Annotated in this window: 46 protein-coding genes and 2 tRNA genes (1 of these 48 only partly in view); 22 read left to right on the plus strand and 26 right to left on the minus strand. The window is 35.1% G+C overall.

Features of this window, described 5'->3' with window-relative positions; all coding sequences use genetic code 11:
• Positions 1-423 carry the 5' portion of a HupE/UreJ family protein gene (locus K0U91_RS09185; RefSeq protein WP_220180584.1) on the minus strand. The gene continues 153 nt to the left of window position 1, outside the view, so the window shows 423 of its 576 coding nt (coding positions 1-423); it begins with the start codon at positions 421-423; the stop codon falls past the left edge of the window.
• A gap of 159 nt (positions 424-582) precedes the next feature.
• Here K0U91_RS09185 and K0U91_RS09190 point away from each other — a divergent pair, with 159 nt between their 5' ends.
• Complete coding sequence (locus tag K0U91_RS09190; protein WP_219970413.1) at positions 583-1,083, plus strand: DUF6702 family protein; 501 nt, start codon at positions 583-585, stop codon at positions 1,081-1,083.
• Between the two features lie 4 nt (positions 1,084-1,087).
• On the opposite strand, the gene K0U91_RS09195 is transcribed toward K0U91_RS09190, so the two are convergent.
• The 5 genes from K0U91_RS09195 to radA form a co-directional block, all read right to left on the minus strand.
• Positions 1,088-1,681: an acyl carrier protein phosphodiesterase gene (locus tag K0U91_RS09195; protein ID WP_219970414.1), complete on the minus strand. Its 594-nt coding sequence runs from the start codon at positions 1,679-1,681 to the stop codon at positions 1,088-1,090.
• Entirely contained in the window at positions 1,678-2,385 is a 708-nt protein-coding gene (locus K0U91_RS09200; RefSeq protein ID WP_220180583.1) for a VanW family protein, read from the minus strand. The genes K0U91_RS09195 and K0U91_RS09200 overlap by 4 nt, the downstream gene beginning before the upstream one ends.
• Positions 2,382-3,053, minus strand: a complete 672-nt coding sequence (locus tag K0U91_RS09205; RefSeq protein ID WP_220180582.1) for a class I SAM-dependent methyltransferase — start codon at positions 3,051-3,053, stop codon at positions 2,382-2,384. The genes K0U91_RS09200 and K0U91_RS09205 overlap by 4 nt, the downstream gene beginning before the upstream one ends.
• A gap of 67 nt (positions 3,054-3,120) precedes the next feature.
• Positions 3,121-4,659 carry a M12 family metallo-peptidase gene (locus tag K0U91_RS09210; RefSeq protein WP_220180581.1) on the minus strand — a complete coding sequence of 513 codons (1,539 nt, stop codon included), beginning with the start codon at positions 4,657-4,659 and terminating at the stop codon, positions 3,121-3,123.
• A gap of 85 nt (positions 4,660-4,744) precedes the next feature.
• A complete protein-coding gene (radA, locus tag K0U91_RS09215; RefSeq protein WP_220180580.1) occupies positions 4,745-6,094 on the minus strand; it encodes a DNA repair protein RadA in 1,350 nt (449 codons plus the stop codon).
• A gap of 683 nt (positions 6,095-6,777) precedes the next feature.
• On the opposite strand from radA, the gene K0U91_RS09220 reads away from it, so the two are divergent.
• Both K0U91_RS09220 and yidC read left to right on the plus strand, forming a co-directional pair.
• Positions 6,778-8,391, plus strand: coding sequence for a CTP synthase (locus K0U91_RS09220; protein ID WP_219970419.1), 1,614 nt, complete (start codon positions 6,778-6,780; stop codon positions 8,389-8,391).
• A 172-nt stretch (positions 8,392-8,563) separates the two neighbouring features.
• Positions 8,564-10,360 carry a membrane protein insertase YidC gene (gene yidC / locus K0U91_RS09225; RefSeq protein WP_220180579.1) on the plus strand — a complete coding sequence of 599 codons (1,797 nt, stop codon included), beginning with the start codon at positions 8,564-8,566 and terminating at the stop codon, positions 10,358-10,360.
• A gap of 108 nt (positions 10,361-10,468) precedes the next feature.
• Here yidC and K0U91_RS09230 read toward each other — a convergent pair whose 3' ends face one another.
• The gene (locus K0U91_RS09230) at positions 10,469-11,053 is read right to left on the minus strand and encodes a ribonuclease HII (protein WP_219970421.1); all 585 of its coding nucleotides are present in this window, start codon (positions 11,051-11,053) and stop codon (positions 10,469-10,471) included.
• Between the two features lie 131 nt (positions 11,054-11,184).
• Between K0U91_RS09230 and K0U91_RS09235 the strand changes: the two genes are divergently transcribed.
• The 3 genes from K0U91_RS09235 to argS all read left to right on the plus strand — a co-directional run bounded on the left by K0U91_RS09235 (position 11,185) and on the right by argS (position 17,703).
• Complete coding sequence (locus tag K0U91_RS09235) at positions 11,185-14,184, plus strand: SusC/RagA family TonB-linked outer membrane protein (RefSeq protein ID WP_220180578.1); 3,000 nt, start codon at positions 11,185-11,187, stop codon at positions 14,182-14,184.
• A 9-nt stretch (positions 14,185-14,193) separates the two neighbouring features.
• Positions 14,194-15,864, plus strand: coding sequence for a SusD/RagB family nutrient-binding outer membrane lipoprotein (locus tag K0U91_RS09240; protein WP_220180577.1), 1,671 nt, complete (start codon positions 14,194-14,196; stop codon positions 15,862-15,864).
• 78 nt (positions 15,865-15,942) lie between these two features.
• Complete coding sequence (gene argS / locus K0U91_RS09245; RefSeq protein WP_220180576.1) at positions 15,943-17,703, plus strand: arginine--tRNA ligase; 1,761 nt, start codon at positions 15,943-15,945, stop codon at positions 17,701-17,703.
• A gap of 41 nt (positions 17,704-17,744) precedes the next feature.
• On the opposite strand, the gene K0U91_RS09250 is transcribed toward argS, so the two are convergent.
• The 5 genes from K0U91_RS09250 to K0U91_RS09270 form a co-directional block, all read right to left on the minus strand.
• Positions 17,745-18,677 carry a YihY/virulence factor BrkB family protein gene (locus K0U91_RS09250; RefSeq protein ID WP_219970425.1) on the minus strand — a complete coding sequence of 311 codons (933 nt, stop codon included), beginning with the start codon at positions 18,675-18,677 and terminating at the stop codon, positions 17,745-17,747.
• Between the two features lie 108 nt (positions 18,678-18,785).
• A complete protein-coding gene (tamL, locus tag K0U91_RS09255; protein WP_220180575.1) occupies positions 18,786-21,137 on the minus strand; it encodes a translocation and assembly module lipoprotein TamL in 2,352 nt (783 codons plus the stop codon).
• Between the two features lie 70 nt (positions 21,138-21,207).
• Positions 21,208-26,232, minus strand: a complete 5,025-nt coding sequence (locus tag K0U91_RS09260) for a translocation/assembly module TamB domain-containing protein (RefSeq protein ID WP_220180574.1) — start codon at positions 26,230-26,232, stop codon at positions 21,208-21,210.
• Between the two features lie 304 nt (positions 26,233-26,536).
• Positions 26,537-26,607: transfer RNA gene (locus K0U91_RS09265), tRNA-Gln, on the minus strand.
• A gap of 113 nt (positions 26,608-26,720) precedes the next feature.
• Positions 26,721-26,791, minus strand: a tRNA-Gln gene (locus K0U91_RS09270).
• A gap of 97 nt (positions 26,792-26,888) precedes the next feature.
• On the opposite strand from K0U91_RS09270, the gene K0U91_RS09275 reads away from it, so the two are divergent.
• From K0U91_RS09275 to K0U91_RS09295, 5 genes are all read left to right on the plus strand, one after another.
• Entirely contained in the window at positions 26,889-27,920 is a 1,032-nt protein-coding gene (locus K0U91_RS09275) for an AMP-binding protein (RefSeq protein WP_220180573.1), read from the plus strand.
• A gap of 90 nt (positions 27,921-28,010) precedes the next feature.
• The gene (gene arfB / locus K0U91_RS09280) at positions 28,011-28,403 is read left to right on the plus strand and encodes an alternative ribosome rescue aminoacyl-tRNA hydrolase ArfB (RefSeq protein WP_220180572.1); all 393 of its coding nucleotides are present in this window, start codon (positions 28,011-28,013) and stop codon (positions 28,401-28,403) included.
• Positions 28,404-28,450: 47 nt separating this feature from the next.
• The gene (locus K0U91_RS09285) at positions 28,451-29,119 is read left to right on the plus strand and encodes a hypothetical protein (protein WP_220180571.1); all 669 of its coding nucleotides are present in this window, start codon (positions 28,451-28,453) and stop codon (positions 29,117-29,119) included.
• Positions 29,120-29,145: 26 nt separating this feature from the next.
• Positions 29,146-30,117, plus strand: a complete 972-nt coding sequence (locus K0U91_RS09290) for a deoxyhypusine synthase family protein (protein ID WP_220180570.1) — start codon at positions 29,146-29,148, stop codon at positions 30,115-30,117.
• A 421-nt stretch (positions 30,118-30,538) separates the two neighbouring features.
• Positions 30,539-30,835: an MGMT family protein gene (locus tag K0U91_RS09295; RefSeq protein WP_219970433.1), complete on the plus strand. Its 297-nt coding sequence runs from the start codon at positions 30,539-30,541 to the stop codon at positions 30,833-30,835.
• 103 nt (positions 30,836-30,938) lie between these two features.
• Here K0U91_RS09295 and htpG read toward each other — a convergent pair whose 3' ends face one another.
• From htpG to K0U91_RS09335, 8 genes are all read right to left on the minus strand, one after another.
• Complete coding sequence (gene htpG / locus K0U91_RS09300) at positions 30,939-32,834, minus strand: molecular chaperone HtpG (protein ID WP_220180569.1); 1,896 nt, start codon at positions 32,832-32,834, stop codon at positions 30,939-30,941.
• Between the two features lie 246 nt (positions 32,835-33,080).
• A complete protein-coding gene (gene recA / locus K0U91_RS09305; RefSeq protein ID WP_219970435.1) occupies positions 33,081-34,088 on the minus strand; it encodes a recombinase RecA in 1,008 nt (335 codons plus the stop codon).
• A 127-nt stretch (positions 34,089-34,215) separates the two neighbouring features.
• Positions 34,216-34,524 (minus strand): hypothetical protein, encoded by a 309-nt coding sequence (locus tag K0U91_RS09310; RefSeq protein ID WP_220180568.1) that lies wholly within the window; start codon positions 34,522-34,524, stop codon positions 34,216-34,218.
• Positions 34,499-35,695, minus strand: coding sequence for an oxygenase MpaB family protein (locus K0U91_RS09315; RefSeq protein ID WP_220180567.1), 1,197 nt, complete (start codon positions 35,693-35,695; stop codon positions 34,499-34,501). Before K0U91_RS09315 ends, K0U91_RS09310 begins: the two co-directional genes overlap by 26 nt.
• A 113-nt stretch (positions 35,696-35,808) precedes the next feature.
• On the minus strand, positions 35,809-36,273 hold the full coding sequence (locus tag K0U91_RS09320) for an HMG-box domain-containing protein (protein ID WP_220180566.1): 465 nt from the start codon (positions 36,271-36,273) through the stop codon (positions 35,809-35,811).
• Positions 36,274-36,351: 78 nt separating this feature from the next.
• Complete coding sequence (gene sucC / locus K0U91_RS09325; protein WP_219970438.1) at positions 36,352-37,542, minus strand: ADP-forming succinate--CoA ligase subunit beta; 1,191 nt, start codon at positions 37,540-37,542, stop codon at positions 36,352-36,354.
• A gap of 159 nt (positions 37,543-37,701) precedes the next feature.
• The gene (locus tag K0U91_RS09330; RefSeq protein WP_220180565.1) at positions 37,702-38,088 is read right to left on the minus strand and encodes a DUF423 domain-containing protein; all 387 of its coding nucleotides are present in this window, start codon (positions 38,086-38,088) and stop codon (positions 37,702-37,704) included.
• 195 nt (positions 38,089-38,283) lie between these two features.
• On the minus strand, positions 38,284-39,612 hold the full coding sequence (locus K0U91_RS09335; protein WP_220180564.1) for a hydroxymethylglutaryl-CoA reductase, degradative: 1,329 nt from the start codon (positions 39,610-39,612) through the stop codon (positions 38,284-38,286).
• 198 nt (positions 39,613-39,810) lie between these two features.
• Between K0U91_RS09335 and K0U91_RS09340 the strand changes: the two genes are divergently transcribed.
• The 4 genes from K0U91_RS09340 to gap all read left to right on the plus strand — a co-directional run bounded on the left by K0U91_RS09340 (position 39,811) and on the right by gap (position 44,138).
• Positions 39,811-41,070 carry a putative DNA modification/repair radical SAM protein gene (locus tag K0U91_RS09340; protein ID WP_219970441.1) on the plus strand — a complete coding sequence of 420 codons (1,260 nt, stop codon included), beginning with the start codon at positions 39,811-39,813 and terminating at the stop codon, positions 41,068-41,070.
• 119 nt (positions 41,071-41,189) lie between these two features.
• Positions 41,190-41,951 (plus strand): TIGR03915 family putative DNA repair protein, encoded by a 762-nt coding sequence (locus tag K0U91_RS09345; RefSeq protein WP_220180563.1) that lies wholly within the window; start codon positions 41,190-41,192, stop codon positions 41,949-41,951.
• Positions 41,952-42,108: 157 nt separating this feature from the next.
• Positions 42,109-43,095: a 6-phosphofructokinase gene (pfkA, locus tag K0U91_RS09350; RefSeq protein ID WP_219970443.1), complete on the plus strand. Its 987-nt coding sequence runs from the start codon at positions 42,109-42,111 to the stop codon at positions 43,093-43,095.
• Between the two features lie 32 nt (positions 43,096-43,127).
• On the plus strand, positions 43,128-44,138 hold the full coding sequence (gene gap, locus K0U91_RS09355; RefSeq protein ID WP_219970444.1) for a type I glyceraldehyde-3-phosphate dehydrogenase: 1,011 nt from the start codon (positions 43,128-43,130) through the stop codon (positions 44,136-44,138).
• Positions 44,139-44,210: 72 nt separating this feature from the next.
• Here gap and K0U91_RS09360 read toward each other — a convergent pair whose 3' ends face one another.
• Complete coding sequence (locus K0U91_RS09360) at positions 44,211-45,098, minus strand: mechanosensitive ion channel family protein (RefSeq protein ID WP_219970445.1); 888 nt, start codon at positions 45,096-45,098, stop codon at positions 44,211-44,213.
• Between the two features lie 95 nt (positions 45,099-45,193).
• Between K0U91_RS09360 and K0U91_RS09365 the strand changes: the two genes are divergently transcribed.
• Entirely contained in the window at positions 45,194-45,829 is a 636-nt protein-coding gene (locus K0U91_RS09365) for a peroxiredoxin (RefSeq protein WP_220180562.1), read from the plus strand.
• Positions 45,830-45,922: 93 nt separating this feature from the next.
• On the opposite strand, the gene K0U91_RS09370 is transcribed toward K0U91_RS09365, so the two are convergent.
• The 3 genes from K0U91_RS09370 to K0U91_RS09380 all read right to left on the minus strand — a co-directional run bounded on the left by K0U91_RS09370 (position 45,923) and on the right by K0U91_RS09380 (position 49,539).
• Positions 45,923-46,513 (minus strand): hypothetical protein, encoded by a 591-nt coding sequence (locus K0U91_RS09370; RefSeq protein WP_220180561.1) that lies wholly within the window; start codon positions 46,511-46,513, stop codon positions 45,923-45,925.
• 140 nt (positions 46,514-46,653) lie between these two features.
• Positions 46,654-47,169: a hypothetical protein gene (locus tag K0U91_RS09375; RefSeq protein ID WP_220180560.1), complete on the minus strand. Its 516-nt coding sequence runs from the start codon at positions 47,167-47,169 to the stop codon at positions 46,654-46,656.
• Between the two features lie 90 nt (positions 47,170-47,259).
• Positions 47,260-49,539: a TonB-dependent siderophore receptor gene (locus K0U91_RS09380; protein ID WP_220180559.1), complete on the minus strand. Its 2,280-nt coding sequence runs from the start codon at positions 49,537-49,539 to the stop codon at positions 47,260-47,262.
• A gap of 171 nt (positions 49,540-49,710) precedes the next feature.
• On the opposite strand from K0U91_RS09380, the gene K0U91_RS09385 reads away from it, so the two are divergent.
• Both K0U91_RS09385 and K0U91_RS09390 read left to right on the plus strand, forming a co-directional pair.
• On the plus strand, positions 49,711-50,769 hold the full coding sequence (locus K0U91_RS09385) for a Gfo/Idh/MocA family oxidoreductase (RefSeq protein ID WP_220180558.1): 1,059 nt from the start codon (positions 49,711-49,713) through the stop codon (positions 50,767-50,769).
• 3 nt (positions 50,770-50,772) lie between these two features.
• Positions 50,773-50,931 carry a hypothetical protein gene (locus K0U91_RS09390; RefSeq protein ID WP_219970451.1) on the plus strand — a complete coding sequence of 53 codons (159 nt, stop codon included), beginning with the start codon at positions 50,773-50,775 and terminating at the stop codon, positions 50,929-50,931.
• A 67-nt stretch (positions 50,932-50,998) separates the two neighbouring features.
• Here K0U91_RS09390 and K0U91_RS09395 read toward each other — a convergent pair whose 3' ends face one another.
• The gene (locus K0U91_RS09395; RefSeq protein ID WP_219970452.1) at positions 50,999-52,891 is read right to left on the minus strand and encodes an ABC-F family ATP-binding cassette domain-containing protein; all 1,893 of its coding nucleotides are present in this window, start codon (positions 52,889-52,891) and stop codon (positions 50,999-51,001) included.
• Positions 52,892-53,003: 112 nt separating this feature from the next.
• Here K0U91_RS09395 and K0U91_RS09400 point away from each other — a divergent pair, with 112 nt between their 5' ends.
• On the plus strand, positions 53,004-53,522 hold the full coding sequence (locus tag K0U91_RS09400) for a DUF1761 domain-containing protein (RefSeq protein ID WP_219970453.1): 519 nt from the start codon (positions 53,004-53,006) through the stop codon (positions 53,520-53,522).
• Between the two features lie 44 nt (positions 53,523-53,566).
• Complete coding sequence (locus K0U91_RS09405; RefSeq protein WP_220180557.1) at positions 53,567-54,700, plus strand: peptidogalycan biosysnthesis protein; 1,134 nt, start codon at positions 53,567-53,569, stop codon at positions 54,698-54,700.
• On the opposite strand, the gene K0U91_RS09410 is transcribed toward K0U91_RS09405, so the two are convergent.
• Positions 54,701-55,564 carry a glycoside hydrolase family 25 protein gene (locus tag K0U91_RS09410; protein ID WP_220180556.1) on the minus strand — a complete coding sequence of 288 codons (864 nt, stop codon included), beginning with the start codon at positions 55,562-55,564 and terminating at the stop codon, positions 54,701-54,703.
• Positions 55,565-55,629: 65 nt separating this feature from the next.
• Here K0U91_RS09410 and K0U91_RS09415 point away from each other — a divergent pair, with 65 nt between their 5' ends.
• Complete coding sequence (locus tag K0U91_RS09415; protein WP_220180555.1) at positions 55,630-56,892, plus strand: NAD(P)/FAD-dependent oxidoreductase; 1,263 nt, start codon at positions 55,630-55,632, stop codon at positions 56,890-56,892.
• Positions 56,889-57,563 (plus strand): tRNA (guanosine(37)-N1)-methyltransferase TrmD, encoded by a 675-nt coding sequence (trmD, locus tag K0U91_RS09420; protein ID WP_220180554.1) that lies wholly within the window; start codon positions 56,889-56,891, stop codon positions 57,561-57,563. Before K0U91_RS09415 ends, trmD begins: the two co-directional genes overlap by 4 nt.
• The last annotated feature ends 108 nt before the right edge of the window (positions 57,564-57,671 follow it).

The raw sequence follows: 57,671 nt of genomic DNA on the forward strand, positions 1-57,671 counted from the left end.
GAGACCGATATTAAAACCTAACAGCGGAACAGCAATACTCTGGCTTTTCGCAATCATTACTCTTGCGGTATTGGCAAATCCCAAACCATGGATTAAACCAAAAAATAAAACTAGATAATAATTGGTTTTATTCTGGGTTTGTTTTTTGTTTTTCATTACAATATTTCCAAGAGCGGTTAAAACGATTGTCAACGGAATCAAAAATTCAATCCAATTTGATGGGAGTTTTATAATATTTACAATGCTTAAAGCTAAAGTAATCGAATGCCCGATGGTAAATGCAGTAACCAGAATTAGGATTTTTCTCCAATCTTTTATAGTGTACGCGGCAATTACTACCAAAACAAATAGCTGATGATCGAGTGCATCTAATGAGATGATGTGTTCCCAGCCGAGTTTCAAGTAGAATATAAAGTCCTGCATTTTTCAAATTTTTTTCGAAATGCGATGATACAAAATTTATTTTAACTTTGTAGAAAATTGAAGTGGTAAACCTTCAATAGAAAAAGAAGAAAAAAATAAAATTAAAAGAATTATCTTAGATATACGACAAGATCTACAAAAAGTTCTTGATTTACTACAATGAAAAAAATATTTGCCTTCTTCTTTATTCTTTTTATATGTTTTTCTTTTACAAAAAAGATACACCCCTATCACGTAGGTTCTGTGGAAATAAATTACAACTCAAAATCGAAAACTTTTGAAATTACGGGTCGGTTCTTTTTAGATGATCTCGAAAACGGTCTGGGGAAAAAATACGGAAAAGCGTATCATTTTAATGATATAAAGTATAAAGCTCAAATCAATGAAGCTTTAAGAAATTACAGTTCAGAATATTTTAAATTAAAAGCAGATAATCGTTTCCTAAAAATAAATTACATCGGTTTTGAAGAAGACAGCGAATCTGTGAATGTATATCTGGAAACTGAGGTCGTTTCTAATCCTAAAAAGGTGGAAGCTGCAGTGAGTTTTCTTTATAATCTACTCGATGATCAGATCAACCTTGTTCACATCATCATAAACGGAAACCGTAAAAGTGAGAAGCTGACGTATCCCAATCGATATTTATTTCAGCAATTTTAGAGAATTACCTTCTAAGCTGCAATAATGCGTTTTCGGCTTTTGCATGAGCTAAAAGGTCAGGAAAAAAAGCATCATAACATTCCTGCAAAGCATCTTTATTATCCAGAAAAGCCTGAAATACAGGAATATCTTTATCTAAATATTTCGCCTTATTCAGAACATTTCTCATGCTAAATTTGATATTCTGATCATAACGGTAATTGTACAGCCAGTTATCCTGCTCCATTTTTGTGAGCATATATCTAAAGTTTTCAGGAAGAAATTCGTAGTGTTGATTTAAAACACGGTAGACCCTCAAAGAATGATCTTTCCATCCTTGTAATGAATTTAAATTTAAATCATTAGCGACAAAATAATCCAGTGAAACATCCACAAATGCCCCGGAATACAATCTTACCAAAGGTGAAAATATTTTTTTAGCTTCGTGAATAGCGGGATGAGCATCTGTAAAAGTATCAACAACCCGGTGCAAAGTAATTCCGTCCTGGATGTCTCTAGGAAAAGAATAGCGGTCTTTGTTTCTGATGAAATCTTCGAGAAACTGCCCGACAATTTGTCCGTCGTTGAAAGTGAGAAAAGAGTGGGCAAGAAAGTTCATAAACGAATATAGAAATTTTTAAACAAAGTTTTGCCATTATTTAAAGTTTCAACCCAAACTCCTTTATCGTCTTCAAAATATTTGAAATCAATTTTTTGAAGATTTATCTTATTATTTGAAAGTATGTTAAAAAAAAGATGATTTTCTTCAATAATACATTTAAACTGAATAGAGAAAGGAAAATTATTTTTTACCTGTAAATCTTTATAAGCAAAAACTACTGTCGAATCTGAGCCTAAAGGTGTAAAGCGTTCGTATTCTTTGTAAATGTCTATAGAATGAGAATGCCTTTCGATGATATCTAATCCGCATTGTAAAGCAGAATAATATATTATGGAAGAAAATTGGCAGATTCCACCACCAAAATCATGGGAAATATTATTTTTGATTAAATTTCTACCCTGTTTAAAGTTATTTTTTCTGATGGGTGCTCCTACTGTTTTCCAAAACGAAAAAACCTCATCCGGTTGAATGACTAAATTGTTAATCTTTTCGCAGACTATCTTTAAATTGTGAATTTTATTATCATAAAATTCTCCATTTCGGATGCTTTGTTGAAAATCAATTCTGAAATCTCCAAGATTTTCTTTTAAATAATTTTTAGCATAAGACTGTCTGTTATTTTGTTCAGCAAGAAATCTTTGCAACAATCTATACCGCAATTTCAACTGATAAGGTAGGTTGTTTTTAATAAACTGCTTCATTGTTTTTTCAGCACGATAATCTGATAGGATGCCCACTTTTTGAGAAAGGTTCTGCAGATCATGATATCTAAAGGTAGAAATATTTTTCTTAATCTTTTTGGAATTCTATGAACTGGGAAAAATAGAGTTCCGTTGGTTTGAACGACAATCCAATCATTTTTGATCATATTTAAGATATCACCATTACTAAAAGTATTATTGGCGTGCCATTCTGCCTGTGGAGAGACTGATTTTTTTCTTGATTTGATAGGGTAGTCAAATATCAGCGTTCCATTTTGGTGCAATTTTTCGTGACATTCTTTAAGGCATTTCTTCGTTTCTTCTTTGGTCTGATGCATTATTACGTGGAATGAGAAGATACAGTCGAACTTGTTTTCAAAAGGTATATTTGAAATTTCTCCAATCATTAATCGCTTTTGCGGCGATTTTTCATGAGCAATATTCAGCATTTCCTGACTGAAATCTAGACCATGTGTTGAAAAATTTAATAATCTACCAGTTCCGCAACCAAGATCTAAAATTGCGGTATATTTTTTACCTTTAAAAAAAGAATTCAAAAAATATCTTTCCTGTTCATCGATATATTTTCCATACGTATTATCAAACCTGCATTCATCATAGGTTTTTGCGAGATCATTGTAATAGGTGTGAACGCTTTTGTTTGTCATTCTAAAAAAAGAAATCCTCCGAATAAAATTAAAATATATTCAGAGAATTGAATGTAGATACTTAAAATTATTTAACTATAAATTTTTTGCTTCCTACCAAAATATTCTTTTCAGTATAAACACTCACAAAATATTCTCCTGCTGATAAACCGCTCAGATTGATCGTCTTTTTATCGGTCGTTAAAACAATTTGTCCTACTGTATTGATGATTTTAAAAATATACTGCTCATCATTTTTTATCCAGATATTGATTTCCTCTTTTGCCGGATTGGGAAATAAAGTAAAATCCTTTACGTCTGTAGGAGAAATTTCTGTAGTTGACAGGCCGGCTGTCGGCGTAAACTGTGAGACTACACATGCAAACCGGGCAAAAGCAAAAGCTTCATTTGATGGGTTTGTATTTCCTATGGCAACTCCTGTAGGCTCAGAATTATAATTTATATCAGGATTTGCCCATCTGTTGATTCTTGTACAATTAATACCGCTTGCCTCACATTCATCATTGTAGGCCATCATTGTTCTCCACCGCTGAGAATTTGTACTTGAGGTTCCCAGAGTTATCGCCGTCTGATTACTGTAGCCGTGATGATGACTGCAGGGTGTTGTAGACTGGCTGACAAACCAATCATGATTCAGTCCCATATTGTGCCCCATTTCATGGGCTAAAGTATAGTTTGAAACGATACAGTTGTAAAGAGAAACGGTAAATGCAGAATTGGCAGAGTAATTTGAAGGATTAGAATTAAGATAACCCAATCCACAAGTATTAGTAGGGGTTGAGGTAATCAATGCACATAAGTCTGCGCCATAAGTAGTTCGCAATGCATGCACATCATCCATTACAGCATCGTTATTGTTTCTGAAGCTTGCTAGATCTGTACTGATGTTTCCAGATTCTGCATAAATGATCTCACCGGAATACACCAGGTTTATCGTTACATTAGAAATCCCGGAATTAATAAGTGCGGTGTTAAAATTGGTAATGGCTGTTGCAATAAATGAATTACTCTGAGCAGAACCTCCCCATGAGATTCTGGCTGCGCTGGTGTACACTACCAAAACATCAATTCTTGTTGCAGGGCAGATCGCTGTAGCCGGTAAGCAGATATTGGCATTTACTTTTTGCCCGAGTGTAGATTCATTAAGAATAAAATCATTCTTAGAATCCTGATTAATAAGATTCGCTTCGCTTACTACAGAAATTGCAAAAATATTGTTATCTGTTTGATGAAAGATCATTTTTTCTCCTGTGCTGGAAGCATACATTCCGGTAATTATATTTCCCGATTTTGATAAAACCAATTCAGATTTGGGTTCGTTTACAATAGAATATACAGATGATTCAGCTTTGTTGCTGTACAAAAATGATTTTGAAAATTGTGCTTTAATCACCTTATTATTGGGTAATACAATTTCAAGATCAGATTTTAAATTAAATGAAGGCTGCGAATAATATTTAGTCAAAATATAAGTAGAAGCTAAGCCGGTACTCAATTTTTGCTCATTTGCCAAGCTGCTTTCGGAAACTTGGTTTTGAAAAACTTTGTCCTGTGCAAATAATAACGCAACACAAAAAAGGAGAAAAAAGGTAAATTTATATTTCATAATTGATTCAGATTAAAAGTCTTGCATACAAATATAGGATAAGAATGATTACAAATTAAAAATGTTGTATTAAAAAAGATTAATCCTAAAATAACCTCTCGTGAAAATCTTCTACCTTGCTTACTTCCTCAATTTTGATCCCGAATTTTCTCTTAGGTATTTTATTTAAATTGGAAACAAAAATCTTTTCATAACCCAATTTTTCTGCCTCAGTAATTCTTTGTTCCACTTGTGCGACAGGACGAATTTCGCCACTCAGACCAATTTCGCCGGCAAAACAGAAATGTTCAGAGATGGCAATATCTTCATTGGACGAGAGAATAGATGCGACAACTGCTAAATCTAATGCCGGATCGTCGGTCTTTATTCCACCGGTAATATTCAGGAAAACATCTTTCGCACCCAGTTGAAAGCCTGCCCTCTTTTCTAAAACTGCCAACAACATATTGAGCCTTTTAGAATCGAAACCGGTGCTGGATCTTTGCGGAGTTCCGTAAACGGCAGTGCTTACCAAAGCCTGTATTTCCAAAAGCATCGGTCTGTTTCCTTCTAAGGTCACTGCCACAGAATTTCCGGAAAGTTCTTCGAATTTTTTAGTGATTAAAATTTCTGAAGGATTTTTTATTTCTTTTAAACCTTGTGAAACCATTTCATAAATTCCAATTTCTGCGGTCGATCCAAAACGGTTTTTATTGGCTCGCAACAATCTGAAAAGGTGATTTCTGTCGCCGTCAAAATTGAGAACCACATCGACCATATGTTCCAGAACCTTTGGTCCTGCAATCTGGCCGTCTTTTGTGATATGACCAACCAGGAAAACAGGAACATTGTTTTCTTTGGCATATTTAATAATTTCATTAGAACATTCACGGATCTGGGAAACGGTTCCTGGTGAACTTTCAATCAGCTGTGACTGCAAAGTCTGAATAGAATCGATGATAACAAAATCCGGCTCCAGTTTTTTAGCTTCATGAAGAATCTTTTCCAAAGAAGTTTCGGTGTACAGAAAACAGTTTGGGTTTTTTATATCTGCCAAACGGTCGGCTCTCATTTTGATCTGTGATGCACTTTCCTCACCGGAAACATAAAAAACTTTCTTTTTCATCTTCAAAGCAAGCTGAAGGAGTAGGGTAGATTTTCCGATTCCGGGTTCTCCGCCGATTAACGTGACCGAACCCAATACAATTCCTCCACCCAAAACACGGTTGAGTTCGTCGGATGGAGTTTTTATTCTTGGTTCTTCTACGGCTTCAACTTCAATGATGTTGATGACGGTTTGTTTGATTTTTGAAGATGATATACTTTTTTGAGGTGTTTTTTCTACAATTTCTTCCACCAAAGTATTCCATTCGCCGCAGTTTTTACACTGTCCCATCCATTGTGAATATTGCGATCCGCAGTTTTGACAGAAATATGCTGTTCTCAGTTTTGCCATACTGCGAAGTTCAAAATTTTTTTCGAATTTTTCTTTCGAATTTTAATTAATTTTCAACCATGAAAAATATTTTTTTGAGTTTGTTGATTTTTGTTGTAATGTCGATTTTGCATGCTCAATTTACAGAATGGGCTGTAAGGTCTTTGGGTTTACCTGGTGGGAATTTTGGAATGTATTCTTATTTGACTCTTATTTATTGTTCACTAATTACAGCAATTGCATTGATAATACTAATCATTTTCAGGAAAAATTATCACTCGATATTGAGCGTCGCGATTTTATTTGAAGTCATTTATTTACTTTTCTTAATGATTACAGGGAATAATCCATTCTTATATTTTTCAGATTCCAATAATGAAAACCTTTTGACAATCATTATGTATGGGATTTCAGTATTAGTATTTCTTTGTATGTTCACTGCTCATTTTTTTTATTTCAAAATAATTTCCTCAAAAAACAAGAAGTTACCATAGGTCAATGATCTTAATAAAAACTAAAGCTAAATTTGTTCTAAGAATAATTTTCATATATATAAATTTGGTTTAGGTGGGTTTCTCGAAGTTTTGAGAAACCTTTTGATTTTTTAATTAATGGAACAAAATTTATTAAAATCTCAGATTTAAAAAGAGCAACAAAATTGCTTTGCTTTTGTTTTTCCCCTAACTTTGCACAAACCTAATCTAATGAGTAAAAAGAATACAAAGTACATCTTTGTGACAGGAGGTGTAACTTCATCTTTGGGAAAGGGAATCGTTTCTGCTTCTCTGGGACTTCTACTAAAATCACGTGGCTTCAATGTAACCATCCAAAAATTAGATCCTTATATCAATATCGACCCGGGAACGCTGAATCCTTATGAGCACGGAGAATGCTATGTAACTGAAGATGGTGCTGAAACGGATTTGGATTTAGGACACTATGAGCGTTATCTTGACTCACCGACTTCTCAAAATAACAATGTTACCACAGGAAAAATCTACCAGACTGTAATCGAAAAAGAGAGAAAAGGAGACTTTCTTGGAAAAACTGTTCAGGTAATTCCTCATATCACCAACGAAATCAAACGTAGAATAAAAATTCTTTCTAAGCAGAACTACGATATCATCATTACGGAGATCGGAGGAACTGTAGGAGATATTGAATCTTTACCTTATATAGAAACCGTTCGGCAGTTGAAGTGGGAATTAGGCGAGAAAAATTCTATGGTCATACATCTTACTTTGTTGCCATATCTGGCTTCAAGTGGAGAATTAAAAACAAAACCTTCGCAGCACTCCGTACGTCAGTTGATGGAAAGCGGAATTATGGCCGACGTTTTAGTTTGTAGAACAGAACATAAGATTCCAAAAGAGCAGAGAGCAAAATTGGCTCAGTTCTGTAATGTTTCATTAGATAATGTGATAGAATGTAAAGATTTGGAAACTATTTATGAAGTTCCTATTTACCTTCAAAAACAGAACTTTGATGATGTAGTTCTAAAAGGATTGGATCTGAAAAGTGATAAAGAAGCTGATCTTAAAGACTGGAAAACTTTCCTAAAAAAATTCCAGAATCCAAAAAGAACAGTTGAAATTGCACTGGTAGGAAAATATATTTCGCTTCAGGATTCTTATATTTCAATTGCCGAAGCTTTCAAACACGCCGGAGCAGATATTGAAACGGAAGTGAAAATCAGATGGGTTTATAGTGGTGATTTAACCAAAGAAAATATTAAAGAAAGCTTAGACGGAGTTTGCGGAATATTGATTGCTCCAGGTTTCGGCGATAGAGGTATCGAAGGTAAAATTCTTACCGCTCAGTATGCAAGAGAAAATAAAGTTCCGATGTTGGGAATCTGTTTGGGAATGCAGATCATGACGATAGAATTTGCCAGAAATGTTTTAGGGTATACTAAATCCAATTCAATGGAATTTGATACATCTACGGAACAACCTGTAATTTCTTTAATGGAAGAGCAAAAAAATGTAGTAGACAAAGGAGGTACGATGCGTCTTGGAGCCTGGAAATGTGCTGTAAAAAACGGTTCAAAATTACAAGAAATCTACGGAAGCAAACATATTTCTGAAAGACACCGTCACCGTTACGAATTTAACAGTGAATATATGCAAGAATTTGAGAAAAACGGTTTCTTAGCTACAGGTACAAATCCTGAAACAGGTTTGGTGGAAGCTTTAGAAATGCCAAATCATCCTTTCTATGTAGGTGTACAATATCATCCGGAATACAAAAGTACGGTAGCAACACCACATCCTTTGTTCAGAGCATTTATTAAGGCTTGTGAAAAAGAAGTAAAGTAATTACTTAACAAGTACGTCATATTTAAACTCAGGTTGATTTTGGTCAGTCTGAGTTTATTATATAGTAATACATTATAGCATAGAGTTTTGATAAAAAAACAGTATTTTTGTCGACTCAAAAAGTATGGCATTGCTATACTTATTAAATTTTAAAAATTTTAATTAAAATAAAATGCAACAGAACAACGGACTCGATAAAAGTCAGATTATTAGTTTTGCGGTTTTATGTTTGGTCCTTTTCGGATTCATGTTTTATTTCCAAAGAAATGATGAAGAAGCTGAAAAACTAAAAGCAGATCAACAGAAAACAGAACAGACAAAAAACCCTGTAAAACCAACTCCGGCAGCTAATATCAATCCCAATGTAACTCAGAATGCGATTCAGGTTTCTAATTTGGAAAATAAGCAGTTGAAGCTAGAGTTTTCGAGCTTGGGAGGCCAGGTTTCAAAAGTTGAGCTTTTAGAATTCAAAGCTTATGATCATAAAACCGATACGGCAGATCTTCCGCTGAATCTAATCACAAAAAATAATTCGAGCTACGGTTTTCAGTTTAAAGATAAAACAGGGAAAACGATCAATACCAAAGATTTGGTTTTCTCACCAGCTGTTGCAGGAAATGCAGTTACTCTGACTGCCAATTATAATGGAGCTGTCATTCAGTTTATTTATACTTTATTAGATAAATACAGAGTAGATTTTAAAGTAAGAACTCAGGGGCTTTCAAAAATCACTTCTGATACAAAAGCAGATTTTCTCTGGAACTACAGTGTAAGGAATCTTGAAAAAGGTAGAGCTCAGGAGCAATCTCATTCAGAATTCTCTTACGCATTTAATAATTATAAAGATTATGATTATGATGGAAGAACGACGATGGATGAGCCGGAAGAAACATTAAACTGGATCGGAGTGAAACAGCAGTTTTTCTCTTCCGTGATTGAAGCTAAGAACGGATTTACTCAAAATAAAGGTAACCAGGAGGCAATTGAAGAAGGTGAATATTTGAAAAAGCTTGATTATGAAGGTCAGGTTCAGATGACAGGAAACGAGCTGAATCAGGATTTTGTTTGGTACTTTATGCCATTAGATTTATCATTGCTAAAATCATACGATAAGAATTTTGACGAAATTTTACCCTTAGGATGGTCATTCATCGGAGGTATGAACCGTTATTTCTTCATGCCTATGTATAATCTGATTGCATCTTGGGGAATCACAGCAGGTTGGGTGATTTTCTTAATGACAATTATTGTTAAATTGATCTTGTCGCCAATTATGTACAAGCAGCATAAATTGAGTGCGATGATGAAAGTAATTCGTCCCGAAATTGATGAAGCTACTGCAAAATTCAAGGATGCAGATCCGATGAAAAAACAGCAGGCAACAATGGAGATCTACCGAAAAGCAGGAGTAAATCAGATGGCGGGATGTTTACCGGCATTGGTTCAGATTCCAATTTTCTATGCATTATTCCGATTCTTCCCGAATTTTATTGACTTGAGAGGACAAGGATTCTGGTTTGCAAAAGATTTAACAGCTTATGATGATTTAATTAAACTTCCATTTAAAGTTCCTTTCTTGGGAGATCATTTAAGTGTATTTGCGATTGCGTGTACAATTGTGATCTTAATTTATACGGTAATGACTTCCGGAAACATGCAGCAGCCACAACAAGAAGGTATGCCGAATATGAAAGTATTGATGTATATTTTCCCAATTACATTTCTTTTCTTCCTGAATACTTCAGCTTCAGGTTTATCATGGTATTATTTTGTATCCAATGCAATTAATATTCTGATTATCTTAGTTATCAAATATGTAATCTTGGATGAAAAGAAAATTCACGCACAGATTCAGGCCAATAAAGAAAAGCCAAAGTCAGAAGGCAAGTTCCAGAAAAAAATGAGAGAGATGATGGAAAAAGCTCAGGAACAGCAGAAAATGCAGGAACCAAGAGGTAAAAAGAAATAATTTACATACACAAAAAGAGAAGCAATAACTGCTTCTCTTTTTTATTTAGAATTGTTTTAAATTTAAAATGTAAGCATCTTAAAATTTATAATTCACACAGTCGTTTAATTAATCATAAATTAATCTGAAAGACTGCCTGTGATATTTTGTAGAACCATGCTTTATCAGAGCTTCCTGATGCTTTTTTGTAGCGTAGCCAAAGTTGGTATCCCATCCATACTCCGGATGTTCCTCGTGCAGTTTTATCATTAACGTGTCCCTGTAATTTTTAGCTAAAATTGATGCGGCTGCGATGGATAAAACTTTAGAATCACCTTTGATAATACACTGATGGGGTATAAAATTGTAGGGATGAAATCTGTTTCCATCAACTAAAATTAGCTCAGGCAATATCGTCAGTTTATCCAAGGCTTGATGCATTGCATGAATACTGGCGTTCAGAATATTATGTTGATCAATGAATGTTGATGGTAATTCAGCAATTGCATAACTGGTTACATTATCTTTTATATAGCTATCGAGTTCCATTCTCGTTTTAAAGTTTAATTTTTTTGAATCATTTACCAAGTTTTGTTCGAAATTATCATCTAAAATCACCGCTGCAGCCACGACCGGACCACTCAAGCAGCCTCTCCCAACCTCATCACAACCTGCTTCAATATAAAAATTTGACCATTTTTTTAGTAATTCCATAAAAAATAACATTTAAGAAGTTATAAAATTATAAAAAATAAAATTATCACAAATTATTGATAATTTTTTTACTTTTTAACAGTTTCTTAAGAAAAAGTTTCACAACTTTGCGAACACAAAATTATGTATAAATGAATAAATTAACTGCAAGTATTTTAGCTGTAGTTCTTACATCCTCTTTTGCGATTGTAAATGCTCAAGAAACATCGGGTGACACTCTAAGAACTCAGGATATTCGTGAAGTAGTGGTAACAGGAGCGTTAGGTCTTAAAAAAAGACAGGATGCCGTGACTTCTACCAATCAAGTTGTAAATAATGCTGAAATTACTCAGGCTAAAAACCCTAATGCTGTTCAGGCATTAACAGGTAAAGTTTCTGGTTTACAGATTAATACAACGAATAATTCTGTAAACTCGACAACTAGAGTTGTTCTGAGAGGACCAAGATCTATTTCAGGGGATAATCAAGCATTAGTAGTAATCGATGGAGTGATATCTACTTTAGATATTTTACAAAATATACCATCCGAAATAATTGATAATATGAATATTATCAAGGGTATGCAAGGTGCTGCTTTATATGGTGAGAGAGGAAGTAATGGTGTTATTGTTGTAACAACAAAAAGAGGAACTAGGTCAGAAAAACTACAATTTAATCTAACAAGTTCTATTGATTTTTCAAATGTTTTTAAACTTCCAATAAGACAGAGTGTCTACGGGCAAGGATATCCGGGTGATACGTTTGATACAACTGACTACGGAGGAGCAAACTGGACTCCATATGAAAATACAAACTGGGGACCAGCATATTCATCGGTTTTAGGGGGGCAATCCTTAATTGTAGGAATGCCGCAAGCGGATAATTCTTGGCTGAGAGAAACATTCAGTTATAAAAAAGATGGAATGTCAAATTTTTTTAAAACCGGAGTTTTAATTCAGAATGGATTATCAGTAACCGCAGGAGGTTCTGATTCTTATGTATTCTTATCCGTAAATAGAGCAGAAAATGACTTTGTGGTTGAGAATGATAATCTAAAAAGAAATAATTTTATCCTAAAAGCAGGTAAGCAATTAGGTAAATTTAGAATTGACGGAAACGTAAATTATTTAGACAGAAGAACATCAACTACTGATTCTAATCTTTATGGTCAGTTGCTTCAAACTCCCACAAACGTTGATGTAAGACAATTCAGAAATTCTCTTCCAGATGCCAGCTATAGTGTTTATACAGTTAATCCATACTGGACTATAGATAATGATAGAGCTGATACAAAAGAAAGAACATTTACAGGCTTGGTTAATATGGAGTATAAATTAAATGATCACATTTCATTTACTTACGCAGGTACTGCTGTATCGGGTTCTACGATTCAAGAAAGTCATTTAAATGCTTTTGCTTTCGATAGAGTGTATGATGGTACAGGTACACCTATTGATGGTACATCTCCTGTTGATTATGGTTTGGATCCAATCATCTCAAATTATTATAAAACGGTTTCCTCAAGTTTCAGATACTATGGTGATCTAATGGCGAATTTTGATTATAATTTAACAGATGATTTAAATTTTAGATTGAATGTTGGGCACAACATTCAAGATAGATCTGTATCTACTACACAAGTAGGAGGGGAGAATCTTAAAATACCGGGATGGTATCACATTAATAACGTGTTACAGCCAGATTTGTTTTCTAGACTAAATAATAATAATACTAAACAGAGATCCTTTGCTTGGTTTGCTAACTTAGATTTAGGATATAAGAATTTCCTATATTTCAACTCAACCTTCAGATATGAGAAAAGTTCTCTTACAAGTGTTAATCCTGTAACAATTCAAGGAGTTCAGCTTCCATTTAGCAATAAGGGTTATCCATATTATTCTTTTGGGGCTTCATTTATTCCTACAAAAGCATTTGAAAGCATTAAAGGAAATGTTTTAAATTATGCAAAAGTGAGTTTAAACTACAGTAGAGTAGGAAATAGTTCTACTATTGATTTATATGGATTAGACAGGGTTGGTAATTTCCCAACAGGATATCCCTTTGGTTCTTTATCTTCCTACCTTCCTGCAACAACAATATTTGCTGAAGATATTGAGCCTGAATTTTATTTATCTAAAGAGGTTTCATTACAGTTAGGCTTCTTTAAAGATAGAATTACTTTTGATGGATCTGTTTTTAGAAATGATAATAAAAACTTTATTACTACAATTTCTACTTCTTCTGCATCTGGTATTAATTTTTTTCAAGATAATATTGGAAACAGCAGGAATCAAGGGTATGAATTAGATTTAGGCTTTACACCTATCAAAACAAAAGATTTTGAATGGAAATTACGGGGATCATATTCAACATATGAAACAGAAATCTTATCATTAGCAGATGGTGCTGATGAAGTAGCCTTATTTAATTCTACAACTACAAACGCGGGTATATTTGCTGTTAAAGGTGAGAACTTTCCGGTTATTAAAGGTACTAAGTATCAAAGAGATCCAAATGGAAATATTATAGTAAATGCTAATGGTAATCCTTTATCTACAACAAACTTTGAAATTCTTGGTAAAGTAAATCCAGATTATATTTTAGGATTTAACACTTCATTCAAATTCAAAGGAATTACTTTAAGTGCTACTGCAGATTATAGAACGGGAAATAGTTTCGTTTCCTTAGCTAAAGCTAGTTTAGGATCTACGGGATCTACAGAAAAAACAGCTGATTTTGACAGATCTAAAGGATATGTGATTCCTAATTCTGTTCAGTTGGTAAATGGACAATATGTTGCCAATACTACACCAGTTGGTAATGATGATAGTTATTTTGGAGTAATGAATTACTTTACTACAGCCGCTTACTCATCGGTAGGTGAAGAATTTGTTGTAGATGGTACAGCATTAAAAGTAAGAGAGATTGCTTTATCTTACGATTTACCAAAATCAATTTTGGGTAACACTTTTGTGAATTCATTATCATTCGGTGTATACGCAAGAAACCCGTTCTTCATTTATTCAAAGGACAACAGAAACTTTAACGATCCAGAAACTGCTAATACGAATGGTAATGCAGGGGGAATTGCAGTTACAGGACAATATCCTAGTATGAGAACTTTTGGTTTTAACCTTAATGCAACTTTTTAAATAAACAAAATGAAAAATAATAAATTTTTAGTGTCAATTTTAGCTTCTGCTTTAATTTTCACTGCAACATCGTGTAGTAATGACTACTTAGATGTTAATGATAACCCTAACGCAGTTCAAGCGGAACAGATTACTCCTGAACTTATACTTCCCGGTGCAATTAGCCAAGCTTATAGAACCCAAGCCGGAACTATGATGCAGTTTGGAAATCTTATGATGAACAGTTGGGCAGGAAATTCATATACGATTGCTGGTCCTTATTCAAGAGAATTTAGTTTATCAAGTGTAGACAATACTTTCTATAGAGGAATTTGGGAAAACTTATATCCAAGAATTGCTAATTTTGATCAAATGGAAAAGTTTAGTAATGTGAATCACAAACAGGACTATTACATTGCTATAGCAAAAATCATGAAGGTATATTATATGCAATATATTGTTGATTTGTATGGGGATGCTCCTTATAGTGAAGCCTTTATGGGTCAACAAAATACTACGCCTAAATATGATAATGATGCAGATATTTATAAATCTTTGATATTGAAACTAGAGGAAGCAAATGCATTGATGGATGCAGAAGATGAGCATGCTGAAGTGCCAGCTTCTGATATTGTATTTCATGGTGATATGGGACAATGGAAAGAGTTTTCAAATACATTGATGCTTAGATTGTTGGTCAGAATGTCAAAGGTTACTGGTGAATTAGCAACATATAGAGATCAAAAACTTACAGCATTAGCAACGAGAATTAATGCTGATCCGGCAAATAAATTTATTGAAAGCGAGGATGTAACTGTAAATCCTGGTTATTCTGCATCCAGTGATGATCAGATGAACCCATATATTTTAAACTGGGCCAGAAATGCATCAGGACAACAAGTGTCAAATTATTCTGTGGTGGTAGTTTCAGAGCACATGGCAAATTCACTTGAAAGAAATAGAATTCTTAATGATCCTAACTATGCTAAATTTAATGGTATTACAGATCCAAGAAAATCAAGATTATTCACCAATGTAGCTTCTGTTGATTCAAACGGAATTCCATTTACAGGATTAAAAGGTGTTAGACAAGGGAATGTTCCCGGACAGCCTGGAGTTCCAGTAAATAATGTTAATACTTCAAAATTGGGAATTGGTAATTTTGCTGGCGGTGCAGCTGTTGGTACTTGGGATGATGTGATCGCTGAAAATAATGAAAGAGGTGGTGTACTTTTTTCAATAGCGGAAAGTAATCTATTACAAGCTGAAGCTGCATTAAGATGGCCTGCGATTTTCGGAAGCATTCCTGCACAAGCTAAATTTAACAATGCTATAGTGGCTAATGGAGCCTGGCTAGGAGTTCCAACTACTGGAACGGCAACCATAGCAAATTATCTTATAGCAATTGCTTCTGTACCAGGATTGGGATGGACAGGAACAAATACACAAAAAATTGAGGCAATTATGACTCAAAAATGGATCGCATTAACGAATATAAACCCAACTGAAATGTTTATTGAGTATAACAGAACTGGTTATCCATTTACTCCAATGGCTACTACAGCTCAATTTCCTAATAAACCTTATAGATTAGTATATCCAAACTCTGAGTATGCTGCGAATTCTGCGAATGTGCCTAATATTTCAAGTGCACAAGTGTTCGTTAAAAACCAATACACTCCATTCTGGAACCAAAATTAATCTCAAGATTAAATAATACTTACAACCGCCTTCGGGCGGTTTTTTTATTTCCGTATATTTGTATTTCAAAATTTTAAAATGAATATTAAAGATATCATAGAACAAAAACTGGCAGAGATTATCTTAAATGTCTATCAGCTTAAAGATATAAAGCTCGAAATTCAGGAGAATAAAACAGAATTTGAAGGAGATTTTACCATCGTCACTTTTCCTTTGGTGAAACAATTAAAGAAAAATCCTGAAAGTATCGGGTTAGAATTGGGCCAGGCTTTGACCGAACAGACTGATTTGTTTGAAAGCTTCAATGTCATAAAAGGTTTTTTAAATGTTAAGGTTAAAAATCAGTTTTTTGTAGATCAGTTTAAAACAGTTACTGATCAATTTACGACTATCGAGAAGAAAAACGAAACGGTAATGGTAGAATATTCTTCACCAAATACCAACAAGCCACTTCATTTGGGACATGTAAGAAATAATCTTTTAGGTTTTTCCGTGGCTCAGATTCTTGAGGAAGCCGGATATGAGGTCATTAAATCTCAGATCATCAACGACAGAGGAATTCATATCTGCAAATCAATGCTTGCGTGGGAAAAATTCGGAAAAGGTGCAACTCCTGAAACGGATCATGTGAAAGGAGATAAGTTTGTAGGAAATTACTATGTGAAATTTGATCAGGAATATAAAAAAGAAATTGCTCAATTAATTGAAGAAGGAGCTTCAGAAGACCAGGCCAAAAAAGATGCTCCCTTGATGAAAGAAGCTCAACAAATGCTTCTCGATTGGGAAAATGGTGATGAAAAAGTAAGAAATCTGTGGAGCGAAATGAATTCATGGGTTTATAAAGGTTTCGGTGAAACTTATAAAAGATTAGGGGTAGATTTTGATCAGATTCAGTACGAAAGCAATACTTATATTTTAGGAAAAGATCTTATTCAGGAAGGTTTAGAAAAGGGTGTTTTGTATCAGAAAGAAGATGGTTCGGTTTGGTGTGACCTTACAGACGAGGGATTAGATGAGAAGCTTTTGCTTCGGTCAGATGGCACTTCAGTCTATATGACGCAGGATTTGGGAACAGCAGTGGAGCGTTTTAAAGAAAATAATCTTCAGAAATTAATTTATACAGTAGGAAACGAGCAGGATTATCATTTCCAGGTTTTGTTTAAAATTCTAAAAAAATTAGGTTACACTTGGGCAGATCAATTATTCCATTTGTCATATGGAATGGTGGAGCTTCCAAACGGAAAAATGAAATCCCGTGAAGGAACTGTTGTCGATGCTGATGATTTAATGCAGGAAATGTATAATGAAGCAAAATTAAAAGCACTTGAGCAAGCAAGATTAGAAGGTCTTACTGACGAGGAAAAAGAAATTTCTTATGAAATTATTGGACAGGCTGCTTTGAAATATTTCATGCTGAAAGTTGACCCGAAGAAAAAGATGTTGTTCAATCCTGAAGAGAGTATTGATTTTAATGGAAATACAGGACCATTTATCTTATACACGTATGCTCGTATTCGATCTTTGTTGATGAAAGCAAATTATTTGAATAGAGAAATTGCTGAGGTAGAATTAAATCAGCATGAAAAAGAAGTAATTTTGCAGCTTGCAAATTATAAAACGATTGTTTCCAAAGCAGCGGAAAGCTTAAGTCCTGCTTTAGTTGCAAATTATCTTTACGATTTGGTAAAATCTTACAATTCATTCTATCAGAGCTATATAATTCTAAAACTTGAGGATGAAAATTTAAAACAATTCCGTTTAAATTTATCCAATCTCACGGCACAAACCATACAAAAATCATTAGGTTTACTTGGTATAGGAACTGTAAATAGAATGTAAGCAAAAAGCCTCTTAGAAAAATCTGAGAGGCTTTTTTTATATTAAATTTGAGGAGATGCTGCTTTTCCCTGGCTTTCTTTATACAGCTTTGCATTGCTCCATTTTGCGTGTTTTGAAGGTATAATTTTATATCCTTTCTTATAGGTATAGACTTTTGTAAATTCGGCTCCGAAAAATATGAGCATACAGGAATAGTTGATCCACATCATGACTAATATCACTGTACCGGCAGTTCCGAAGGCAGACGTAGGCTTTAGTTCGCTGAAATATAAACTCAAAAGGAATTTACCAAATGTAAAAAGAATGGCAGTTAATAGTGCACCTTTCCAAACAGATTTCCAGCTGATTTCTACATCAGGAAGCACTTTAAACATCAATGCAAACAGAACGACAACAATCCCAAAACCAATCGTGAAATTGATGATTTCTACAATAAGATAAGTCTCAAGACCAAAATATCTGGTAATAAAATTATTAAAAAGGCTTATCATCGATGATAAAACCATAGTAATCATCAGTAAAAATCCTAAGATGAGAATCATTCCTAAAGAATTGGCACGGTCTAGAAGAAATTTCACCAAAGCTTTTTTAGGAGCAGCTTCTACGTCCCAAAGATTGTTCAATGATTTCTGTAACTGGAAGAAAAGGGTAGTCGAACCATACACCAATGAGCCGATTCCTACAATTTTCATAAAAATATTTTCCTTGTCAATGAGCGCACCTGCGATCATTTCCTGTATACTTGTTGCAACATCCTTTCCCATTAATCCACTGATCTGCGTACTGATCTGCCCACGAATAGCTTCTTCACCAAAGAAATTACCCGCGATCCAGATAATGATAATCAATAAACCTGGGATTGAGAAAATTGCATAATATGCGAGACTTGCAGAATCGTTGGATGCAGAAGAATTGTTCCATTCTGTAAATGTCTCTTTGACGGTTTCCCAGAAAAATTTTATTTCTTTTAGCATGATAATTAAATATATTTATAGCTGTCGGCAAATTATTAAATAAAAGTTCTGTGAAATTCTAAATACTTTTTGCTAGAGTACTTTCTTGATCTGTCAATAAGCTTTCAATTAAAAAGGATATCCGATCGCTATATTCAAAATAAGATTGTCTTTTCTCCAGTTTGAATCCCCAAAATTGATTCGGTCAAATGCCCATCTTTCACCTTTTTCATAATAAGGCACCCGCAACGGCATGGCAAGATCCAGTCTTAAGATCAGAATAGAAAAATCAAGTCTTAGACCGGCACCTGCTCCTACCGCAATTTCACTTAAAAATTCTTTTGAAAATTTCCCGCCTGGTCGAGTAGATATTCCCTGGTCGTTCAGTTCTTCATTGATTAGCCAGATATTTCCTGCATCTGCAAATACAGCGACATTTAAAAATTTGTAAATATTAGCTCTATATTCGGCATTCAGCTCCAATTTTATATCACCGGCCTGATCAAATACAAAGCCGCCATTTTCCTGTTGCGGTCTCGGATCGTAGCTTCCTGGTCCCAGAGTTCTTGCACGGAATGCTCTAATACTGTTACTGCCACCTACAAAAAACTGTCTTGAAAAAGGGATGTATTCTGAATTACCGTACGGAACGGCAACACCTGCAATAAATCTTGTGGCAAGCGATGTCTTTTCGGTAAACTTATGGTAGAATCTTACATCATTTTCAATCTTCGCATATTGACTGAAGGGAACTCCAAATATTTCTTTCTGCTTTCCTTCTTTTACGTTTGCTCCCGTTACAAGACCGGTAATATTCCCGGCCAGATCAAGCATCCCTTTATAATAGAAAGTGTTTTTTCTCGGAAGCATGGTTGTAGAATAAGTGTACGAATAGGTGGGACCGAAAATTAACTGCTGATCAACAACTCTTTCTAAATAAGGATTGTCAAAATATTTGGCAATGTACTTCGGCGTAACATTTGCCGGATCAATTAGAGAAATATCAATCAGCTTCAGCTCATGTTCTTTTCTTACATTTTCTTTCCATTGGTATCCAAATGATGCATTAAAGGTGTTCAAGGTATATAAAGTAGTCCTGTTTTGAAATTCATACCCTATCTGGATATTCGTTCTCGGGACAAAAGCACTTGAAGAATTAAAATTAAAAGGGGCCACAATTCTGGGAATCGATAACTGTGCATTGGCACCGGCTCTGAAAATATTTTCTGCATCTGCAGGACCGCCAACCTGTACATCAAAAGCACCATAAACAGACGCTTTAAACTGCTCTGCGCCACGGAAGAAATTTCTATGCGTCCAGTTTAAATTTAATTCGCTCCCTGCGTAATTTGCAGAATTTGTTCTGCCTAAAGCTTCCAGACGTAACGACTGCAGTTCTCTCGGCGTTAAAACATAATAGGCGTCGAATTTATGATTCAGAGAATCTGATATGACAAACTCATTTTTAACAAATTTAAAAACGCCTAAACTAATAAGCCTGTTCAGTGATAAATTGTGATCTTTTCTGTTATAAATATCACCTTTATCGAAATACAAAGCACGATCAAAAATTCTCGGGTTAAATTTCTTTTCAGGGTCAACTACATAAATGTCGTTGTATTCATAGCCTGCAAGAGAATCCTGACTTGTTGGAATATTGTATAGCCCTTTTTTAGCATCACGAAGATTGTAATTCGGAAAAACCACTACTTTATCAATCGTAAACTGTTCGGTTGCAAGTTTCGGAGTGTTTTCTTTCAGTTTGACAATCATCTCCACTTTATGATTTTTGCTGATTGTACTGTCTGCCTGAACGATGATATTATCAGGATTGAAATAATAAAAACCTTTATCTTTCAAACCGTCGTCTATTCTTTGTCTTTCAGATTTAATGACATCCAGATCAAAAGGATTTCCCTGTTTTAATAAAGTTTTATCTTTTAAAGCCTGAATTTCACGATTGATTAAAGTAGAATCTTTAACAAAATTGACATTACTGATCAAATACTGCGCTCCCGGATTTAAGGTGTAGATAACCCTGGCTTTTTTATTTTTCGATACGGTATCATACTTCGCTTTCGCATTGAAATATCCTTTGTTTTCAGAATAATTGACGATAATATCTTTATTAAATTCACGATCGACATCACCAAGTAAAACCGGCTCTTCTCCAAATTTATATTTCAGCCAGTATCGCAAACCTTTTTCTTTTTTAGGCTCTTTTGTTATGTTGTAAGCATACAATTGAGGTCTCAATCCCAAAAAAGATGAATTAGGTTTTGGTGTTAAATTTTCTTCAAGAGCAGCTTTCAATTCATTTTTTTTCTTTTTTGGAAGCGTATCATTTTCAATCATCACTTCTGCTCCGGTGTAGAGCATTTGCCCTTCCTTCAGAAATTTTGTGTTGCTGCAAGAGACAAGGGCAGCTGTCATTCCTGATGCTAAAAAATATTTGCAATATGTATTAAAATTGATCTTCATTTGTAGATTTGGATTTGTTTTTATCAAATGCAATCGCGAATATTTATTTATCAAATATTGGGTGATTTCATTACTTAAATTCTACGACTTGGTTATCCGGTTTTTTCTTACGTTCCTTTTCTTTGTTTCGGTTATTTCTCGACTTTCGGAAAATATCTTTAAACTGATTGTAATCTAAAGTGATGATAAAGCCAACACCTGTTTCAACAATTTGTCCTTGCAACGCAACCTGGTAATCATTTTTACGGTAAGCACGCAGCATATATCTGCCGTCTCGAGAAAGACTGTAATCTACCGTTACGTCACCTGCAATATTGGTCGTATTTTCGTTTTGTCTGGCTTCACCTTCCAATCCGAAATTACTTCCTACAGAAACTTTCAGACGGTCATTCAGTAGTTTTTTACTAAGACCAATATTAAGATCTGTTCTGGTATTTTGAGTTCCGGTAGAGTAATCTTCAGAAGATTCTAGGTCAAAATTCAGATCAACACCTTTGATCAGATCAGATGCAAGATTATTCAATTGCTGAGAAAGTATTTTACTCACACTCTGTCTCGCCAAAGTTTCAGCAGACTGCCCTGAATTGCTTTGAAATGGGTTTTCTCCAATAAAACGATTCAGTAAAAGCAATGCGAAAACCTGCTTATTCATTTCGTTTTCATCTTGTCTTAGCTGTGCCAATTTTGCATCGATGGTTTCTGTAACTGCAGATGAAACAGCATTATTTTTTTCATCTGTAGTGATGTCAAATGAGATCTGAGGTTTTAGAAGTTCACCTTTAAGAATCAATAAGGTATTAAAAGGAATTCTCTGTTTGTATTGGTTTAGATCAGCATCGCCTACCTGCTGTTCTATCAGATCAATCGGTGCTGTTTCAGTTTTATAAATTGCCGTAATATCAAGATTGGCAGTGGTAGGTTCTCCGGTCCAGGTAATTGTACTTCCTTTTTGGATGTCAAATTTTCTTTTGAGAACACTTACAGACATTTCATAGCTTCCTTTTTCAACTTGGTAAACTCCTACCAATGTTGTTTTTCCTGATGGATCAATTCCGCCTGTCAGATCTGCTTCACCCTGAAGTTTTACAAAATCACCTGCCGCCTTGTCAATAACAATAGACATTTTTGCTTCTTTGCTGACTTCTATATTTACGCTTAAATCCATCCCTTTGATTGGACTCTGAGTGTCAATAGAATCAGCTTTAATGGTTTTATTCAAAGCAATCTGGTCTTGATCGATAAATTCTACAATGCCGTCTCTTTCCTGTAAAGATGGGCTGGATTGCGGAAGAACAAAAGTAAAGTCAGTATCTTCTGAAACGGTAAGTCTACCGTCAACTTTTGGCAGATTCAGATCCCCACGGATTTTTAATGCAGCATCAATTGCCAGAATTCCGTACATCATAGCGTCGTTTGATTTTTCAGAATTTACAACTTTAAAATCTTTTGCGTCTACATCCAGATTAAATGCAAAATCTCTGTAAGTCTGAGTAAGAACCTGACCATCAATTTTCAGTGAATTACCGTCTTTGTCATTAATTTTGAATTGATCAAACTCAATTCCTCTGTTAGTAAATCCTATTTTATCATTGATGTTCCTAAAATCACTACCGGTCTGTGAGATCATTAGTCCAACATTGTTCAGATTGATATCACCAAGAATCTTAGGAGCAGCAGTTGTTCCTGTAATTTTCAGATCACCGGAAAGATAACCTTCCGTATTTGTAATTGCATTCATAGAAAACCCTTGAAGCGTTTTCATCTGCAGCTGATTCATATCTAAATTCAGGTCAAAAGTACTTGAAGAAGTATTGTAATTTCCTAAAATTTTCACATCATTATTATTTCCTGATAACGCAATATCGGCATTCAGAAGATTGGCAGACTTGTTATTGACTTTAATAGCCAAATTCCCAACCGGACTTCCGTAAACAATCAAATCAGAAACGTTAATATCTGAGGTAAACGTCATGTTTTTTGTCAGATCTCTCAACTGCGCTGTTCCGTTGATAGTACCTTTAGCCAACAATGAATCTTTTTTGATGATTTCTGTAATGGTTTCAATCTTAAAGTTCTTCAAAGAAACATTCAGCGGGCTGCTCGGTAAATTGCTTTCAGACTGGAGAGAAATTTCGGCTCCGGCGTTGGAAAGGGTGAAATTGTCTGCAACAATTCCCTGACTGAAAATCTGGATTTTATTGTTTTCAGCAACCGCCCAATCCATATAATTTAATTTTAAACCGTTCGGATTTAAAGAAATTTCTGTAATATCGTTTATTGATTTTGCATTTCCGGCAATCAGAAACTGTGTTTCATCTTTAGCATCTTTCGTTGTGATATTATAATTGATGATGTTGTTGGCGACATCTCCGTTGATATTAACTTTGTTTAAAGCAAAACTTTCACTTTGTAATGCTGCAACATCAAGATTGTACTTCAAAGCCTGGTTTTCATTAGAAATCTTTAATGACGTATTTTCTAATGTATTGGTGCCATAAAGAATCTGCGGAATATTTGCATCAAGCTCAATTTTCTGAGAATCTGCGTTATAATTTCCTGTAATGTTGATGGTCTCAAAACTTTTCAGTTCAGGAACAAACTTCCTGATCAGATCGTCATTTTTAATTTTAGCATTAAAAGTAAAAAACTGTCCGGCATCAATTTTCTGGGTTTTTCCTGACTTCTGAAATTGGTAATACTGATTAATCGTTTGCTGTAAAGCTCCGAAAATCTGGGTCAGCTTATACTTTCCGTTCAGTTCTACATCAGCAATCTGAGAATTGAATTTTATCTGTGTGGAATCTGCTGTAGAAACCGCCAGTAAATTAACTTCCTGAAGCGGATAAACTTCCTTGGTATCAGAAATTGCAAAGTTTTTAAGATTCAGATATCCGTTTAAATGATCTGGATCCAAACTTTTAAAATCACCATCAATTGCTCCGGCAATAATCATTGGAGAATTGTAAAAACCTAATTTATTTAAATCTAATTTGTTAATGTTTCCGTTAACTTTTACTGTTGGGTTTTTGTCATCGTAAACTCCTGAAGCGGTCAGCTGTAAATTGGCATTCGGGTCTTTTGAATTGAGCACGACATTATATGCTCCACGGTTAATTTTCCCGACGAGATTCATATTTTGATACCGGTAACCTTTGTAAGTTGCAGACTGTACAAATCCTTTCAAATTGGCATTCGCATTTTTGAAATCAAAGCTTTCACCTTTTGCATAAATCTGGGCGGTTACAGCTCCGACATCCTTGTTCTGAATGATCTTCCCAATCTGTAAATTTTGTAAGTTGGCTTTTACATCATACAGCTCACGTTTTTTTCTGCGCATGTCTACTTTTGCGATGATTCCGGCATTTCCTAAAGTAGAAGTAAGTCTCAAATTGGTATTTACAATTTTTGTTGTGCCTTTTGCAATCCCTTTGACAGTAAAAAAGGAAGGTAACGTAATGTTTTTCGGAATTGTATTTTTTGGAACTAAATTGTAGATCGTTTTTGCTGATGAAGATAGTTCTGCAATTTTTAAATCATAATATAAATTTTCAGGATTCATTGCATTTTTAATTCTTCCTGAAGCTGCCACTTTCAATCGATCTAAGCCTGAAACTTTCAGATTTTGAATCGTCAAGTCGTTAATCGTTCCTTGTAATAATGCATTGACGTTTAAGATAGCATTTGGATATTTATTGAATGGCGCAGTATTTCTCAAAGTCGGAACTAAATTTAAAATATCCGAAAAACCAACATTGGAATCACGGATGTCGGCAGAAATTTTTACCGCTCCAGGATTCGTTGACAGTTGTTCTATCGAATTATAATTTAAAACAATCTCATCTCTCAAAACAGTTTTCGGAGTCTGTAAATAAAGATTTTTCAGGTAAGCTTGTTCAGAGTCATATACAAAATCAGTATTGAATTTTTGAATATTTAAACCTCTCGCTTCCTGGATTTCGGCTGATTTTACACTTCCTGCAAAACCATTGTTTTCCATTTTAAAGTTTCTGACGTCGAGGTTTAGCTTTGCGAAATTAAGATGGTTAAAATCCATCCCGGAACGGGTAGGAGCGGCTGCGGTATTGTTGTATGCTACTTTTACGTTGTCAAGAATAAACTTGCCCAAGAGAAGTTTCATAGCTTTATCTTTCGAAGTCGATGGTTTTGATGTTGCATCTTTCGGATTAGCGTTTTTTGTCGGAAGATATAGATTGGCATTGATGTTTGCATCTGTCAGATAAACATTCCCTACATTATAAGAATTGTTTTCAAGATCAAGGTCGTTGACTTTTGTGCTTAATTCTTTAAACAGAACTTTTGCAAAAGTTTTAGAATTGTCGTCTCCGTAATCAATGTTGAAGTTGGTCAGTTTGATGCCACTTAAACCAAGCTTCATCGGTTTTTTCTGATTCAGTGAATCTACTTTTTCTTCGACATTTTTTGAAACTTCTTCTACAAAATCCTGTTTTAGTTTTAATTTTAATCCGTCAAGATTAATATCGTTTACCGCGTAAGAATTGTTTTGAAGATCAAAAGTTTTTACTCTTGTATCAAATGAATTGAAATAGACTTTAATATCATTTCTGGATTGCTGATCATTAAAAGTCAGCCCGATATCTTTCAATTTAATTTTATCCAGAGAAATAATGAAAGGTTTTGAAGTGCTTTCTTCTTTATCGGAGGTTGCAAAAGCATCAATAATATAATCAAAATTGAATTTCCCCTGAGGATTTCTTACAACATTAGCTCTCACACCTTCCAGATCAATTGAAGTAAGATCGGCTTTAGATTTGATCAGCTGCCACATATCCAGACCTACATCTAATTTTCTTGCTGAGAGAAGTGTATCAATATTCTGGCCTTTAAGGTATAAATTTTCCATCACCAGACTGTTCGGAAAACCTATATACACCCTATCTAGACTGACTTTTGTTTTGATTTTTTTCTCCAGATAAACAACCAGTTTGCCTTTTATATAATTTTGTACAGCAGGAAGTCTCAAGCTTACTACCAAAAGGATAAGCAAAACCACTATAGAGATGATTGTAATAACAACACCCCTGAGAATTTTTCTTTTGTTGAATTTCAGTTTCAAATTTTTTCTGATTTAGAACAGTATACAATTATTTAGGCGGTATAGAATCGTTTATTTTTACCACTTTTTAAATTATTGATAACTTTTATATCTTAAAAATCTGAAGTTTGATAAGTTTTAACATAGTTATTTTTGTATGAAATATTTGCCAGATGGCCTTGTTTGCTATTCACCAGCAATATGTCTGCCAACAGTAGTGAATTATGTTAATAACTCTAAATGTGGTATGAAAACTGATATAAACGGTAATCTGCAAATCTATTTAACAAGCAAACAAAAAACCACCCTAAAAAAGGATGGTTTGTAGACCCACAGGGATTCGAACCCCGGATAACGGTACCAAAAACCGGTGTGTTACCACTACACTATGGGTCTGTTTTATTTTTGGTGGTGCAAATGTATCTATTTTTTCTTTAGCAGCAAAAAATTGTTAAAGAATTTTCACGATATTTTATAAACAAAAAACCACCCTAAAAAAGGATGGTTTGTAGACCCACAGGGATTCGAACCCCGGATAACGGTACCAAAAACCGGTGTGTTACCACTACACTATGGGTCTGTTTTATTTTGGTGATGCAAATTTACAGTTTTTTTATTTACCTGCAAATAGTTTTTATTTTTTTTTAAATTTACAGTACTTTTTATTCACAGCAGCCATGGTAATTGACTTCAATAATCTCAATATTAATAATTTACATTTTCAGACAGACTTTGAGAGAAAAATACATTCTTTTTTAATAGAATGGCTCTCAGATTCTCAAACCGTGACAGTGAAGACATCCGGATCTACGGGAGCTCCGAAAATATTTGAAATTGAGAAAAATAAAATGCTGAATTCTGCAAAAATGACGTGCGATTTCTTAGAGTTATATAAAAATAATACAGCCCTTGTTTGTCTTCCTATAGAATATATTTCAGGAAAAATGATGGTAGTGCGCGCTTTTGAAAGGAAGTTGCAACTTATTATTTCAGATCCGTCTTTGAAACCTTTAGAAGATTTACATTCTGAAATTGATTTCTGTGCATTGACGCCTCTGCAGGTTGAAAACTCTTTAGATAAAATTCATTACATTAAAAATCTCATTATCGGAGGAGCAGCTGTATCAGAAAGTTTAAAAACAAAAATTACTCAGACACTTCAACACACCAATACACCAACAGGGATTTACGAAACCTATGGAATGTCTGAGACGCTTTCTCATATTGCTTTAAAAGAAATTCATCCTGAGCAGAATAATTATTTTACAGTATTTGATCAAATTTCTATTGCTAAAGACGAGCGCGGCTGTCTGAAAATTTCTGCTCCCAATTTGAATAATGAAATCTTAGAGACTAATGATTTAGTTGAGATAAAGAATGAAAATCAGTTTAGGTTTTTAGGGAGAATAGATCATGTGATTAATTCCGGAGGCGCAAAAATATTTCCTGAAGAACTGGAAGCTTTAGTTAAAAAAGAGATGCAGAATGAAGTTGTTTTTTTAGGACTAGAAGATGAAAGTTTGGGACAGAAGTTGATTGCTGTGATTGAAGGAAAAGAATCTGATGATTTGATTAAAAAAATAGAAGGAATTCAGTATGAAAAAAGCTTTCACAAGCCTAAAGAAATTATCTTTGTTGAGGAAATTCCAAGAACCCAGAATGGAAAGGTGAATAGAATTGAACTTCGAAGGATGATTGAGAGAAGTTGATTAATATTCAATCATTCAAACCATCCCGTCTCAATTTTTCTTTTAAAAATTGATCCACCCCTCCAAAGAATGGGAATAAAAATGCATATTATGAAAGATTTTTCAAAAGAACTGAATTTTAAAACTTCTTGCAGCAGTGGGGCAGGAGGGCAAAATGTGAATAAAGTAGAAACAGCTGTTACCGTATTGTGGAAAGTATTAGATTCTGAATTTTTTAATAATTGGCAAAAAGATTTAATTTTAGAAAAACTAAAAAACAGAATCAATCTTGAAGGACTTTTATACTTAAATGTTTCTGAAAGCAGAACGCAGCTGCATAACAAGAAGATAGCAATAGAGAAAATTTTAGATCTGGTGGATAACGCATTAGTGATCCCAAAATTCAGGGCAAAGACAAAACCTACCAGATCTTCTGTAGAGAAACGCATTGAACAGAAAAAACAGCATTCAAATAAAAAAGAAAACAGACGTTTTAAATTTTAAGTCTCCGCATTTAGAAAAAACAGTATTTTTGCGAAAAATTAATAACAATGTTTAAAAAACTTTTTATTTCGGGAGCATTCCTGGTTCCATTTTTGTTTTCAGCACAAGAAGAAACTTTAAAATCAGAATCTAGAATTTCTATCATTCCTGCTGTTGGCTATGCTTGGCGATTAGCAAAAATGCCATCAGGAATTCCAAAAGATACAAGAGATTATATTAAAGGATTGAAAACCGGTTTAAATATAGATGTATCTGCCTATTATCATTTAAAAGGAAATGGTGCTATTGGTATAAAATATTCAAATTACATGGCTTCCAGCGATGGAAGACTTACCGTACAAGGTCTTAACGGTGAAGCTGTCTCAGGATTTGTAAGCACCAAAGATAATATCAGTTTTGTAGGTCCGGCATATATGTTTTCGAATTTTAAAGATGATACAAAGCACAAATTGTTCTACGATATTGCATTAGGTGTGATTACTTACACTACGAAAACAGGTTCTGTCAAGGGTACAGGTTCTAATTTAGGTTTAGAAGCAAATTTTGCATATCAATATGCTATTACCAACCAGATTTTTATCGGTCCTAAATTGGGTGTTACTGCAGGGACACTTAGTAAGATGAAATACAATGGCACCACAGTGAATTTTGGAGAGGATGAAGGAGAAGGATTAAGCAGACTTTCTTTGAGTGCAGCGGCAACTTTCCGTTTTTAAATTTTATCTTTGTAAAAAATTAAAAAATGAGCAAACCGATTACAGAGTTCATAGAAAAATATTATCTGCACTTCAATGCAGCAGCTTTGGTAGACGCTTCAAAAGGATATGTGGCCCACTTGAAAGAAGGAGGAAAAATGATGATTACTTTGGCTGGAGCAATGTCTACAGCTGAGTTGGGGAAAATCCTTGCTGAAATGATCCGTCAGGATAAAGTAGATTTTATCTCTTGTACAGGAGCAAACCTTGAAGAAGATCTGATGAATTTAGTAGCACATTCTCATTACGAAAGAGTTCCTCATTACAGAGATTTGACAGCTCAGGATGAATGGGATTTGCTTGAAAGAGGTCTAAATAGAGTTACAGATACCTGTATTCCTGAAGAGGAGGCTTTCAGAAGATTGCAGAAACACATCGTTGAGATCTGGAAAGATGCTGAAGCAAAAGGAGAAAGATATTTTCCGCATGAATTTATGTATAAAATGATTCTTTCAGGAGTGTTGGAGCAATATTACGAAATCCCAAGAGAAGATTCATGGATGATTGCTGCAGCTGAAAAAAACCTTCCGATTGTAGTTCCGGGATGGGAAGATTCTACCATGGGAAATATTTTTGCTTCTTATTGCATTAAGGGCGAATTGACTGCAACCACCATGAAATCAGGAATTGAATACATGACCTATTTGGCAGATTGGTACACGAAAAATTCAGCAGGAAAAGGAGTCGGCTTCTTCCAGATTGGTGGGGGTATCGCAGGAGATTTCCCGATTTGCGTAGTTCCGATGCTGTATCAGGATATGGAAATGCATGATATTCCGTTCTGGTCATATTTCTGTCAGATCTCAGATTCAACGACTTCTTACGGTTCTTATTCCGGAGCAGTTCCGAATGAAAAAATTACTTGGGGAAAACTGGATATCACGACACCGAAATTTATCGTTGAAAGTGATGCGACCATTTGCGCACCATTGATGTTCTCTTATATCCTGGAAAATTAAGGTATTTTATCTTAAATTGATAATAAATAATAAACGCTTCATCGATTTGAAGCGTTTTTATTTGTAAAGAATTTGTTATTTGGGCGTGCCACCTTCCAATGCTCAATCCACATCTAGGGTCGGGCTTCTCCGGGCTTCACTTCGTTGCGGTGCTTTGCACCGCTCGCTTCGCTCGCGCCCTCCATATCCCTCACGCGGATCAGTCCAAAGAATTAATCACCACAAAATAGCGGTATGCTAGAATTGCTTTTTGCATCTTAGTAAGTTTTGCCGGGTCTTTATTGCTTAGTTTCGGTAAAACTTTTTTATTGATCTTATTGAGCAGACGGAAAAATGATTTTTTCATAACTTTATAGTTTAATAAGTATCAGTAAATACAGGAGTCCAAAAATAATGCAAATCATTTCAGAAAAATAAAAGCATGAATGACATCTTCAAGCAGCAGGTTTGGGAAATTACCAAATTAGTTCCCAAAGGAAGAGTGACAAGCTACGGAGCAATTGCAAAAGCGGTGGGTTTTCCTAATCATTCGCGACATGTAGGAAAAGCAATGGGAGGCTGTCCCAAGGATGTTCCTGCGCATCGGGTGATTTCGAGTTCGGGAACTCTATCCGTTCAGGAATTTCAGGTAAGGTTGGAAGAAGAAGGAATCGAAGTGGAAAATTTCAGAATTAAGAATTTTAAGAAATTGTTTTGGAATCCCTTGGAAGAGCTATAAACTGAATTTTTTCATGAGTTTCGGCGGCGGCTTTGCCGCCGCCGAAACTCATGAAAAACCCGAAAAAACTTAGTTTTTTCGGGTTTCAATATAATTATTCAAATTACTTCTCCAATTGCTTATAACTTCTCTGTATAAAATCGGTAAGATCTTTCCCTTTCAATAAATTCTGGGAAAGTTTAGCGAGGTCTAAAGCATATTTTATTAGGTTTTCCTTGCTTTCTGCATCTTCAGTTTTTAAAATCTGACCGGCAAATTCGCTGTTAGAATTCACCACAAGATTATACATTTCAGGAAAACCGCCTATCACAAACATTCCGCCGCCGCCGGTTGCCTGCATATCTTTCATTCTTCTAATAAATTCAGGTTGAGTAATTGTAAAAGGCGCATCAGTGCTATCTAAATCCTCCAGTTGAACGGTGAATTTTTTGTCTTTAATAGATTCCTCCACACTCTTTTTAAGCGTTTCTTTATCGGTTTCGTTTAATTTAGAAATAATAGGATCGTCTTTTTTGATCAAATTATTCACATGATCGGCATCCACTCTTGCAAACTGAATTTTTTCTTTTGTAGTTTCCATTTTCTGGATCAGATGTGGAACTATAGGGGAATCTAAAAGAAGAACATCATACCCTTTATCTTTTGCAGACTGGATGTAGCTGTGTTGTTCATCGGCATTGGTGGCATATAGGATCACTAAGTTTCCGTCTTTATCTGTCTGATTGGGTTTGATTTTCTCTTCCAGTTCGTTCCACAAGAAGTATTTCCCGTCTGTGGTTGGGTAGAGGGTGAATTTATCTGATTTTTCAAAGAATTTGTCTTCAGAAATCATTCCGTATTCGATTACGATTTTGATGTCGTTCCACTTGGTTTCATAATCTTCACGGTTTTCATTGATCAGTGAAGCCATTTTATCAGCCACTTTTTTAGTGATATAAGAAGAGATTTTCTTCACTGCACCATCTGCCTGCAAATATGAACGGGAAACGTTCAAAGGAATATCCGGAGAATCAATCACTCCACGAAGCAACATCAAGAAGTCAGGAACAATACCTTTCACTTCATCTGTTACATAAACCTGATTTTGATACAGCTGAATTTTATCTTTTTCAATGTTTAATCCATTGTTTAGCTTAGGGAAAAATAAAACTCCCGTCAGGTTAAACGGATAATCGACATTCAGATGAATATGGAATAATGGCTCCTCAAACTGCATCGGATACAGCTCATGGTAAAATTTAGTGTAATCTTCCTTATTCAGATCAGCAGGAGCGATAGTCCACGCCGGATTTGGATTATTGATGATATTATCAATCTCTTCGGTTTCTGCTGCAGTTCCTTCCGGAGCATCTTCCGGAATTGGAAGCGTGTGAGTTTTGGTTCCGAATTTAATGGGAACAGGCATGAATTTGTTGTATTTCGACAACAGTTCTGTGATTTTAGATTCTTCTAAAAACTCCGTAGAATCTTCTGCGATATGAAGGATTATTTCGGTTCCTCTGTCGGTTTTTTCAGTTGTTTCTTCAAGACTGAATTCCGGACTTCCATCACAAATCCAGCGAACCGCCGGGTTTTCATCACGATAAGATTTTGTAATGATTTCTACTTTTTCAGCCACCATAAAAGCTGAGTAGAAGCCTAGTCCGAAATGTCCGATAATTCCCGAATCTTTAGCAGAGTCTTTATACTTATCCAGAAATTCTTCGGCTCCCGAAAATGCCACTTGGTTAATGTATTTCTCCACTTCTTCAGCAGTCATCCCGAGACCTTGGTCGATGATATGGAGCTTTTTGTTTTCCTTATCGATTCTTACTTCGATTTTTGGATTTCCGTAATCTACTTTGGCTTCACCAATATTCGTCAGGTGTTTTAATTTCAATGTTGCATCAGTTGCATTTGAAATTAATTCTCTTAAAAATATTTCGTGATCGCTGTATAAAAACTTTTTAATCAAGGGAAAAATATTTTCCACCGAAACATTGATATTTCCTTTTGTCATATCTATTGAGTTTAATTTTATATATCTTTTAGCTCAAAAAAAAGACCACCGTGCCAGAAGTGACAAATTGACATTTTTTCACTGGTTTGAAATGGGGTGAAATAATTATTAAATATAAAATCAATTAATTAGTACGGAATTAATACAAATCTTTACCTAGAAGTTTAGAAGTTCGTCTGAAACTTGTTGTATGGCAACAAAAAAAGACAGCCTTTCAGCTGTCTTCAATATTTTTACCAATACAAATTACTTTTTGTTATTGATGATTTCTTCTTTTACTTTTCCTTCAAGTTCTTCAGCCAATTCAGGATTGTCTTTTAAAACATCTCTTACCGCATCACGGCCTTGTCCTAATTTTGTATCGCCGTAGCTGAACCAAGAACCGCTTTTCTTCACAATGCCCATATCAACGGCAGCATCCAATATTTCACCTGTTTTAGAAACACCTTCACCATACATAATGTCAAATTCTGCCATTTTGAAAGGCGGAGCTACCTTGTTTTTCACAATTTTTACTTTCACACGGCTACCAACAGCTTCGTCACCGTTTTTGATCGGTGCACTTGCTTTTCTGATATCCACTCTCACAGAAGCGTAAAACTTCAATGCATTACCACCGGTAGTGGTTTCTGGATTTCCGAACATCACCCCGATTTTTTCTCTCAACTGGTTGATGAAAATCACGGTACATTTTGTTCTTGAAATGGTTGCCGTTAATTTTCTTAAAGCCTGAGACATCAATCTTGCGTGCAGACCCATTTTAGAATCTCCCATTTCACCTTCAATCTCTGCCTTTGGTGTCAATGCTGCCACTGAGTCAATCACCACAATGTCAATTGCACCAGAACGGATCAGGTTATCGGCTATTTCCAAAGCCTGTTCACCGTTATCGGGCTGAGAAATAATCAAGTTTTCTAGATCGATTCCTAATTTCCCTGCGTAACCTCTGTCAAAAGCGTGCTCAGCATCAATAAATGCAGCAATTCCTCCTGCTTTTTGTGCTTCCGCGATTGCATGTAAAGTTAATGTTGTTTTACCGGAAGATTCTGGTCCGTAGATCTCAATAATTCTTCCCCTTGGATATCCGCCAACGCCTAAAGCGATGTCTAATCCTAATGATCCGGAAGGAATCACTTCGATGGTGGTGTCGATCGCACTGTCTCCCAACGTCATTACTGTTCCTTTTCCGTATGTTTTATCTAGCTTGTCAAGCACCAATGCCAGTGCTTTTTTCTTATCGTCTATATTACTCATTTAGTATTCGTATAATTTATCAAAAATACAAAATTTTAAGATTAAAAACTAATATATTTTGCTTGATTCAGTGTTTTTTAGCGTTAAAAAATGATAAAATTTGCAGTAAATAAAACACCGTAATATCCTAAGAAATACTATTTTTCAGAAGCTGGATCCCGCTTTCTGCTGTATCTTTTTCACCACCGCATTTTTCAAAGCCAATTAAGAAAAAGGATGTCGTGGCAATCGGGGCTAGAACAAAAGCTGTCGATAAAATACTCTCGGCCTGACAAACAAATATAAGACGGGTGGTTTGTAGCCCCGATTGAATGGCATCTTTAAGCTCTTTCTTTGTTTCGGCGGCGGCAAAGCCGCCGCCGAAACAAAGAAAATCGAGCGGTGAAAGCGGAAGTAGCTCCCAATAAAAATTAATGAAAATTAGAGTTCTGAGCAACTCTGAGATAATCTTCCAGAACTTTCATCTGGTCTTTGTTTCCTTTTTTAATTCTCACTTCACGGCTTACCGTAGAATCATATATTTTATTAATGATTTTTTTCGTCATCGGAAAACCTTTTTTGAATGGAACATTCGGGATATGCATTCTTTTACAAACTGCATCATCCAGCAAAAACCAGGTGCAACAGATGTGAAGATACCTAAGGTTTTTTTTCTGAAACTGATATTTCAGAATAGGATTTTCAAGCGACTCATTCAGTAGAGAATGAGCAAGTAAAACAGAATCTTGATCTGCAGAAGGCTGAATGGAAGTCCACAAATAAAAATACTCGGTCGCTTCTTTTTTGTTATTGGGCAAAAGTTCTTCAGGAACTCCCAAAAGGAAGCCGATATATTTCCAAAGGTGAAAATGCCCTTTTTCTTCTTCCTCAGAAATGGTGTTTCCCAATTTGTGAAGACTGTGTAAAAAAACCAGGCTGAAACCGATATAAGTCGCCATCATATCCCATGAATTGATCGGTTTGCCCCAATTTTCAGTATCCCAGTTTTTATAATGCTTTTTGATAGAAAGTCTTGCGTAGGAGTGTATCAATCTAGTTTTAATGGCAAATTCGTAGCCTTTTTTATGAATTTCTAAGGCATCATATCGCGTCACATTCACCCAGAAATCTAAAGTTTCTGAAAGTCTTTTTACAGCACCTTTCTTTAATGCCTCGGTGACGATGAGCGGCTTATTGAGGTATGCATAATCGTAACCGCCAATGAGACAGTAATCACGTAGAGAAATTAAGGAGTCTATATTACACCGCATACAGAGCTCTGCTCCGCTTTTCAATAAGTTGTGATCAAGCCAGACAGGAACAGTCTGTGTTTGCTGAAATAGTTTCTTTACACTTTCAGGGGCTTGATCATCCTCTGAAACTCCTTTTCGGATGTAGTTTTCAATTTCCCGCGATGCTTCATTGAATTTTTTAGTAAAATAGACATCTTTTATAACTTCGTCACCCGCTTCATCGACATGATAAAAGAAATGAGAAAATTTATCAAAGTCTCTAAAACTAACTTCAGCTCCGGAAAAATCAATGAGTTGTTTTCCGTTGCCTTTCGTCCAAAAATCTTTGAAATGTTGTGAATCTTTAAATCTTGGCTGTAAAACTGTCCTTTCCATGTGATGATAAAAGTACAAGTTTTAAGCCGAAAATCTTTGGTGAGATTTGTCAGCTAAATATTTTGGCCGATTAAATTTTAGATTTAATTAAATGATAATTTGTTGAAACGACTTTACTTAATGCTGTCTTTTTTACTAAATACGGAATCATCCTCAATCAAAGCTTCACCAAAAATAAATTGGTCGTTTTCCGGAATAGTGTCTTCCTCGATCTTAATTTTACCCATAAGAGGTGGTCTTTCTGTACCAGATTTTGAACAGCCTGTTAATAACAAAACCAAAGAAAAAATAGTTAATGTAATTCTACTGTTACGGTAATTAGTAGGAATATTCTTGAAGAATTTATTTTTTAAATTTAAAATTTTTGAATCTTTGGTTTTCAATTGATCATTATAAAGTCTCCCGCAAATTTTTTCATTTTGCTTTTCTTTTATGATATTAATAATTTCATGATGTTTCTTGTGAGTAAAATCAATCACACATTTGTCACATACCGAACAAAATTTTCCTTTCTCATGAGAAGACATTAATTCCCATTTTTCAGAACAGGGGTTTGGAATTTGTAAGTTTTTAATCATTAATATTTAAGATAAATGTATTAAAAAAAAAACCGCTCCAGAAATGGAACGGTTTAAATTTATATAAAAATTTTAGAACTAAGCTAAAACTTCTTTTACTTTATTAGCAGCTTCTTCCAAAGTAATTGCAGAGTGTACCGGAAGACCAGACTCGTCAATTAATCTTTTAGCTTCTACAGCATTAGTTCCCTGTAGTCTTACGATCAATGGAACCGGAAGACTTCCCATTGCTCTATAAGCATCTACAACACCTTGAGCAACTCTGTCACATCTTACGATACCTCCGAAGATATTAATTAGGATTGCTTTTACGTTAGGATCTCTTAAGATAATCCCGAAAGCAGTCTGTACTCTTGCAGCATCTGCAGTACCACCAACGTCCAGGAAGTTAGCAGGGCTACCTCCAGATAATTTGATAATATCCATAGTTGCCATTGCAAGACCAGCTCCGTTTACCATACAAGCAACATTACCGTCAAGCTTTACGAAGTTAAGACCAGCTTCACCAGCTTCAACATCCATAGGATCTTCTTCTCTAGTATCTCTTAAAGCTTCAAGATCTTTGTGACGGAACAATGAGTTGCCATCCAAAGTTACTTTAGCATCTACAGCGATAATTTTGTTATCAGAAGTTTTCAAAACCGGGTTGATTTCGAATAAAGAAGCATCAATTCCTACATATGCATTGTATAAAGAAGTGATGAATTTTGTAAATTCTTTGAACGCATTTCCTTCAAGACCTAGGTTGAAAGCAATTTTTCTAGCCTGAAAACCTTGAAGACCCAAAGTAGGATCGATCAATTCGTTGTGGATCAAGTGAGGCGTTACTTCAGCAACGTGCTCAATATCCATACCACCTTCAGTAGAATATACGATTGTATTTTTACCTTCGGCTCTGTCTAAAAGAATAGAAACATAAAATTCTTTAGTTTCAGATTCTCCGGGATAATATACATCCTCTGCTACCAATACAGAATTTACCAATTTACCTTCAGCAGAAGTCTGAGGCGTAATCAATTGCATTCCGATGATGTTTTGAGCGTTTTCTTTCAACTTATCCATGTTCGGAGAAAACTTTACACCGCCACCTTTACCACGACCACCTGCGTGAATTTGTGCTTTTACAACCCAAGCCTGAGCTCCGGTTTCAGCAGTAAGTTTTTCAGCAGCAGCTACAGCTTCGTCTACGTTATTAGCTACGAAACCACGTTGTATTGCTACTCCGTACTTTGATAAAATCTCTTTTGATTGATACTCGTGAAGATTCATATTATTTTTATTATTATATTTTAATTTTTAAAGGTTGACAAATTTAATAAAAAGACACGGAAGTTCAAGATTATTAGGATAAAAATTAAAACTTACATGACAATGTCTGAAATTTAAGTCAAAACTGTTTTGTTTTTTTGAAATATATTGTTGAAATTGTTAAATTCTATTCTTTACAAAATAAAAAATCAACATTCCCCAACTTAAGATCATAAACAATCCACCAAGCGGAGTAATCGGTCCTAGAAATTTAAGATTTGCTCCCAAATAATCCTGTAAACTCAAACCATAGATACTGAAAGAGAACAACATCGTTCCTACAATCATCAATATGGAGATCCATTTTTGAGAAGAGGTGTCAAATTTTAAAATGTAACCTACGATCAGCAAGAAAAATGCTGCATACATTTGGTATCTTACGCCTGTTTCAAAGCTTTCAAGTCTTTCTACAGATATAATTTTCTTTAAGGCATGTGCTCCGAAAGCGCCTAAAATTACGGATAACATTCCGTAAGCAGCACCGAAGACTAAAGTAATTGTTTTCATTTTATTGATTTATCTCAACAGGTTTTTAAGCAGCCTGTTTTTATTTATAGTTTAAAATCTTAAATATTAGTGATATTACCCCAATTGCAATGAAGATCCATGCAAATTTTTTATTTCGGGCAAAACCCGGATTTTTTGTTACTTTCAGAAAAATTCCGAAAGCCAACATAAGAGCTGCGACAATAATTCCAAACATTATTGTCCTCTTAATCTGTTAAACTCATTGATAACCTCATGATGACTTACTGTTTTATCTTTGAAGTAGGTTACAAAATGTTGCTTTTCTTCTTCTGTTGCCCCCATTTGGTTTAGAATATTCAGCAAGTGCATTTTCATGTGACCTTTCTGAATTCCTGTGGTCACTAAAGATCTCAAAGCTCCAAAATTCTGAGCAAGCCCTGAAACAGCCAAAATACTCATCAGTTCCTGAGCAGAAGGTTTCCCGAGAAGTGCCAAAGAAAATTTTACCAAAGGATGAAGATTCGTTAAACCGCCTACAACGCCTACAGAAATCGGAAGGTCGATCCAAAATCTGAATATTCCGTTGTCTGTCGTACAGTGTGTTAACGAAGAATATTTTCCTTCTCTTGCAGCGTATGCATGTGCGCAAGCTTCAGTTGCTCTGAAATCATTTCCGGTTGCAATGACAACGGCATCAACGCCATTCATAATTCCTTTGTTATGCGTTGTCGCACGGAAGGGTTCAATTTCGGCGATGGTTACCGCTTGTTTAAATTTTCTTGCAAATTCTTCATTTGAAATTCCACTGTCGTCTTTTAAGTCTTCAATTTTACATGAAACTTCGGCTCTTACTATGCAGTCCGGAGTGAAATTGGAAAGAATATTCATCACTACCTGCAAAGAATTTTTTTCTTCCTGTGTGAAATCTTCTTCCAAAGAAATTTCTTCTTTTAAAGTTTTTCCAAATTGTTCAAGGCAAGAGTTGATGAAGTTGGCACCCATAGAGTCTACGGTGTCAAAGCTTGCTTTTAACTGGAAGTAATTAGACATTTCTGCGGTTTTATCAACCAGTTTTATTTCTAAAATTCCACCGCCACGATTTCTCATGTTTGCCGTGATGCTTTCTGTGGCTTCAAAAAGTTTTTTCTTTAATTTAAAATTAAAAAAATGCTGAAGTTTATGCGATTCTACATCAATAATGAAATGAGTGTGACCTAATTTTTTGGTATTGATAATCGTAGTTTTGAACCCACCTTTATCAATCCAGAATTTTGCTGCTTTTGAAGCGGCTGCAACTACAGAGCTTTCTTCAACGGCCATCGGTAAAGCCAATAACTTTCCGTCAATCAGAAAATTCGGAGCAATTCCGTACGGCATATAAAAATTGGAAATGGTGTTTTCGGAAAATTCATCATGGAGTTTCTGAAGGTCTGCATTTTCATTCCAATATTGATTGAGTATATTTTGATAATCTGTGTTTCCTTCGAGATATTCATTGACGAGCCAGTCAATTTTTCCCTGTTTGGTCAGTTTAGAAAAACCTTCTACCGGTTGATGATTCATAGTAATAAGTTATTTTTTGATACAGAAAAGCGGAATCGACCGTTTACGATTTCACGCATAAATTAATGATGGTAAATATAGTAAATTTGTTTGTGCCTATTGTGGATAAGTTCGTTGAAAAAAGAGTGATATTTCTCAATTTTGGACATAATTTTGTATAGTAAATTAGATATTTATAATAAATTCCAACTTTAATAAATGAATTTTGACCGTCTAAAAGAAAAATTAGAAATTCTCGCCGATGCTGCAAAATATGACGTGTCATGCTCATCCAGCGGAGGTTCGAGGAAGAATAAGAAAGGTGCTTTGGGAGATAGTTCTGCAAGCGGAATTTGTCATACTTATACCGAAGACGGTCGATGTGTTTCTCTTTTAAAAGTTCTCTTAACCAATCATTGTATTTATGATTGTGCTTATTGTGTTTCCCGCAGTTCAAATGATATAAAAAGAGCTGCTTTTACGGTTGAAGAAGTTGTGGATTTAACGATTAATTTTTACCGCAGAAATTATATTGAAGGTTTGTTTTTAAGCTCAGGAATTTTCAAAAATGCTGACACTACAATGGAACGTTTGGTTCGAGTAGCAAAAAAACTTCGTTTGGAAGAAAATTTTAACGGGTATATTCATTTAAAATCAATTCCTGGTGCAAGTGATTTATTGATGCAGGAAGCGGCTTTGTATGCTGACCGATTGTCAATTAATATTGAAATTCCGACAGAAAGCGGATTGAAATTGTTGGCTCCAGAGAAAAACCGTGAGGATATGCTGAATCCGATGAAATATATTCAGAGCGGAATTACACAATACAAAGAAGAGAAGAAAATTTTCCGGAAAGTTCCAAAATTTGCTCCGGCTGGTCAGTCTACGCAGATGATTGTGGGGGCTACTAATGAAAATGATTTACAAATTATCAAAGTTGCTGATCATTTTTATAAAAATTATAATCTTAAAAGGGTTTATTATTCCGGATACGTTCCTGTTTTAGAAGATACGAGATTACCGGCTTTAACGACGGCAGTTCCTATGCTTAGGGAGAATCGGTTGTATCAATCAGATTGGCTGATGCGTTTTTATGGTTTTAAAGCAGATGAAATTTTAGATCCGCATATGCCGTTTTTAGATTTAGAAGTTGACCCAAAATTGAGTTGGGCACTTCGACATCTTGATCAGTTTCCGATTAATCTTCAAAGTGCAGATTATCAGATGATTTTAAGAATTCCGGGAATTGGTGTGAAAACGGCGAAGAAAATTGTTTCTGCGAGACGTTTTCAGGTTTTGACGATTGAGAATCTACAAAAATTAGGTGCAGCGGTGAATCGGGCAAAATATTTCATTGATTTTAATGCGGGAAATGTTTTCCTAAGACATTTAACTGATTTAAATTTGAAAAAATTATTAATTGGGGGAAGTACTTCTAAATTTCAGGATCAGTTTTCGCAACAGTTGACTTTATTTTAAATGTTAAAACACTATTTGTACACATTTTTTCACGAATTTTCATTAATAATTGTGGTTTAAATACCAAATAAGTTCATTCTATCACACTTAAACGCTCCAACTCCAACCCTCCAATCAAAATGACAATCTTACTCTATGATGGCAGTTTCGACGGACTTTTTACGGCAATATTCGAGGTTTTCGAGTATAAGTTTAAAGATGTGGAAATTATTTCAAGAGAAAGATTTCATCAGGAAAATATATTTGCAGAAATTCATGAAGTGATCACGCAGGAAGCAAAATCTGAAAGAGTTTTAAATAAATTAGAAGAAAACATCGGTAAATCTGGAATTCATGAATTGGTGAAAGTTTTTTTATCGGAAGAACCTGATTTAGAGCAAATCATTTTATCTGCGGTAAAGCAATCCATTCAATATCCGAAGGAAAATATTCTCCAAAATTATGCAGATCAGGATATTTTGAGAATAGCTAAGATTTGTAAGTCTGTAAGTCGTGAACGACACAGGATGACGGCTTTTGTACGGTTTGAGAAAATGCAGGATGAGGTTTTTTTTGCCAAAATAGATCCGGATTTTAATGTTTTGCCTCTAATCAGAAAACATTTCAAAGACCGTTATCAGGATCAGAAATGGATGATTTATGATCTCAGGAGAAATTACGGACTTCTTTACGATTTAAAAACCTGTGACTTCTTTTACCCCGAAGAAAAAATTGATCTCAATAAATACCAGCAGAAATTTCATGATGAAGAAAAAAATTACCAGACGCTGTGGCAACGTTATTTTTTCAAAACCAATATTGTAGAAAGGAAAAATTTAAAACTGCACATTCAGCATGTTCCCAAAAGATATTGGAAATATTTAACGGAAAAGAATTGGTAAAAAAATACAGCTTCGAGTTTTATAAATTTAAAATGTAAATTATTACTTAAACAATTTGCTTTAAAATTACAGGATACTAAAGGATGAAAAGTATTGGCAAGATACTGCCGTTATCTGAACTTGTTTTTGTAAATTTGTGTCTGAAATTTTTTACTAAATGAATGGAAGTGCTGTGAAAAAAATTGCAGTTCTTACCTCGGGAGGAGACTCTCCAGGGATGAATGCAGCATTAAGAGCGGTTGTAAGAACTGCCAATTATTATAATATCGAATGTTACGGAGTGAGAGAAGGCTATAATGGTCTTATTCATGATGATTTCCTGAAAATGGGACCCCGTTCTGTAAAAAATATAATTAACCAGGGTGGAACTATCCTGAAATCTGCCCGTTCCAAAGAGTTTATGACCAAAGAAGGTCGCCAGAAAGCCTATGACAATTGCGTGAGATACGGAATTGAAGCTTTGGTGTGTATTGGTGGTGACGGTACTTTTACAGGAGCAAAGATCTTCAACGAAGAATTCGGAATTAAAGTAATCGGAGTACCCGGCACCATTGATAACGATATCTTTGGAACAGACAACACAATAGGTTTCGACACCGCTTTGAATACCGCAATGGATGCTATCGATAAAATACGTGATACGGCAACCTCTCACAACAGGGTTTTCTTTGTAGAAGTAATGGGTCGTGATGCAGGTTTTATTGCACTAAACAGCGGATTGGCAACCGGTGCCTTGGATATTCTGATTCCTGAAAGAAAAGATAGCATAGATGAATTGTTTGCCAATTTCAGAAACGCAGAAAAAACAGGAAAATCATCAAGCATTGTCGTAGTAGCAGAAGGTGAAAAGCTGGCTAACATCTATGAATTGGCAGAGCAGACCAAAACCGAGTTTCCGGAATATGATATTCGTGTGGCTATTTTAGGCCACATTCAGAGAGGAGGATCACCAAGTTGTGCAGACCGGGTTTTAGCCAGCAGACTGGGCTTTGGCGCAGTAACCGGATTAATGGCAGGAGAGAACAATGTGATGGCAGGAATGCGCTCTAACGAAATTGTGTATACTCCCATTGAAGAAGCTATTAAGAAACACAATGAAATCAATAAGGATCTGCTCTTGATTTCAGAAATTTTAGCAATCTAATATTTTATATAATTAAATAAATCAAAACAATTATGTCAACAATCAAAGTAGGTATTAACGGGTTTGGTAGAATCGGACGTCTTGTTTTCAGAGCAATGACTGAAAGAGACAATATCGAGGTAGTAGGTATCAACGACCTTATTAATGCAGAATACATGGCTTACATGTTAAAATATGATTCTGTACACGGCATCTTCCCAGGAGAAGTTTCTGTAGAAGGTAACGATCTTGTGGTAAATGGTAAAAAAATCAGAGTTACTGCAGAGAGAGATCCAAATAACTTAAAATGGAACGAGATCGGTGCTGATTACATCGTAGAATCTACCGGTTTATTTTTAGATAAAGAAAGTGCAACAGCACACATCAACGCTGGTGCAAAGAAAGTTATTCTTTCTGCTCCTTCTAAAGATGATACGCCAATGTTTGTAATGGGGGTAAACCATAAAGAATTGACTGATGATATTAAAATTTTATCAAACGCATCTTGTACAACCAACTGTTTAGCACCTTTAGCTAAAGTAATTCACGATAACTTCGGTATTGTAGAAGGTTTAATGACTACGGTACACGCTACAACAGCTACTCAAAAAACTGTTGACGGCCCTTCAGCGAAAGACTGGAGAGGTGGTAGAGCTGCTCTCAACAATATTATCCCTTCTTCTACAGGTGCTGCTAAGGCGGTAGGTAAAGTAATTCCTTCATTGAACGGAAAATTGACAGGAATGTCTTTCAGAGTACCAACAGTTGACGTTTCTGTAGTTGATTTAACAGTAAGAATCGAAAAAGCGGCTTCTTATGAAGAAATCTGCGCTGTGATTAAAACTGCCTCTGAAGGTGAATTGAAAGGTATTCTTGGATACACTGAAGATGCTGTAGTTTCTCAGGATTTCATCGGAGATAAGAGAACTTCAATCTTTGATAAAGATGCAGGAATTATGCTTTCTCCTAACTTTGTGAAGCTTGTTTCTTGGTATGACAACGAAATGGGTTATTCAAACAAATTGGTTGATATGTTGATTCACTCAGCTTCTCTTTCTAACTAATTAGAACTTAGCTTAAAATAAAAAGCCTTCCTTTTTGGAAGGTTTTTTTTGTTTTTAATCGAAGAATTACTCTCAAAGATCATTATTTTCTTTAAAAATTTCGCCGCTTCCTGTATTGGTTATATTAATGCTTGTAGGAGTAACAAGAGGAATTCCGTCGGCATCAAGACTGCTTTTGATCTTCATCAAAATATCACTTTTTACATAACCCATATTTTCGCCGACTTTCATCCAGAACTTTACTTGAAGATTGAACACCCCTTGTTTTAAGTTGGTGAATATAACTTCCACTTTGTCTTGCTTATCAATATATTCCTGACCTAAAATAATATCATTGATGCTTTTCTGGGCTTTTACAATATCTTCATCCGCAGGGATCTCAAAATCTAAAATAATTTTCCGCTGAGGTGAGGCTGTAATATTATAAAAAGGTGCATTAAAAATCACTTGGTTCGGAATATAAGCTTTTTTACCATCGTCTGTGATCAGTTTTGTCGTCAGAAATCCTATGTCTTGTACCGTTCCGGAATGATTGCCTATCGATATATAATCTCCTACTTTAAAAGCTTTATCAATACCAATAAGTAATCCCGAAAAGATGCTTGAAACCAAATCTTTTAGAGCAACACCGGCAATTACCCCTGCAACTCCCAAACTCCCAATAAATTTCCAAAGGAACCCGCTGAATCCCATAATCTCCAGAGCAATAAAGCATCCCATCAATACGATGATAAACCTAAAAATGCCAATAACGGTAATCACTGATCCTTCTTTTTTACTTTTAGGAAAAAGCTTATGCATTATTTTTACAGCAAGTACACTCAGATACTTACTAGTAAACAGGAAAAATAAGAATACTAAAATTCCCACCACAAGTTTTGGGGTGAGTCTTGCGAAAGCGATGTACCAATTTTGTAAAACTTTATATACGGTATCAACGTAGCTTAAACCATAATCCATAAAGGTATTTTTAAATTTTAAATTAATTTTTAAGCAAAAATTTTGCCAGTTACAAAAAGTCTATTAAATTTGTAGACTAATAAAAACAATATACTATGTCGATCAAACTAGGAGATACCGCACCCAACTTTCAGGCAGACTCATCTGCAGGAAAAATTGATTTTTACGAATATCTTGGAGATTCATGGGGGATCTTATTTTCCCATCCTGCTGATTATACTCCGGTTTGTACAACTGAATTAGGTTATACTGCAAAACTAAAATCAGAGTTTGACCAAAGAGACACAAAGGTAATCGCATTAAGTGTTGATGGAGTAGAAGATCATAAAAAATGGATCAAAGATATCAACGAAACTCAAAATACTGAAGTGCAGTTTCCTATTATCGCTGATAAAGAACGGAAAGTTTCGGAACTGTATGATTTCATTCATCCAAATGCTTCATTAACGGCAACAGTTCGCTCTTTATTAATTATAGACCCCACTAAAAAAGTACGACTGATCATTACTTATCCTGCTTCAACGGGCAGAAATTTCAATGAAATTCTGAGAGTTTTAGATTCTCTGCAGTTGGTAGACTCTCATACCATTGCTACTCCTGCAAATTGGAATGATGGTGATGATGTCATCATCCCGCCTTCTATTACTACTGAAGATGCCAAAAATATTTTTCCAAAAGGTGTTAACGAAATCAAACCGTACCTTCGCTATACACCTCAACCCAACAAATAAGCTTAGATTTTTTATTTATTATATAGTTTAGTTTTAATTTGAAAAAGCGGCCCGGAAATTTTCCGGGCCGCTTTTATTTATATTTTGAAAAAATTATTTCAAGTCGTTTGCAACTTCTCTGCCTTTAGATGATGGAAGATAAATACTGAAACCTACATTAAAGCTGATTCTGGAGGTCAATCCTTCATTTCCAAAACCTGTTACACCGTTGTATTTTACCAGACCTTCAACACCAATGTTTGGAGTGATAAAGTAGGAGTAACCAGGACCTACACCAAAGTCTAAACCTGTTGTAGAAATACCATTCTCTACATTGAATCCGCCAACACCTAAGTTACCTTCCAAAAACCATCTTCCGTGGTTTAATAAATTGTCAACACCTTTTTCTCCCGGAGATAAAAAATAACGTCCTAAAGCACCTACACCGTAAGTAAATTGTGTTGATGCACCTGCACCTGGTTTAGCAAGACCTAAAGTTACATAACCTCCTAAAGCTACATTATCTTTAATAAAATATGCAGCTCTCGGCTGAAGTGTGATATCATATCCAGCTCCTGTATTTAATCCAAAATTACTAGATAGCAAGCTGCTACCCACCATCCAGTTACCTTCCTGAATCTGTGCGTTTGCTGTACCTGACAAACCAGCCACAGCTAAAATTCCTGTAAAAATCAGCTTTTTCATAATTTATAATTTTAATAGTTTAATGTTAAAATATTTTAATATGCAATTTCACTTCAATAAATGTGCCACAGCCTTTGTGTACTCACTTTCAGCAAAAGGGAATGAGAATAGTGAATAATAGATCAATTATAAATTAAGAATTAGATGAATATCAAAATAACGGCAATAATGAGACCAGCCACTGCAAATTTAATACCTCTTCTGAAAGGTCTGCTTTTGGTATTAAACATCCAGAAACTTGAGATGACGAAGAAAAATAGACAGAAACCAAAAAAGGCATTAAGTGGTGATAATGTGTCTTTAGATTGCGATTTGTGAAGCTTTGTCATTTTATCCAAAACAAAGGGTAGTTCTTTCTTTGTATACTTTGCTTGTCCGGTTGCAGCATCATAAGTTCCCTGTTTGAATCTGACTAGATCACCCTCCTTTTTTTCGATTTCAAAATTTTTGATTTTAAGTTCTTTTCCAAGTTCTTTTTCTGAAAGGTTTACTGCAATTTTTTTGTCGATTTTATTTTCCTTTTTTAAAAAGTCGGTATCTCTGTAAATGAGCAAAACACCACTAATTGCATAAACAGCCATAATACCTGCCATAAAAAAACCTAAATAACGGTGAGTTATCCTCATAAAACTTCTGGTGTCTTTGATCTTGTCCATGTTTAATTATATTGTTTTTTAAAATTTCAAAAGTGGAAACTGCAAAAATGCAACTTCCACTTAAATAAAGAGTTATTGAATATCTAAATTTTATAGTTTATAAGTCAGTGTGAAATAATAATTTCTCGGCGTAATTGGGTTTACAGAATAGTTTTCATGTACATTATAATTCACCACATCAAATAGGTTACCTACTTTGCCCTGGATTGAGAATTTCTTCCATTCGTATCCTAGCGATAAAGAAACTGTAGTGTAGTCTTCTAGCTCAAAACTTCTGCTCACATCTTTTCTGGTGATATTTGTAGATTTTGAATCATTCCATCCTGCGATTCTGTTACCAATATAATAAACTCCAATTCCGGCTTTCAAACCAGGGACATAATTGGTGAATTTATAAAATACGGAAGCATTGGCTGTAGTTGCAGGGGTTCTCACCAATCTTTGCTTTTCGACAAATCCTTTTTCCGGGGTATCAATATAAACAGAATTGTTATATGAAAAACCTCCGATAATAGAAATATTTTCATTAGGATTTCCTGTAATATCCACCTCAACACCGCGGCTTCGCATTTTTCCAGCAAGCTCTTTTAAATTAGTATCTGGTGTTTGTACGTTACCTAAAGTATCAACATAGAAGAAATTCTGGTAAAAGTTATGATATAGAATCTGGTACAACGTCACGTTAACTGCTACAGCATTATTCCAGATGTTTTTCTTAGCTCCTATTTCATATTGATCTACTGTAGTACGTCTTATTCCCTGCTTTGGAAGTGTTGCAACTCTGCTTTGAACCTGTGTTAGATTTCCTGAAGTATCTAAATTACTGACCGCATCAGAAGTATATCCTGCATTCGTTGCAAATGAATTGGTATAAGTTACAAATGCTGAAAAGTTATCATTGGGATTATAAACTAAACCAAATTTTGGTGAAAAAGCATTGTCCGATGTAGCTGAATTTGCTACTTCAGTTTTCACATCTGTGGTAAAACGCGTAAGTAAACTTGGCATATTTTCGATATATGACCAGCGAAGTCCTGCAAGCACTTTAAATTCCTTTGTTAAGCTGATAAAATCCTGAGCATAAACACCTATTCTTCTCGCGGTCGTTCTAGTTTTTGTATTTAAAGTAGATTCGGGCATTGCTAAGCTTCCGTTATCCCATGAAGCAGGATCATCCAAAAATAATATGTTGGTAGGAGCCTGTATCAAATTATAAGCATTCGCATCAGATTGTCCGTAGTCTGCATCTGTACCGATCAATACTTTATGATTGGTTTTTCCTATATTGAAATCTCCATTTACATTTACTTGTGCAGAACCATAATTTTGTTCGTTATAGGTTTTGTTTAATGGGGTATTCCAAGATAATCTTGTAGCTGTCGGCGATGCATAAGCCCATTGCACTCTTTCTGTTGAAAAATAATCTTTTGTATAATTTTGATATGACGCAGAAGCATTCAACGTCCATTTATCATTGATTTGGTGATTAAATGTCACATTTGTTGATGCTTGCTGAACATTTTGATATTGCCAGTCGGTTCCAAAAAAAGTGTTTCTGGGTAACCAGTCGATCATGGTGTAGCTCTGGTCTTTATTGGTAATCGAGCCTATTCCGAAATCAGGAGTAAGATCATTTTTCAGATAATCTGCCTCAATAATTAGCTGTGATTTTTCTCCTAAATTGAATAAAAATGAAGGGTTAAAATAATACTTTTCAGATTTCACCACATCGCGGAAACTTTCTGCATATTCATAAGCCCCATTTATTCTGAATGCGACATTTTTTGAGATAGGTCCGTAAACATCTACGGTTGGTTTGTAAGAATTCCAACTTCCTGCATTTAGACCAACGCTACCACCGAAATTAAATCTGGGTTTTTTTGTTACTAAATTGATAATACCACCCGCTGCTGCATTTCCGTATAGCATTGCCGTTGCACCTTTCAAAACTTCCACTCTTTCAAGTCCGCTTACTTCAGGAAAAACTCCGCTGTTGACTCTGGAGCCGTTTTTATAAATATTATCGTTACCAAAAATAAAACCTCTACCACCGAAGCTATCTTGGGAACCACCTCTTGCAGAAGTAAGATAAACTCCGTTTACATTCTGAAGAACCTCGCTCAATTGCTTTGCCTGCTGCTGTTCGATAATCTCATGGGTAACGATAGAAATTGCCTGTGGATTTTCCATTACCGTAAGATTCGATTTTGTAGTGGCCGGCTTCGCTGTATTGGGGTTTCCTGTCTTATGAAGATTCACATCTTCAATCGTTTGAATTCTTATCGTATCACTTTCAGCAGTATATCTCATCTGGGCAGATAATGAAAAAGAAAGTGCAAGAAATCCTAAAGTTATCAGTGGTTTTTTCATTTTTTTATTTAGAGTAGTTTTAAATAAGGGGCAAATGTAAGTATTAAATCTTATTATTTGTAATTGTTCCAAATAAAAATATCTGATTTTTATCATAACCTTGATTCGTATCTTAAACAGAAGGGTTTTTATTGATAAAAGATTATAAATATATTTGTTGAAAATAAGAGTATGCAATTGGTAAAAGTAGGTTTATGTGCATTTGGAATGAGCGGAAAAATTTTTCATGCACCGTTTTTAAAAGAACATCCGGGATTTTTTTTGTCTGCAGTTGTAGAAAGAAGCAGAGAAGATTCTAAAAATTTATATCCTGATGCAACTATTCATCGTTCGGTCAGGGAGATGCTTCAAAATGCAGATATTGAGATTGTTGTTGTAAATACACCGGTTCAGACGCATTTTGAATACACCAAAATGGCTTTGGAAGCAGGCAAAAATGTAATCGTAGAAAAGCCTTTTACAGTAAATGCTACTGAAGCTGAAGAATTGGTAAGATTGGCAGAAAATAAAAATCTCTTCTTAAGTGTGTACCAAAACAGAAGATTTGACCGTGATTATCTGCAGGTACAAAAAATTATATCAGAAGGTAAATTAGGAAATATCAGAGAAGTTGAAATCCGTTTTGATCGTTTCCGTACTGAAGCGAGCGGGAAGGAGCATAAGGAAAATCCGTCACAAAGTGGTTCCGGTTCTGTCCACGATTTGGGTTCGCACCTTGTTGATCAGGCGACACAGCTTTTCGGATATCCTGAAAAACTTTTCGCAGATGTATTTTCAATGAAAGGTGAAGCATTTGCCAATGATTATTTTGAAATTTTGCTTTATTATAAAGATACTTTGAGAGTGAGGCTAAAATCTTCTGTATTTACTAAAGAAGACCATTTTGCGTATAAAATTTTTGGTGATAAAGGCAGTTTTCTACAGGAACGAACAGACAATCAGGAAAATGAGCTCGCAGCAGGCGCTATTCCAATTAACGGAAAAGATTGGATGCAGCCTTTGAAAGAATCTGATGGAATCCTGAATTATTCCGATGAAAATTCTGAATCAATAAGAGTCTTAACCTCAAGCCAGCCCGGAAATTATATGAATTATTATCAGCAAATCTATGAACATATCGTTTTCGGCTATGCGTTGCCGTCGCTTGGTAATGAAGTGATTCAGAATATGAAGATCATTGAAGCCTCTTTGGAAAGTTCAAAAAAAGGGAAAGTAATTGAATTAAACTAAACTATGAAAAAAAGAAGCTCAAGTTTTACAGTAATCGGTCTTCTCTTTGTAGGAATCGGTGTTACGCTGGTCGAAGACAATAAATATTTAAAGTACGGATTCCTGTTATTGGGAACCGCATTTTTACTGTATAGCATTTTTTCGATCATAAAGAGAAATTAATTTTCATTGATAATAAATCGGGCGGTTCAATTATTTGACCGCCCGTTTTATTTATATTTTATAGCAATTAAGCTTCTCCGGAAATTTCCTGAAGCTCGAGCCATCTCATCTCATGGCTTTCCAGCTTGCCGGAAAGGGTTTCTAATTCTGCAGATAGTTTTGCAATTTTATCATATTCTGTTTCGTTATTCAGGTGCTCAAGAACTGTTGCTCTTTTGGCTTCGAACTCAGGAATTTCTTTTTCAATCGTTTCTAGTTCGCGCTGTTCTTTAAAGGAAAGTTTTTTCTTTGGAGCTTGCGGTTTTGGAATCGAAACAGCAACAGGCGTTTCAGCTTTTTGCACTACTGCAGGTTTAGGGTTTTTCTCTTCCAGTTTTACATTTTCCCTATATTCTGAAAAATTACCGGTAAAATCTCTTATTTTTCCTTCACCTTCGAAAGCCAGAATGTGATCAACTATTCTGTCCATAAAATATCTGTCATGGGAAACGATAATCAAACTTCCCTGAAAGTTTAAGAGGAAATTCTCCAATACCGTCAAAGTAGGAAGATCCAGATCATTGGTAGGCTCATCAAAAATTAAAAAATTAGGATTTTGGTATAAGATGTACATCAGATGCAGTCTTCTTTTTTCACCTCCGGAAAGCTTAGAAATTGGCGAATACTGAGTTTGATCGTCAAATAGGAACAATCTTAAAAACTGCGATGCGGAAATTGTTTTACCATTTGCCAAAGGAAAGTTTTCAGAAATATCTTTGATAAAATCAATAACTCGCTCTTCCTCTTTATACTTCAGACCTTTCTGAGAAAAATATCCGAATTTGATGGTTTCTCCGGTTTCAATTTCCCCGGAATCTTTTGGTTCAAAACCTTGAATGATATTGAGTAAAGTAGATTTTCCGGCTCCGTTTTTCCCGACAATTCCTACTTTTTCGCCCCGCTGAAATGAATAACTGAAATCTTTCAACAATAATTTATCGCCATAGCTTTTAGAAATATCTTTAAGCTCCAAAATTTTGTTTCCCAGCCTTTTCATTTCAAAATCCAGTTCCAAAGTTTCTTTTCGGGTATCTGTTTTGGCTATTTTTTCAGTCTCGTAAAAGTCATCCTGTCTTGATTTGGATTTTGTGGTTCTTGCTTTCGGCTGTCTGCGCATCCATTCCAATTCCTTTCTGTAAAGATTGTTGGCTTTGTCGATGGTCGAGTTCATATTGTCTTCACGTATCATCTTGTTTTCAAGATAAGTTGCATAGGCACCATTATGAAAGTACAGATTTTGATCTTCCATTTCCCAGATTATTCCGCAGACTGCATCAAGAAAATACCGGTCGTGAGTGACAAGAAGCAGTGTGATTTTTGCTTTATTTAAATAATTTTCAAGCCATTCCACCATTTCTACATCAAGGTGGTTGGTTGGCTCATCCATAATTAAAAGGGTATGCCGGTGTTCGGCTCTGGTTTCTGTTAAAAGTTTTGCCAAAGCAACACGTTTGATCTGTCCGCCGGAAAGCATCCCCATTTTTGCTTCAAGATCAGTGATTTTAAGCTGAGAAAGTATTTGGGTCATTTCGTTTTCAAGATCCCAGGCTTTGTGAATTTCCATTTCAGCCAAAGCTTTTTCCATAAAATCGGGATCGTCTGACAAAAGTGACTTGTGATAATTTTTCAGAGCCTTAATGGGTGCAGAATCTAAGGTCATCATAAACTCTTCAATTGTAAGGTCAGATTCAAAATCAATTTCCTGATCAAACAATACCACTTGTATATCTTTATTAATGATTACAGAGCCGCTGTCAGCGATTTCTTTCCCCATCAAGATTTTCAGCAAAGTAGATTTTCCGCTTCCGTTTTTAGCAACAATAGCAATTTTGTCGCCTTCATTGATGTTAAATGCTATATTTTTAAAGAGAGTTTTTATCCCGTAAGATTTTGTAAGATTCTCAGCCGCAACGTAATTCATTAATATCCAAATTTTGTGGTGCAAAAATACGAAATATTACAGCTTTTGAGGATATTATATATTTGTAAACTTTTTTAAGTAGATTTGAGAAACTAAACTATAATTATAAACTATGTTAGAAATCAACTTTTTGGCAATACTTTTTGCCGCTTTTATCCCTTTAATCATGGGATTTATTTGGTACAATCCAAAAGTTTTCGGGAAAGCCTGGATGCGAGAAACAGGTTTAACTGAAGAGAAATTGAAAGGTGCAAATATGGGAATGGTATTTATCATCTCTATTATTTTATCTATTATGATGAGTTTTTTCCTACAGATGGTAACCATTCATCAATTTGGTGCGATGGGAATGATCGGCGGTGACGAAAATTTAGCTAAACCTTCTTACACAGCATTCATGCATGATTACGGTACGGCCTTCAGATCGTTTGGCCATGGCGCTCTGCATTCGTTCATGACGGGGATTTTCTTTGTTTTTCCTTTAATTGCCATCAACGGAATGTTTGAAAGGAAATCCTGGAAATATATTTTTATCAATACAGGTTATTGGACGATTACCATCACTATAATGGGCGGAATTATCTGCGGTTGGTATGCTATCGACGGCTTTAATCTGGTAACTCCAAAATAATACAATCTAAATCTTAAATATAGGCTACATTTGTAGCCTTTTTTATGTCTTATACTTTTAAAAAATATAAATCTTCGTCAGAAATTCCGCACAATTGGAATGATGTGATCGGTCGGCATAATATCATGCTGTCCAAAGAATATTTCGTAACATTAGAAACTTCATGTCCCGAAAATATGAAGTGCTTTTATGTTGGCTTTTTTAATGAAGATGAATTGATCGGCGGTGCTTTGTTTCAATACTTGAATTTTATTCAGCATAAAACATTTCAAAAAGATGAAACATTTTGTAATGTGAAAAACTTTACAGCTAAAAAACTCAGCAAAAACGTGATGATTTTGGGTAACAATATGCTGACCGGACAAAACGGATTTTATTTTGATGCTTCGAAAATCACCGTTGATGAAGTAATTTGTCTTATAGATGAGGCTGTCCGGGAAATTCAGAAACAGGAGGGCAAAACTTCACTCATTATTTACAAAGATTATCAGAAGGGTTTTATTAAATATTTTCAAGACAAAAATCACCGGTCATTTTACAGATTTTCAGTGCAGCCAAATATGGTTTTAAGTTTAAAAGAAAGCTGGTCGACTTTTGAGGATTATCTCAACGCGTTTTCAACAAAATATCGTACACGGGCAAAATCTGCAAAGAAAAAGATAATCGGAATTAAAAAGTCTACAATGAATCTTGATGATATCAGGAATCATCAGAAAAAGATGAATCTCCTCTATCAAAATGTCGCTGAAAATGCGCCTTTCAATACTTTTTTTCTTACCGAAAATCATTTTGAAAGCATGAAGGAATCTTTGGGAGAAAATTTCAAAGTATTCGGATACTATCTTGATGAAAAGCTGATAGGTTTTTATACATTAATTCTTAATAATAAAGATATTGACACTTATTTTCTCGGCTATAACAAAGCGCTTCAAAAAGAAAAACAAATCTATCTCAATATGCTTTTAGATATGGCAGAATTCGGAATTACAGAAAAATTTAACAGGATAATTTTCGGAAGAACCGCATTAGAAATTAAGTCGACAATTGGAGCACAGCCCGTGGAAATATTCGGATTAATCAAGCATAATAATTTTTTGATCAATCAGTTCATGGAAAGAATTTTCAAATCATTCAATCCTGTTGTTGAATGGATTCAGAGAAAGCCGTTTAAATCATAATTAATCTAAAGTCATTCTCTTTAACGACCAGATTCCACCGTTATATACATCCAAATCAACTTTGGTATTGATTCCGTACACAATTCCTTTTTCGCTAAACTGCCAAAAATCCCACTGATCATCGGGCGATGGGGTAGGAACGTCATTGTAATTGGCCATCCAGAGCGGGTAATCATCAAATTCGCCTTTTAGGAAATCTTTATAGTAATGATAATAAGTGTAGATGATGGGTTTTTCACCATACGTTTCTTCAACGATTTTACACCAGATTTTCAGATCTTCAATAAGCTTTTTATTAGATTTTCTTCTCGGTATTTTTTCAATATCTAAAATCGGCGGAAGGTCACCGCTCTCCAATTTTACATTCTCAAGAAAATTATTTGCCTGAATGATGGGGTCTTCATCGGCTCTGTAAAAATGATAAGCCCCACGAATGAGATTATGTTTTATTGCCTGCTGCCAAAAGTCGTCAAAATGTTTATCTGCGCTGCGGTTTCCCATGGTTGCCCGCATTACTACAAAGTCAAGCGGTATTGTTTTATTTCCGATGCTTAAGCTGTCCCATTTAATATCTTCCTGGTTTTGATAATGTGAAATATCAAAACCATACGTTTTATCAAGGTTATTACTGATGATTTTTTGTATCCTTAAAGTTTCTTTTTCGCTGTTCTCAAGTTTTTTGTGAGTAAATTTATTAAAGTATAAAGCATAATAATAAGTGATGGATTGCTTGAGATAAAGCCCCGTTCCCAACAATGCAATAATCAGGAGTCCTAATACGATTTTCCGCCGAAAAAGATAATTCTTCCGCCGTGTCTGATGGATGCTTTTAGCAGTTTTTTTGGTGTACTTTTTAGAACTCATAAAGTTTTGCAAAACTAACTTTTTAAGCCGTAAAATACTAAATAAAATAAGTAAATTTGTGTACTATGGAAACACGCGAAAAGATCATCATCATCGGAGGAGGCTTTGCGGGGCTGCAGCTTGCGAAAACATTAAACAATCAAAATAAAAAAGTAATTGTTCTTGATAAAGTAAACCACCACATGTTTCAGCCGCTATTCTATCAGGTGGCATGTGGAAGAATAGAGCCTTCCAATATTTCATTTCCCTTCCGTAAGATTTTTCAGCAATCAAGAAATACACAGTTTCGTCTCACAGATGTTAAGGAGATTATTCCCTCGCAAAATAAAGTGATTACTGACGGAGCAGATTTTACATATGACAGGCTGATTATTGCGACGGGTTGTAAAACTAATTTTTTCGGTAATAAAGATTTGGAAAGTAAAGCTTTTGGGATGAAAAACACCCAGGAAGCCATCGGGATCAGAAATAATATCCTAATGACTTTTGAAAGGCTGATTCTTGAAAAAAGCCGGAGCGATGATGGAAATTGGAACATCGTTATTGTAGGAAGCGGGCCGACTGGAGTAGAATTAGCAGGAGCATTTTCGGAAATGAAAAAAGAAATTCTTCCCCGCGATTATCCGTATATGAATTTTAATAATCTAAAAATCATTCTGGTCAGCTCTACAGAAAAGCCTTTGGCAGTGATGAGCCCCGAAGCGCAGCAGCAATCTGAAAAATATCTGAAGGAGCTTGGTGTAGATTTTATGAGCGGAGAAGTTGTGACAGACTATGACGGGGATAAAGTATTTTTGAAAAGCGGAAAACAGATTCCTTCAAACAATGTAATCTGGGCTGCCGGAGTTATAGGAAATGTGGTTGACGGTTTTCCTTCAGAAAAGCTGATCAGAAACCGATATATTGTTGACAGGTTTAATAAAATTAAAGGTTATGAAAATATATATGCGATTGGTGATATCGCATACATGGAAACTCCTAAATATCCTCAAGGTCATCCGCAGGTTGCTAATGTGGCCATCAACCAGGCAAAAAATCTAGGCAAAAATTTCCTGAAGAAAAATGTAGATAAGTGGGCCGAGTATGAATACAAAGATCAGGGTTCTTTAGCCACCATCGGAAAACACAGGGCTGTTGTCGATTTACCCTTCATTAAATTTCAGGGGTTTTTGGCATGGTACTTTTGGATGTTTTTACATTTAATGCTTATTTTGAGCGTACGAAATAAACTGGCCATATTTTTTAACTGGATGTGGAGCTATTTTAACAAAGATTCGTCCTTACGTCTGATCATTTCCCCAAGTAAAAAAAATAACACGCAGCAATGAGAATTGATATAATAAGCGTACTTCCAGAATTGATGGAGAGTCCGTTCAGAACTTCTATTTTGAAGAGAGCAGTTGATAAAGGTTTGGTAGAAGTACATTTTCATCAGTTGAGAGATTGGTCGATCAACAAACACAGACAGATTGATGACGAGCCTTATGGCGGCGGTGCCGGAATGGTCATGATGATCGAACCTCTGGATAAATGTATTTCTGAGCTTAAATCTCAAAGAGATTATGATGAAATTGTTTATCTGACACCCGATGGCGAAACACTGAATCAGAAAATATCCAATTCTCTATCTATAAAAAATAACCTGATTTTCCTTTGTGGCCATTACAAAGGTATAGATCAGAGAGTTCGTGATCTTCATATTACTAAAGAAATTTCCATCGGAGATTTTGTACTAACAGGTGGCGAATTGGCAGCCTGTGTTCTGGCAGATTCTATCATCCGTCTCGTTCCGGGAGTTTTGAATGATGAGCAGAGTGCATTGACCGACAGCTTTCAGGATGATCTTTTGTCACCTCCTATTTTCACAAGACCCGAATCTTATAAAGGATTAGACGTGCCTAAAATTTTATTGAGCGGAAATTCTGCTAAAATTGAAGAATGGAGACATGAAGAGGCGGTAAGAATTACACAACAAAAACGTCCGGATTTACTTAAATAAGATCGGTTTCAATTACATTTTTATCAATAAAAACCTAATTAGCGATTTTTAACAACATTTTGGCTGGTTTTTTGTTTCTGAGATAAGAATTTTTATGATTATATTCAT

Source organism: Chryseobacterium sp. LJ668 (assembly GCF_019613955.1).
Taxonomy (GTDB): domain Bacteria; phylum Bacteroidota; class Bacteroidia; order Flavobacteriales; family Weeksellaceae; genus Chryseobacterium.

Bases quoted from the DNA above. Each gene is read 5' to 3' on its own strand.
- K0U91_RS09360 (WP_219970445.1), bottom strand. From the start codon at position 45,098: ATGGATTATGGTTTAAGCTACGTTGATACCGTATATAAAGTTTTACAA.
- K0U91_RS09220 (WP_219970419.1), top strand. From the start codon at position 6,778: ATGAGTAAAAAGAATACAAAGTACATCTTTGTGACAGGAGGTGTAACT.
- K0U91_RS09380 (WP_220180559.1), bottom strand. From the start codon at position 49,539: ATGAAAAAACCACTGATAACTTTAGGATTTCTTGCACTTTCTTTTTCA.
- K0U91_RS09340 (WP_219970441.1), top strand. From the start codon at position 39,811: ATGAATTTTGACCGTCTAAAAGAAAAATTAGAAATTCTCGCCGATGCT.
- radA (WP_220180580.1), bottom strand. From the start codon at position 6,094: ATGGCAAAACTGAGAACAGCATATTTCTGTCAAAACTGCGGATCGCAA.
- K0U91_RS09295 (WP_219970433.1), top strand. From the start codon at position 30,539: ATGAATGACATCTTCAAGCAGCAGGTTTGGGAAATTACCAAATTAGTT.
- K0U91_RS09330 (WP_220180565.1), bottom strand. From the start codon at position 38,088: ATGAAAACAATTACTTTAGTCTTCGGTGCTGCTTACGGAATGTTATCC.
- K0U91_RS09375 (WP_220180560.1), bottom strand. From the start codon at position 47,169: ATGGACAAGATCAAAGACACCAGAAGTTTTATGAGGATAACTCACCGT.
- pfkA (WP_219970443.1), top strand. From the start codon at position 42,109: ATGAATGGAAGTGCTGTGAAAAAAATTGCAGTTCTTACCTCGGGAGGA.
- recA (WP_219970435.1), bottom strand. From the start codon at position 34,088: ATGAGTAATATAGACGATAAGAAAAAAGCACTGGCATTGGTGCTTGAC.
- K0U91_RS09235 (WP_220180578.1), top strand. From the start codon at position 11,185: ATGAATAAATTAACTGCAAGTATTTTAGCTGTAGTTCTTACATCCTCT.
- K0U91_RS09395 (WP_219970452.1), bottom strand. From the start codon at position 52,891: ATGAATTACGTTGCGGCTGAGAATCTTACAAAATCTTACGGGATAAAA.
- K0U91_RS09400 (WP_219970453.1), top strand. From the start codon at position 53,004: ATGTTAGAAATCAACTTTTTGGCAATACTTTTTGCCGCTTTTATCCCT.
- K0U91_RS09195 (WP_219970414.1), bottom strand. From the start codon at position 1,681: ATGAACTTTCTTGCCCACTCTTTTCTCACTTTCAACGACGGACAAATT.
- K0U91_RS09370 (WP_220180561.1), bottom strand. From the start codon at position 46,513: ATGAAAAAGCTGATTTTTACAGGAATTTTAGCTGTGGCTGGTTTGTCA.
- K0U91_RS09200 (WP_220180583.1), bottom strand. From the start codon at position 2,385: ATGAAGCAGTTTATTAAAAACAACCTACCTTATCAGTTGAAATTGCGG.
- K0U91_RS09275 (WP_220180573.1), top strand. From the start codon at position 26,889: ATGGTAATTGACTTCAATAATCTCAATATTAATAATTTACATTTTCAG.
- K0U91_RS09205 (WP_220180582.1), bottom strand. From the start codon at position 3,053: ATGACAAACAAAAGCGTTCACACCTATTACAATGATCTCGCAAAAACC.
- K0U91_RS09230 (WP_219970421.1), bottom strand. From the start codon at position 11,053: ATGGAATTACTAAAAAAATGGTCAAATTTTTATATTGAAGCAGGTTGT.
- K0U91_RS09405 (WP_220180557.1), top strand. From the start codon at position 53,567: ATGTCTTATACTTTTAAAAAATATAAATCTTCGTCAGAAATTCCGCAC.
- K0U91_RS09290 (WP_220180570.1), top strand. From the start codon at position 29,146: ATGAGCAAACCGATTACAGAGTTCATAGAAAAATATTATCTGCACTTC.
- yidC (WP_220180579.1), top strand. From the start codon at position 8,564: ATGCAACAGAACAACGGACTCGATAAAAGTCAGATTATTAGTTTTGCG.
- tamL (WP_220180575.1), bottom strand. From the start codon at position 21,137: ATGAAGATCAATTTTAATACATATTGCAAATATTTTTTAGCATCAGGA.
- K0U91_RS09285 (WP_220180571.1), top strand. From the start codon at position 28,451: ATGTTTAAAAAACTTTTTATTTCGGGAGCATTCCTGGTTCCATTTTTG.
- K0U91_RS09240 (WP_220180577.1), top strand. From the start codon at position 14,194: ATGAAAAATAATAAATTTTTAGTGTCAATTTTAGCTTCTGCTTTAATT.
- K0U91_RS09315 (WP_220180567.1), bottom strand. From the start codon at position 35,695: ATGGAAAGGACAGTTTTACAGCCAAGATTTAAAGATTCACAACATTTC.
- K0U91_RS09365 (WP_220180562.1), top strand. From the start codon at position 45,194: ATGTCGATCAAACTAGGAGATACCGCACCCAACTTTCAGGCAGACTCA.
- K0U91_RS09390 (WP_219970451.1), top strand. From the start codon at position 50,773: ATGAAAAAAAGAAGCTCAAGTTTTACAGTAATCGGTCTTCTCTTTGTA.
- K0U91_RS09190 (WP_219970413.1), top strand. From the start codon at position 583: ATGAAAAAAATATTTGCCTTCTTCTTTATTCTTTTTATATGTTTTTCT.
- arfB (WP_220180572.1), top strand. From the start codon at position 28,011: ATGAAAGATTTTTCAAAAGAACTGAATTTTAAAACTTCTTGCAGCAGT.
- K0U91_RS09345 (WP_220180563.1), top strand. From the start codon at position 41,190: ATGACAATCTTACTCTATGATGGCAGTTTCGACGGACTTTTTACGGCA.
- sucC (WP_219970438.1), bottom strand. From the start codon at position 37,542: ATGAATCTTCACGAGTATCAATCAAAAGAGATTTTATCAAAGTACGGA.
- K0U91_RS09250 (WP_219970425.1), bottom strand. From the start codon at position 18,677: ATGCTAAAAGAAATAAAATTTTTCTGGGAAACCGTCAAAGAGACATTT.
- K0U91_RS09385 (WP_220180558.1), top strand. From the start codon at position 49,711: ATGCAATTGGTAAAAGTAGGTTTATGTGCATTTGGAATGAGCGGAAAA.
- htpG (WP_220180569.1), bottom strand. From the start codon at position 32,834: ATGACAAAAGGAAATATCAATGTTTCGGTGGAAAATATTTTTCCCTTG.
- K0U91_RS09335 (WP_220180564.1), bottom strand. From the start codon at position 39,612: ATGAATCATCAACCGGTAGAAGGTTTTTCTAAACTGACCAAACAGGGA.
- gap (WP_219970444.1), top strand. From the start codon at position 43,128: ATGTCAACAATCAAAGTAGGTATTAACGGGTTTGGTAGAATCGGACGT.
- K0U91_RS09320 (WP_220180566.1), bottom strand. From the start codon at position 36,273: ATGATTAAAAACTTACAAATTCCAAACCCCTGTTCTGAAAAATGGGAA.
- K0U91_RS09410 (WP_220180556.1), bottom strand. From the start codon at position 55,564: ATGAGTTCTAAAAAGTACACCAAAAAAACTGCTAAAAGCATCCATCAG.
- trmD (WP_220180554.1), top strand. From the start codon at position 56,889: ATGAGAATTGATATAATAAGCGTACTTCCAGAATTGATGGAGAGTCCG.
- argS (WP_220180576.1), top strand. From the start codon at position 15,943: ATGAATATTAAAGATATCATAGAACAAAAACTGGCAGAGATTATCTTA.
- K0U91_RS09415 (WP_220180555.1), top strand. From the start codon at position 55,630: ATGGAAACACGCGAAAAGATCATCATCATCGGAGGAGGCTTTGCGGGG.
- K0U91_RS09210 (WP_220180581.1), bottom strand. From the start codon at position 4,659: ATGAAATATAAATTTACCTTTTTTCTCCTTTTTTGTGTTGCGTTATTA.